Below are 40,662 nucleotides of genomic sequence, written 5' to 3'. Positions count from 1 at the left end.
AGATCATGCAGCAACAAGGAATCCCCTCGCGCTGGGCCACAGCGACCGATTCAAACGAGATCTTTCGCGCCGTGATGGGAACCGCTCCGGCGGCGGACTATATGCCCATCGCAAAACAGTGGAATTTCGGTAGCAGCCACGTGGTGGCAGACCTCGGAGGGGGTGGCGGATCGCTGCTTGCAGCCATCCTGTCCGCGAACCCTCACCTCCACGGCATGTTGGTCGATCGCGCCGAATCGATCGACGCTGCAAGATCGCGCTTCCAGAACAATGAACTCGCCAGCAGATGCAAGCTCGTCACCGCCGATCTATGCGCGGCTGTTCCTCCCGACGCGGACGTATATCTTCTCAAGCACGTCCTGCATGGATACAACGACACGGTTGCCGGAAAGGTTCTCGAGAACTGCCGCAACGTGATGACCAGCGAAGCCCGCCTTCTCGTCATCGAGTTTGTGCTTCCCGATGTTGTCTTCGGTCCCGATCTCCATCTGCAGACGCGGCTTTTCAGCGACCTCAACATGCTCGCCGTTACTGGAGGCAAAGAGCGCAGCGCCTCGGAGTGGACTGCACTGCTTCAGGCTTCAGGATTTACTACGATGCAATTCATCCCCGTAGCCGAACTGGACGTCTCCATCATCGAGGCGCGAACCACCTTATAGACAAAGCTCGTCTAAGCCGCAGCCCCCGAGGCCGGCTTGTTCTTGTTAAGGAAATAGAATCCCAGCCCAATCCCCAGCAGCGTCAACATTGCCGCCAATCCGAGTATCCGCAGCACCGCCACGGTGTATTTCCCGGATGACGGAACATAGTTGCAGCAGTACAACAGGAACAGGTCCTTCGCTGTGGCGATCTTCAGATGCGATGCATTGACCAGCGCCAGCCGGACGTCTCTCGTCGGATAGTCGATCCCCGCCAGGTACTCCGACATCTTTCCCTCGGGCGTGGCGAACATGATGACGCTCGAATGCGCGAACTGGTCCATCTTTCCGTCCGGCCCCGGCACCCGCACATAATGGAAGCCGGTGGCCTCGCTGAGTGCGGTGATCGAAGGCTCCTGCCCGGTGAGGAAGTGAACGCTGTCTCCTGCGCCCGGCTGCCCGATCCCAGCGAGAAATGTCTTCTTCGCCGCTGCTGCATCCGCGGGTGTATCCATAGGATCGATACTCGCCACGACTACGTCGTAATCTTTCCCCGCGGTGAACCCCGTTCCCTTCAATCCCGCGGCCATGCCGTGCAATACCTGCGGGCAGAGCATACCGCACTTGAAGTAGACCAGCGCCAGCGCAATAGGGCGCTGATGGAAGTACTGTCCCAGCATCACCTGCTTCCCTGCGTCATCGACGAAAGCAGTGGAGAGAGGCAGCGGCTGGTTCAACCGCTCAACCAGACCCGCACCCTTCAGATAGTCCCGCGTCTGCTGCGCCATGGTTCCCATCGGCTTGTCCGCGCCGATCTGCTGCCCATACGCCGACGTTGCCAACAATCCAACCCCTGCTACCGCTATCACGCACAAGCGCCGAAACCCGATCAAAGCATCCTCCAGCCGACTCTTCTTCCATGCTACGCCCGTTCCACCGACAGGAGGCTATTCTAGATAGATAGGCGAATAACAACATCAGTCATCGACCATTAGAGGACAACATGATCGTCATCAGCGAAGAATACGTAGACCTGGCCACGCCGAATGGCCCCATGCGCACTCACATCGTCCGCCCCGCCGCGCCGGGACGCTACCCGGGCGTCGTCTTCTACTCGGAGATCTTCCAGATCACCGCGCCGATCCGCCGCACCGCGATGCTGCTGGCAGGACAGGGCTACATCGTCGCTATGCCCGAGATCTATCACGAGTTCGAACCCGCAGGCACCGTCTTCGCCTACGATCAGGCTGGCTCCGACCGCGGCAACGCGCTCAAGACCGCCAAGACCGTTCAGAGCTACGACGACGACGCCCGCGCCGTCATCGACCACCTGAAGGGCCGTCCTGACTGCACCGGGCACATCGGAGCGCTGGGCATCTGCATCGGCGGACACCTCGCCTTCCGCGCCGCCATGAACCCCGATGTCATCGCCACCGCCTGCTTCTACGCCACCGACATCCACAAAGGCGGCCTGGGCAAAGGCATGAGCGACGACTCGCTCCAGCGCGCCGCCGACATCAAAGGCGAACTCCTCATGATCTGGGGCCGTCAGGACCCCCACATCCCCCTTGAAGGCCGTCTCAAAGTCCTCGCCCGGCTGAACGAGCTTGCCACCCGCCTGAGCTGGCACGAGGTCAATGGAGCCCACGCTTTTATGCGCGACGAAGGCCCCCGCTACGATCCCGAGCTCGCCTACAGTCTCTATGGTCTGGTCTTCAACCTCTTCCACCGCAAACTAGGGCAGGGCGATCTGGCCGCCACCGCCGCCTCAACCGAGACCCGCCACTAACATCCTTCAAACCTATTGACACCCCCGATACAATTAATTCAGAAGGTAAAAAGAGAAGCCCGGCACTCGCCGGGCTTTTTCACTTGACCCGAAGTCCACCCGAAGTCCGGACTTCGGGTGGACTTGGATCGGACTTAAGTTATCTGTTTGGAAGACTTTAGGACTTAAAGTACAGGGGGGTACATACATCAACGCCAGCTCACTGCAAGATGCCAGCGCATCTCCCGGTCGCGAGCTTTCTCAAGGACCTCGGCGTACTCCCTCAACTCTGAGAGCACCTGTTTGCCCTCGGTGCCGAGCTGCTGGGGGTCGTCGCGAAGGGCCTGCAAAAGCGCCTGCACCGTCTTCAAACCGTCAGCCGGCGGATACCATTGCGGCGGCGGAAGCTTTCGCAGTAGCTCCTGATCGCCGGCGCCTTCTTCGATGAGGAGAGCCATCGAGTTCTCGTCCGCCGAGAAGAACTCGATCAGCGGGCGTACGCCAAGGTTGAGTGCGAGCTTTTCGAGCGCGTCCTCGTGCCGGGCCAGCGAACGGCCATTGACGAAGATATCGAACCCCGGGTCCTCACCCTCGACGACGATGTACATGGAAGCTGCCATTCAAGGAAGTGTACCCCTGCGTCGAGCGGAAAATCTATCGTATCGAGAGTACCGCATCAGAGTCCCAACCCCTCGAAAACAAGAGGTACGCTGCTCCGGCCACCAGCAGGACCAGGCCTGCGGCCATTCTCACCGTCAAAGGAGGATGCAAAAATGCGAAGCCTTCCAGAACGATGAAGAGAGGAACAATCAGGTATCGCACAGCAAGACGCACGGGGGACATCTCGCGCAGAAGCCATACCAGCAGAAGCAGCTCAACCAGGTTGTAGAGCGAGTGAATCGAGAGCAGGCCTGACAATCCAATCCAGGACACTCCGCTCCAACTTTCTGCAGAGGGCAGGTTTACAAAGTGGCAGGCGATAAGGAACGCGGCATTGGAGAGAGACACGACTGCCAAAGCCTCAATCGTCCCGAATCCGCGCAGCAGATGATAGATCGCTTCACTTGCAAAGCCACCCAGCGCAACTACCACTAGAAGAACGCCGAAGACGATTTGTCCGCGCGGCGATGTTGGGAAGCTGAATGGAAGCAGGAGTAAAACTCCGCCAAAACCGATCAGTGCCGGAAGGGAGAAGCGTCGAACACCGGGCTCGGATTCGCGGGCCGCAGCAACCATTACAACGACAAACGGCACAAGAGCAAAGAGCGCAGCGCGGCTGATATCCGATATTGCATTGCGAGCCCACTCTCCCAACACGGCAGGCACACCGAGTAGAAGGATGCTCACGGCGGCTACCTGCAAGCAAGCACGCCACTGTAATCGAGCACGCGCGCGCCGATACGCCAATATCAACGCAACAAGCCCAACGACACCGTAGAAGCAACCCTGCTGCGCGATGGGAGATTCTTCGCTTGCACCGGCAGGCAGCAGCCATGAACTCGACAGCAGCAGGCACAGGCAGAAAAACGCGATCCAGATGCTGCGTCGCGTTTGCTGTGGCCCGGCTATCAGCATGAATCGGCCCCCTGAGAGCTTTGATGAAGTCTTCGCGGCAAATGCAGAGGGGCCGCGCAGTCTGCGCGGCCCCTCACACAATCAACAACGATTACTGGTTTCCGTTACCACCGGCGGGGCGAGGAGCACCACCACCGGAACCACCACGACGTCCGCTGCGGCGACGGCGGCTGCCGCCACCGGGGCGACGTTGTCCGCCGGGCCCGGCAGCAGCGCCGGAGCCTTCGCCCGTGGTCGCAGGAGCACCATCGGCACGGTTGAAGTTAGGCTCGTCGTCAGAATCCGGTGAGTCCGTATCGTCCTCGTCCTCGAAGTCGTCACCATCTTCCGCATCGGAGACGTGCTCTTCAGATGCGGTTGCATGAGGAGCAGCGGGAGCACCATCGATACCGACCTGTCCAGGCTCGGGAAGTCCCAGCTTGGCGCGCTGCTCCCGCAGAACTGCCTTGCGGGAGAGCTTGATGCGGTTGCCTTCGATGGCGAGTACCTTGACCAGAATCTGGTCGCCCTCGCGAAGCTCGTCCTTGACCTCTTTGACGCGATGCTCCGCGATCTCGGAGACGTGGAGCAGGCCGTCGGTACCGGGGAAGATCTCGACGAATGCGCCGAACTCTGCCAGACGAACCACCTTGCCGAGATAGGTTTTTCCGACCTCGGGCACAGCGGTGATGTCGCTGATCATCTGGATGGCGCGGGCCAGGCCGTCGGCGTCGCTCGAAGCAACGTTGACGCGACCGGTATCGTCCACATCGATCTTGACGCCGGTGGCCTCGACGATACCGCGGATGACCTTGCCGCCAGGTCCGATGAGATCGCGAATCTTGTCGGTCGGAATCTGGATGGTGTGAATGCGGGGAGCAAACTGCGACTTCTCCTCGCGGGCTCCGGAGATGGTCGCGTCCATGGTGTCGAGGAGGTTCAGACGGTTCTTGCGAGCCTGCTCGAGCGCCTCGCGCATGATCTGCGGAGTGATGCCCATGATCTTGATGTCCATCTGGAGCGCGGTAATGCCCTTGCGTGTACCGGCCACCTTGAAGTCCATGTCGCCGTAGTGGTCTTCCGCACCGGCGATGTCGGTGAGAATGGCGTACTTGTCACCCTCTTTGACGAGTCCCATGGCCACGCCGGCTACTGCGCCCTTGATGGGAATGCCCGCCTGCATGAGTGCAAGCGACGCGCCGCAGATGGTGGCCATGCTGGAGGATCCATTGGATTCCAGAATGTCGGAGACGACGCGAAGGGTGTACGGGCTCTCGTCCTCGCCAGGAAGGACGGCCTCAATCGCACGCCAGGCGAGTGCGCCATGGCCGATCTCGCGGCGGCCGACGCCGGTCATGCGACCGACTTCGCCCACGGAGAACGGGGGGAAGTTGTAGTGGAGCATGAAGCGACGCTTTTGCTCGCCTTCGTAGCTCTCCATACGCTGCGCGTCATCGGTGGTGCCGAGGGTCGCGGAGACAAGGGCCTGGGTTTCGCCACGGGTAAAGAGGGCGGAGCCGTGGACGCGGGGCAGAACGCCGACCTCGACAGTGACCTCGCGGATCTGGTCGAAGGCGCGGTGATCGGGACGGATGCGCTCGTTGAGGACCTGCTCGCGGAAGATGTTTTCGCGCAGCAGCTCATAGTATTTGCTGAGCTTCTTGGCAGCTACGGCATCGCCTTCGGGAAGGTCGCGCTTGAGCTCGTCCTTGATCTCCTTGACCAGCGCGTAGCTCTCGAACTTGGGGTGCTTCTGGGTGTCGAGCGCGTCCTTCAACTTCTCGCCGACCTTGGCAGTCAGGGCGTTGAGGTACTCATGATCGGTCTCGATCGCGGTGACGAGGCGCTTGGTCTTGCCAGCGCGGCTGACCAGATCTTCGATGGCAGCGCAGATCTTCTTGATCTCGACATGAGCGAACTCGATGGCGCCGACGACCGACTCCTCCGAGGTCTCCTTGGAACCGGACTCGACCATGACGATGCCGTCTTTAGTGCCGACGACCATGATGTTCAGCGTGCTCTTGGCGCGCTCCGCGTAGGTGGGGTTGACAATGTACTGTCCATCGATGTGGCCGACGCGTACCGCGCCAACCGGGCCGTGGAAGGGAATGTCCGAGAGCGCGAGGGCGCAGCTTGCACCGTTGATGCCAAGCACGTCGGGATCGTTTTCCTTATCGGCGGAGTAGACGAACGCGACCACCTGGGTCTCGTTGCGGAAGGCCTCGGGGAAGAGCGGGCGGATGGGACGGTCGATCTGACGGCTGGTCAGGATCTCCTTCTCACTGGGGCGGCCTTCGCGCTTGATGAAGCCGCCGGGAATGCGGCCCCCGGCATAGGTGAACTCGCGGTACTCGACCGTGAGGGGGAAGAAGTCGATGCCTTCCTTGGGGTCGGGAGAGGCTACGGCAGTCGCCAGAATAACGTTGTCTCCGCTGGAGGTAAGCGCTGCGCCGGAGGCCTGCTTGGCCATGCGCCCTGTCTCAAATTTAATCTGCTTGCCGCCGGCAAGCTCAACTGTAACGTCCTGCTTCATGTTGCCCTCTTCTCTCGTTTTATCTATATAGAAACTTGTTGGATCGCGTCATCCTCTTGCGGGCGCGAAAATGCAGCTCCACGGGGCCGCCTATCGAGCCGCCTGGAAGCTGCACAGTAAGAAATCTTTGACAAATGATACTTGTCCGGCTCGGTCAACCATCGATGCATGACACAACCCACTCATCGTCAGCGACTCCAGCGGCAAGGCCATACGTGACCTTGCACGAGAAGTTGCAGCCGAACGAGAGCGGGCCGTGCATGCTTCCATAGGATTGAACGGTGTCTCCGGAGACAATGCGCTACTTGCGGATTCCCAACTTACCGATGACTTCGCGGTAACGGTCCGCGTCGCACTTTTTGAGGTAATCAAGCAGGCCGCGACGTTTGCTCACGAGCATGAGAAGCCCGCGGCGCGATCCGTGGTCCTTCTTGTGGGTCTTGAAATGCTCCGTCAACTCGCCAATACGCTCACTCAGAATCGCGATCTGAACCTCGGGACTCCCGGTGTCTGAGTCGTGTGTACGGAACTTTGCAATAATGTCTGTCTTTTTAGCAGATGCCAGCACAGATGTCTTTTACTCCTGATCTTCTAGTCCACTCTTAGTGTCTACGTTAGGATAGCACCGCTCACGAAAGGCAGCAATAAGCCGGGGAAGGCATTTCAGGGAAGGGGTGGGAGAATCCAAAGGTTGAGTCGTAACCCTTAGCGGCGCTGGGGAAATCCTCAGGGAACCGAATGCCGTATTGATTCAATGACACTTGCGCAGTTTCATTGTGATTCGACGCAACATATTCCCGGTGCGTGTACCAGTCGAGGCACCCATATCCACTGGAATGCCCCGTAAACTGGCAGGATGGACAAGTTTGTTGTACGCGGCGGAAATCCGCTTCTCGGCACGATTAAAGTCTCCGGAGCGAAGAACTCCGCCCTTCCCTGTATGGCCGCCGCCATCCTCACCGAGGATGAGGTCATCCTTGAAAATATCCCGCAGGTGCGCGATATCGAGACCGAGCGCAAGCTGCTGGCCAGCATGGGGGCCGAGGTCGAACTAGGCTATGGACGAGCGCAGCATCGCACCCACATCCGCTGCGCTGTGCTGTCGGACCCCGTCGCCAAGTATGAGATCGTCAAGACAATGCGCGCCAGTTCGCTGGTGCTGGGGCCACTGATCGCCCGCACCGGCGTGGCTCGCGTTGCCATGCCGGGAGGCTGCGCGATTGGCGGACGTCCAATCGATCTGCACATCAAAGGCCTGGAGGCGATGGGCGCTACCATCACGCAGGAACATGGCTACCTGGAAGCCCGCACGGACAGGCTGAAGGGAGCACGCATCGTCTTCGACAAGATCACCGTCACGGGAACCGAAGACCTTCTGATGGCGGCGACGCTTGCCGAGGGCGAGACTATCTTCGAGAACTGCGCGAGAGAGCCGGAGGTAACTGATCTTGCCGCTCTGCTGGTCGCGATGGGAGCCAAGATCGAAGGCGCGGGGACGTCCACGATCCGTGTGCAGGGCGTCGCGAAGCTGCATGGAGCGCGTCACCGGATCAATCCCGACCGCATCGAAGCCGGGACGTTTCTGATTGCCGGAGCGATTACCGGGGGCGACCTGAACGTCGATTGCTGCGAGCCCGCCCACCTGAGCGCATTGATCTACAAGCTGGAGCAGTGCGGCGTTCGCATCGACGTGGGGACCGACCATATTCGTGTTCGCAGCGGCGGCAACCTGAAGGCGGCGGACATTTCGACCGAAGAGTATCCAGGCTTTCCAACCGACATGCAGGCGCAGTACATGGCGCTGGCCACGCAGGCGGAAGGAACGACCATCGTTACGGAGAATATCTTCGAGAACCGCTTCATGCATGTGCAGGAACTGAACCGCATGGGCGCCAACATCACGGTGCAGGGACGAACGGCCACGGTGCAGGGCAAGACGCCGTTGCAGTCGGCCGCGGTGATGTGCTCGGACCTGCGGGCTTCGGCTTCGCTGGTGCTGGCGGCGCTGGTGGCAGACGGCGAGACGATTCTGGACCGGGTCTACCACATGGACCGCGGCTACGAGCGGCTGGAGGAGAAGCTGCGCGGCGTGGGAGCGCAGATTCGACGGATGGGGGACGTTTTCGGGAAGAAATAAGGTAATTCCGCATTTCTCACTGAAACTTGGACTGTGCAAGGATAGTGAATGAAGATTTTTCTGTTTGTCCTGGTCGCGACTGTGTTTGAGGCCGTGGGTGACGCCGTTGTGCGGATTGCGCTTCACAATCCTTCGCCGATAATGCGCACCGGGCTCTTTGTAATTGGAGGGCTGCTGCTGACGCTCTACGGGACCTCGCTCAACCTGGCTCCGGTGGAGTTTGCCGCCGTCACCGGCATGTATATCGCGACACTGTTCGTGGTGTTTCAGATTACCAACTACACCTTCTTCCGAACTCTCCCGACGCCGGCCGTCGTGGTGGGCGGAACGCTGATCGTGACCGGCGGCCTGATCGTCTCACTATGGAAGTAACCGAACCAGCGCGGCGCTGGTTCGACTTCGTTCGCTGAAATAAGGGTATTCGGTGGTACAAAGGTTGCACTACACTGCAACCTGAGAGCCGGAGAACCATGACAGGAAAGAAAAAAGTGTCCGAGGCCGGCAAGCCGGTAACGCTGAAGATCCTGGCGGAGTATCTGGATCTCTCACCGGCGACCGTCTCCATCGTGCTGAACGATTCGCCAGTGGCCAAGTCGATCTCCGCCGCGACCAAGGAGCGGGTACACGCCGCGGCAAAGAAGTTTGAGTATCGCCCCAACCTGCACGCGCGCATGTTGCGGACGCGAGTGACCAACACCGTTGGCCTCATCGTGCCCGAGGTCAGCGAAGGATACTTTACCGGCGTGATGCTGGGCGTCGAACAATATCTTTTGCAAGAGGGCTTTCTTTACTTCACCGTCAGCCATCTGGGACGTCCCGACCTGATCGAGGAGTATCCGCAACTGCTGATGAACCGGGCCGTCGACGGCTTCCTGATGGTGAACACCGAGCTGAAGCACAAGGTACCGCTGCCAGTGGTGGGCATCTCGTCGCACAGCAAGACTCCGGGGCTGACGAATGTCGTGCTCGATCACAATCGAGCCGCGAAGATGGCGCTACGCCATCTCTATGATCTGGGCCACCGCCGTATCGCATTCATGAAGGGGTCGAAGTACGTCAGCGATTCGGTTGCGCGCTGGGAGGCGATCGTCAGCATTGCGCAGGAGATTGGGATCACGGTTCGTCCGGAGCTTTGCATTCAGCTGGAGAAGAACTCGTGGTCGCCGGAACTGGGCTATTCCCCGGTGAGGGAGCTGCTGGCGCGCACGCGCGACTTTACAGCCATCTTCTGCTTCAACGATACGGCGGCGATCGGCGCGATTCGCGCCATCGAAGATGTCGGACTTAGCTGTCCGCGCGATATCTCGGTGATCGGCTTTGACGACATCATCGTCGCCGAATACTATAACCCCCGGCTGACAACGATTCGGCAGCCTCTGCACAAAATGGGCTGGACAGCAGCGCAGTTGCTGGTCAACCGGATTCACTCACCGAATGAACCGTATCCTGACGCGGTGTGGTTTGAGCCAGAGCTCGTGGTCAGAGAATCGACAGCTGGCGTTCGCGAGGATCGCCCTGTGAAAGCGCTCAAGGCAAAACATTAAACTTCATGAATCTGCGTGAACCGACAAGCGTGGAATTCGAAGACATTTCCCCGACGCCGGAACAGTGCATTGCCAGAGATCACACCATTGACCACTGATGGGCCGAGAACTCGAACGGACGCCTTCTATGCGCTGGGGCCAATCTTCTTCTATTTCTTTGTGGCAGGCATTGCGACCGTCATGCTGGGACCGCTGCTTCCGTCGCTGATCGGCCGGTGGCATATTCAGGACGCGCAAGCCGGCACCTTGTTCACGACGACATTCGCAGGGCAACTCTGCGGAGCATGGTTCGCAACGCGCAATCTTCGCGCCAGCGTGGTGTGCGGCGCATGCATCAGCGCAGTGGGATGCGCCTGGATGGGCTGGACCAATTTCAGCACGGCACATGTCGCCCTCTTCTGCGTGGGACTCGGCCTGGGCGCGGGCCTTACGGCAGGCAATGTCATTTCGGGTATCGCGATACCGTCGGCACGCACGCGCGTGATTGCGTTGCTGAACATGACGTGGGGAGCAGGAGCGATCAGCTGCTCGCTGCTGGTGCGAGCCTGCGGTGCAGGCCGAGTGCGGCTCTTCTTCTGCGTACTTGCGGCCTGCCTGGTAGCAGCAGCCGCCTTTGCAATCGCTTTGCCTAACGATAGCAAGCTTGAGCCGGAGGTGGTGGGAGAGACAGACTCGAAGGAGAAGAGCAGGATGCCGATGCCACTGTGGCCGCTGCTGCTCTTCTCTGCCGCGATGCTGCTGTTCGTGGGGATAGAGAATGCGCTGGGGGGATGGCTGCCCAGCTATGGCGTGCGCACGAGCTCGGCGCTGCTGGCTTCGTCCATTGCACTCTATTTCTGGGTGGCCGAGATGACGGGGCGGCTTCTGCTGGCAGTGCTGACCGATCTTTTTGGTGAAGCTTCGCTGTATCGAGGAAGCGTTGCTCTGCTCATCGTGGCAGAGGTTGTGCTGATTGTGGCGAAGCATCTGAGCGCGGGAGGAGTGGTGGCGCTCACTCTTTTATGCGGGCTTGCCATCGCTCCCATCTATCCGCTGATACTTTCGTTCTTTCTGGCACGCACGGGAAATCATCCACGGCTAGGGCGCGTCTTTGCCGCTGCTTCGCTTGGAGGGGCAACTCTGCCGTGGCTGACGGGAGTGGTCTCGACCCGGTTCCATGGGCTGCGCGCCGGACTTGCTGTACCTGCAGTGGGAACAGTCCTGCTGTTGTTGCTCGCCGGTGTTATTACCAGTACGCCGATGCTCTCGTCGCGAGCAGCCGAAAGGTAAATCGCGTAATCCGCAATGAAAGCGCCGATTGCTTGTCTCCTGTTTACTGAGTTCTTTATAGTTTTGCGTAGACGCGCCGCGCAATCCGCAGCGAAGGAAACCTATGACCCCGATGTCCCCGGAAGAACTTGCAAAGAAAACAGGAGCGGGTCTACTCTCGTTTCCGGTTACTCATTTCACCGATGCCTACGCCTTTGACGAGGCTCCCTATCGCGAGCATCTCGACTGGCTGCTGCAGCACAAACCGGCGGGACTGTTCGCAGCGGGAGGCACGGGCGAGTTCTTCTCACTTACTCTGCAAGAGTTCTCGGCAGTTGTAACAGCCGCGGTGCAGCAGACCAACCATCGCGTCCCTGTAGTGGCTGGTTGCGGATATGGCACTGCAATCGCAAAGCAGTTTGCGCAGGCTGCGGAGAGTGCAGGCGCGGATGGCATCCTGCTCTTGCCGCCATACCTGGTCAACGCAGAGCCTGCGGGAATCATGGCTCATGTCGAAGCGGTGTGCGCTTCCACCAGCCTTGGCGTGATCTTCTACAACCGCGACAACGCCATCATCAACGACGTGACGCTGGAGCGCCTGTGCGAGCGCTGCCCCAACCTGGTCGGCTTCAAAGACGGCTATGGCGACATCGAGCTGATGACGCGGATCTATGCTCGCATGGGCGACCGGCTCACCTATATTGGCGGGCTGCCGACGGCAGAGACCTTTGCGTTGCCCTATCTGGAGATGGGTGTCACTACTTATTCTTCGGCGATCTTCAACTTTCTTCCACAGTTCGCGCAGGACTTCTACGCAGCCGTACGCAGGCGCGATCATGCGGAGGTCTTCAAGCAGTTGCGAGATTTCGTTCTGCCTTACATCGACATCCGCAACCGGCGTAAAGGCTACGCGGTGTCGATCGTCAAGGCAGGAATGCGCGCCATTGGCAAGCCCGCAGGCAGGGTCCGCACACCGCTCACCGATCTCGACCAAAACGAGCTGGACGTTTTGACCAGGCTGATCTCTGGCCGTTCCTAAGTTGACAGGGAGACTATGAGCGCCGGCAAGCAGACTCACATACGCTACCTGATCGTGTCGATGCTGTTCATCGCCAGCTGCTTCAGCTATGGCGACCGGGTCGCACTCTCCATCGCCGGTACCGCGATGGAGAAAGAACTGGCGCTGGACCCGGTGAAGCTGGGCTTTCTGCTGTCGGGCTTCAGTTGGGCCTACGTGCTTGGCCAGTTGCCCTCCGGAGGTCTGCTGGATCGCTTCGGCTCGAAGCGCGTCTATGGCATCAGCATCATCTGCTGGACGGTCTGCGCCTTCCTCGTCGGCTTCACAGGATATCTCGCTGCGGCGTGGGTCTTCAGCGCGATCTTCATTCTGCGGCTGCTGTCGGGCCTGGCGCAGTCCCCTGTCTTCCCTGGCAATGGGCGTATCGTCGCCGCATGGTTTCCCACGGCGGAGCGTGGAGGAGCCTCCGCGATCTTCAATGCCTCGCAGTATTTTGCGCTGGTTGTCTTCGCTCCACTCTTCGGATGGCTCACACACTCCTATGGATGGAGAAGCTGCTTCTGGTTTATGGGTGTGTTCGGCTTCGTGCTGGCCTTCGCCTGGTGGAAGACGGTCTACAAGGTGAAGGACCATCCGCTGATCTCGGAGTCGGAGATCGAGTGCATCGAACGTGGCGGCGGCTTGGTCAACGTCGACCGTGCGGCAGGTGGAAGATCGACCGCCCATGCCCTTACATGGGCCGGAGTCAGACAGTTGCTGAGCCAGCGCATGCTGGTGGGAATTTATCTTGGGCAGTTTTGCATCACGACTCTAACCTATTTTTTCATTACGTGGTTTCCCGTGTACCTGGTGCAGGCGCGGCACATGTCCATCCTTCGCGGAGGATTCGCAGCGGCATTGCCGGCATTATGCGGCTCCGTCGGGGGTGTACTTGGAGGACTATGCTCCGATGCGCTCCTCCGCCGAGGCCGCTCGCTCACGTTTGCGCGAAAGGCGCCCATCATCGCAGGCATGTTCCTCTCGGTCACGATGATCGCATGCAACTATACCAATGTGCAGGCCGTCGTCATGTTCCTGATGTCGCTGGCATTTTTCGGCAAGGGCTTCGGCGCGCTGGGCTGGACGGTGATCGCAGACACATCGCCGAAGGAGTTGATCGGGTTGAACGGCGGGCTCTTCAATCTGTTTGGCAACACAGCCGGTATCACGACGCCGATTGTGATTGGATATCTGGTGAAGAGAACGGGCTCGTTCAATGACGCGCTGATCTTCGTCGGCATTGCCGCACTGCTGGCTATCTTCAGCTATGTCGTGATCGTCGGCGAGATCAAGCGGCTTGAGCTGCAACCACAGGCGGCGTCACGATAAGACAGGACGAAACATTCGGAGGAGAGCTGTGAATCCCACAGAGACGATCATTCCGCGCAAGCAGACGCCCGTAATCACCAGCATGAAGGTGATCCCAGTGGCAGGACACGACAGTATGCTGTTGAACCTAAGCGGCGCACACGCACCGTTCTTCACGCGCAACGTCGTTCTGCTGACGGACAATGCAGGCAACACAGGCGTAGGCGAGGTTCCGGGCGGAGAGAAGATTCGCCGTGTGCTCGAAGAGTCACAAGCGCTGGTAGTGGGACAACCTCTGGCTGCTTATAACGCGATTCTGAATACGGTACGAGTGCGCTTCGCCGATCACGACCGCGAGGGCCGCGGGTTGCAGACCTTCGACCTTCGCACGACCGTCCATGCAGTGACCGCAATCGAATCGGCGCTCCTCGATCTACTCGGCCAGTTTCTTGAGTTGCCGGTTGCAGCGCTTCTGGGAGAGGGTCAGCAGCGGCTGAGCATCGAGGTTCTGGGCTACCTGTTCTTCATTGGCGACAGGAAGAAGGCGAACCTTCCCTATCGCAGCGAGCCGGATGCGAACGACGCGTGGCTGCGGCTGCGCCACGAAGAAGCCTTAACCACCGACGCCGTGTTGCGGTTAGCAGAGGCAGCTCATGCACGCTATGGATTCAACGACTACAAGTTGAAGGGCGGGGTGCTGGCGGGCGCACAGGAGATGGAGACGGTTGCCGCGCTGGCAGAGCGCTTTCCCAATGCGCGCATTACGCTGGACCCGAATGGCGCATGGTCGCTCGATGAGGCGGTACGTCTTTGCCGGGGCAAGCAGCATGTGCTGGCCTACGCCGAGGACCCATGCGGCGCCGAGCAGGGATTCTCCGGCCGCGAGATCATGGCCGAGTTCCGGCGTGCCACTGGCCTGCCCACAGCGACCAACATGATTGCGACCGACTGGCGTGAGTTGAAGCACGCGATTCAACTCAACGCCATCGACATTCCTCTGGCCGATCCACACTTCTGGACGATGCAAGGCTCGGTGCGCGTGGCACAGCTTTGCCGCGAGTGGGGACTCACATGGGGGTCGCACTCCAACAATCATTTCGACATCTCGATGGCGATGTTCACGCATGTAGCGGCAGCAGCGCCGGGCAAGACCACCGCGATTGATACGCATTGGATCTGGCAGGATGGGCAATACCTCACCAAAGAACCGCTCAAAATCGTTGACGGCAGGATTGCCGTGCCGGACCGCCCGGGGCTTGGCGTCGAGATCGACATGGGCCAGATCGAACGCGCCCACGCGCTCTACAATACGATGGAGCTGGGAGCACGAGACGATGCGAAGGCAATGCAGTTTCTTGTTCCGAACTGGAAATTCAACCCGAAGCGGCCCTGCCTGGTCCCATAGATTTTTAGCAGTGATAGAAGGAACAACATGCCCAGCGGAAATCAATTGCGCCCTCTCTTCGTGCAAGTGCACCCACAGGACACGGTGGCCATCATCGTGAACGAGGGCGGGCTGCCCGCAGGCACCGAGTTCGATTCGGGGCTGAAGCTGATCGAGGATATTCCAGAAGCACACAAGGTAGCGCTGGTCGATATGCCAGCCGGAGCGCCCATACTGCGGTATGGATCGGTGATTGGATACACGGAGCGTCCCATTGCAAGAGGCAGTTGGGTGCATGAAGAGCGGATGCGTCTGCCTGTTGCTCCCTCGCTCGAGAACCTTCCCTGTGCAACCGCTGTGCCTGCACCGATGCCTCCGCTCGAGGGCTATACCTTTGAGGGCTTCCTCAACGATGACGGATCGGTCGGCACGAAGAATATTCTCGGCATCACAACCACTGTCCAATGTGTCGCCGCGACCGTCGACTTCGCCGTCAAGCGCATCAAGGCTGAAATTTTACCGCGCTACCCTAACATTGACGACGTCATCGCACTGACCCACAACTACGGCTGCGGCGTCGCTATCGATGCACCCGGAGCCGAGATTCCTATCCGTACGCTGCGCAACCTCAGCCTCAACCCAAACCTGGGCGGCGCGCCGATGGTGGTGAGCCTTGGCTGCGAAAAACTGCAACCGGTGCGGCTGCTTCCTTCCAGCACACTGCCCATTCTTGGGACAGGAGCTTATATCGTTCGCATGCAGGACGAGCAACACCATAGCTTCGGCGATATGGTGGCTGCCATCATGGAGCTGGCAGAGAAACGGCTTACCGAGCTTAATCGAAGAACGCGAGTTACGCGGCCTGCATCCGATCTCGTCGTCGGGCTGCAGTGCGGCGGCAGCGATGCCTTCTCCGGTGTCACCGCAAATCCAGCTGTGGGCTATGCATCCGACCTGCTGGTTCGTGCCGGAGCGACCGTGATGTTCTCCGAAGTCACCGAGGTTCGCGATGCGATTCATCTACTTACAGCGCGTGCAGAAAACGAACAGGTCGCCCGCGATCTCATCCGCGAGATGGCGTGGTATGACACCTATCTGGAGCGCGGCGGAGTAGACCGCAGCGCCAACCCCACTCCCGGAAATAAGAAGGGAGGCTTGACCAACATCGTCGAGAAGGCGCTGGGCTCAACGGCGAAGGCTGGCACCAGCGCGATTGCGGGCGTCTTCGGCCCAGGCGAGCGCGTCACAAAAAAAGGATTGATCTTCGCCGCTACCCCGGCCAGCGACTTCATCTGCGGAACCCTGCAACTCGCAGCGTCCATGAACATGCACGTCTTCACCACCGGGCGCGGCACGCCCTATGGTCTTGCGATGTGCCCTGTGATCAAAGTGGCATCGCGATCTACGCTGGCGCAGCGATGGTCCGATCTCATCGACCTCGACGCAGGCAGCATCGCCACTGGCGATGCGACAATTGAGCAAGTCGGCACGCACCTCTTCCAGATGATTCTTGATGTAGCCAGCGGGCGCAGGCAGACATGGGCAGATCACTGGGGATTGCACAATGACCTCGCGCTCTTCAATCCTGCGCCTGTTACCTAGCTTCCTGGTTCGAACTTCAGCCGCTGTATTTTTCTGTTGACGACACAGCGTCGAAGTCCAGTTCCAAAGGCTCTATCATTGGCATCAGCCATTCGCCCAGCGCTTGGTGAACGGGATGCGGAAAGTATGCGTCGAGCGCTGCCTTGTCGGCGAATTTCATCACACCGCCAAACGTATGGTCCTTTCCTCGCGGCGAATCATTGGTGCCCACATGGGTCTCAAGCAGTCCGGGAATCTTGCCCTGCAGCGCGAGAATCTCCTGCTTGACGTGCTTCTTCTGCTCCTCGGTTATTCCTTCCACCCATCGAAACAAGAACGCGTGAATATACATGCGATTGATTCTCCTTAGCTCTCCGCGCATTTGCGGTGCGGCAAAAACTTTGCCGGCGTTGCCTTCAAAAATATCATCCCACGTTTTCTGACGGGGCAAACAACCGCTCTCTCATGCACTTCGCTATCAGCGGGCAACCGAACGACGCTTTGGCGCACCCTATTAAATGCGACCTGTAAGGTGTGGATCGCGAACGGAACATTCCCTGCCGGAATGACTCTTCGAATCCTTAGTTTTTAAATCCCTGTTCAGGAGCTCAAAGATGAAAATACGTTGTCAGGCAATCAACAGGTTCATGCGCAGCATCCCTATGACTCTCGCAGGTGCGGCGCTTCTCAGCGTTCCTTGCGCCATCGCCCAGATGCCTCCTGGAGGAGGGCAGCAGACGTCTCCAACGCAGCAGACGACACCTGGGACCCAGCCGGGCACACAACCGGGAGCGTCACCCATGGACCAGCCAACCGGCAGCAATCAGGATCCGAATGGACCTGCAGCCATGATGGACAAGGCGTTCGTCCGTCAGGCGCTGCAAGGCGGAATGGCCCAGATTCAGCTTGGCCAACTCGCACTACAGAAGAGCAGCAACCCTGATGTAAAGCAGTTTGCACAGAAGGTGGTCGATGACCATACAAAACTTGGCGATGCGATGAAGCAGGTAGCGCAACAGATGAACGTCAAAACGCCCGATTCGCTGTCGGGCAAGGACAAATCGACGATCGCCAAACTGAATGCGCTGAATGGCGATGCGTTCGACAAGGCCTACATCAAAGACATGGTGAAGGATCATAAACAGGATGAGAAGTTATTTAAGCAGGAGGCGGAGAACACCTCCAACCCTGCACTGAAGAACCTTGTTTCGCAGGGCGGCCAGATGATTGGCCAGCACCTGCAGATGATTGAGCAGATCGCTCAGAAGAACAACGTTGTTGCATCAAAATAACTGGCACAATCGGCTTACGTGTAAGTCGTCTATGAACCCAGAAGGGGCGCTTTATCGAGCCTGTTACGGAACTCTGGTTGGCTATAGCAAGAAGAACGCTCCGGTTGGGGAGCGTTCTTTGTTTTGAGGTCTGCTGCTTCTCAGGCTGGGGTGAGTTTTGCGGTGAGTTTCTGTCCTCCGAGGATATTGACCATGCGTTTGAGGTTGTAGGCCATGGTGGCGAGGCTGATTTCGGTCTGCGCGCCGCCTGTACCGCGCAGCAGCAGGCGGGGATGGCCGAAGATACGGTACTTGAGCGCGGCGAAGGGATGCTCGACAGTCGAGCGCCGAAGTCTCATCGCCTCCGGCGTAGCTCTCTGCTGCATGCGGTTGAGCGCGTCTTCGTCGATCAGTCGCATCACCAGCCGTTGCGAAGCGTTCGTGCAGCGGGGCTTCATCGCGCACCCGCCGCAGTCAGCTTTGCTCGCTGTATACAAGATGGCCTTGTCTTTCTTCGAGAGCTGCTTACGCTTCAGCGTCTTGTCCGCCGGACAGAGGTAGGTGTCCGTCTCCGTCTGGTAGCGGAAGAGGATGCGGTCGAACAACGTGCCGTCGCCGTGACTGTTGCTGCTGCGGTTGGCAGGCACATGAGCAAGCAGTCCGGCTGCTTCACAGCGTGCGGCCTGTTCGGCGTTGGAGTAACCCGCATCGGCAACGACGTTCATCCGCTCGACGCCGAGCGCCTTCTGCGCCGCTTCGGCCATCGGCTGCAGTTGCCGGTTGTCGGCCGCATGGAGCGTCACGGCGTGGACCACGATCAGCGCGTGCTCTGCATCCACCGCCGTCTGTATGTTGTAGGCCGGGGCCTTGGTCTGCGCCACCATCATGATGCGGGCCTCCGGTTCCCGATGACGCTTCAGCTTCTCCAGTGCCGCCTGCACCGCCGACGGATCGATCTCCGCCTGGGCCTCCTCATCGGCCTTCGCGCAACTGTCCAGGTAGCGTTCCACGGCCTGCCGCTCGCGCACGCTGCCGGTGCTGGAGACAGCGCGGAACTTCGTTCCATCGATGGCGATCCACTCGCCGCGGATCAGACCGCAGCCCTGCGCGAACCGCACCAGTTCGGCCCCGGCAGCCGTCACCGCGTCGCGATGCACGCGACGGAACTCCGCGATGGACTTGTGGTCGGGATAGAGACGGCCCAGCAGCCACATCAGCTCCACGTTGCGGCGGCACTCCGCCTCCAACCGCCGCGAAGAGCGCAGGGTGTGCAGATAGCCGTACAGGTACAGCTTCAACAGGTCGCGAGGATCGTAACCCGGACGGCCCGTCTCTGCCGCCTCCGCCCGCTCGAACCCAAGCTCGGACATCTTCAGACCGTCCACGAACGCATCGACCACACGGCACACATGATCTGCCGGAACCAGATCGTCCAGCACCACAGGAAACAGCGTCCCCTGGTCCCGCCCTTCACCCTGGATGTAGCCCATAAAGAGAAATGCCCTCGCTTCCACGAGGGCATCTTCTCATCTTTAGCTGTTTAAATCTTAGTTCCGTAACAGACTCTGATTGCCGGGCCCCTTTTGCTGTGCCGGGTGCGGCAGATGCAGTGTTGACCGATCAACTTATTTTCTTCGGAAGCTATCCGCTGTCGATTGGAATTAGTATAGGTGCGTAGCAACTGACGAAAACTTGTGCGCATTTCCTGTTCACAGTCATAACTCCGGAGAACTCATCATGCAGTCGATTCGCAAACTCCTTCCCCTCGCCTTTGTAACCCTTTTCATTTTTTCCGCTCTAGGTATCTCTGCGCTGGCACAGCCGCAGCCTCAACCCGAGACGCAGCCGCCAATCTATCTCGGCACGGCATGGTATCCGGAGCAGTGGCCGGAGTCGCGCTGGGACGCCGATCTTAGGCTGATGCAGCAGGCAGGAATTCGTTTTGTGCGCATCACGGAGTTTGCATGGTCATCGATTGAACCTGAAGAGGCCGTGTACAAGTTCGATTGGGTAGACCATGCCATCGACGATGCGGCAAAGCACCACATTTTCGTTGTGCTGGGCACGCCGACGGCGGCTCCTCCGGCATGGCTGACACAGAAGTATCCCGAGACACTGCGCATCATGGAAGATGGCCGGCGTGACGAGCATGGCAACCGCGAGCAGTTCAACTGGGCCAATCCAAAGTACCGTGAGCTTTGCCGCGGCATTGCAGAGAAGATGGCGAAGCGCTATGGGCATAACCCCAACGTCATTGGCTGGCAGATCGACAACGAGTACGCGGCGGAGTCGTATGGGCTCGACGTGCAGAAGCAGTTTCAGGACTGGCTGAAGGCCCGCTATGGCACGCTCGACAATTTGAATGAGCGCTGGACCACCGCCTACTGGAGCGAGACCTATTCAGACTGGTCGCAAATTCCGATTGAGGAGAAGTATGGCAATCCGGGACTGTTGCTGAACTGGAAGCGATTTGTATCCGATACCTACCGCAGCTACCAGAAGAACCAGCTCGATGTAATTCGCGCCAATAGCGATCGGCGGCAGTTCATCACGACCAACATGATGGGCTGGTTCGATGGCTACGATCACTACACCGTCTCGCAGGACCTCGATCTCGCATCGTGGGATGACTATGTTGGGCGTGGGCATCTCGATCCAAACCGCAATGGCGCGGCGAACGACCTGACGCGCGGGTTCCTGCGCAAGAACTTCTGGATCATGGAGACGCAGCCGGGATTCGTGAACTGGGCCCCGGTAAATACGGTGCTCGATAAGGGCGAGGTGCGTGCGATGGCGTGGCATAACGTTGGCCATGGCGCGGACGCAGTGAGCTACTGGCAATGGCGCTCCGACCTGAACGGTCAGGAGGAGTTGCATGGCACGCTGATTGGGGCGGATGGAACCCCGGTTCCGGTCTACTCCGAAGTCGCGCAGATTGGGAAGGAGTTTGCCAAGGCTGGACCCGCGCTGGCAGGAACAAGCGTTCATTCGCAGGTCGCGATTCTTCACTCCTACGACAGCCGGTGGGCCATCAACTGGCAGCGGCACAATCAGGCATTCGATCCGGTCACGCAGATCGTGAGCTACTACAAGCCGCTGCGCGAGGTCGCGCAGTCCGTCGACATTGTGCCGCCGACCACACCGCTCGACGGCTACAAGCTGGTGGTTGCGCCGGGGCTTGAGGTGATATCAAAGGCCGAAGCGGAAAATTTGATCGCCTATGTCAAAAATGGCGGCCACCTTGTGCTGGGGCAGCGCACCGGCATGAAGAACGAAGACAACGGACTGTGGCCGGAACGCGAGCCTGGTCCGCTGACCGAGTTGCTCGGAGGGAGAGTCGATCAGTTTTATGCGATCGACGACAAGCCCGGGGACACGGTTCCCGTAAGCGGAATATGGGGCAACACCACCTCGAAGATCTGGGCCGAGCAGCTCAGCACCTCAGCGCCGGATACGAAGGTGCTGATGACCTATGGCAAGAGCAATGGCTGGCTGGACGGCAAGCCCGCTGTGATTACGCGCAAGGTAGGAAAAGGCCAGATCACGTACATCGGCGCATGGATGGATGATGCGACGATGCTAAAAGCGGCGAAGTGGATGGCGGAGACGAGCGGCGTTACCGCGGAGTTTGGCCCTGTACCCACGGGCGTTGATGTCTACCCGCGCGAAGGCGATGGAAAGAAAGTCTTCATCCTCGTCAACTTCGACAAGACACCGCAAACTGTCACCCTGCCGTCGATGATGCGCGATGTGCTTAACGACAAAGAGATCCACACCGTATCGCTCAACCATTACGGTGTGGCCGTATTACAGGCAAAGTAAATCCTGTTTTAAATAGCAAAGAGGAGCCGGGTCTAAGATGCCCGGCTCTCCTCTTGCCTACTTACCGATCCGTACAGACCTGGGTTTGGGGCGGTAAGTAAGTTCAATGGGTGGCCCGAAGTGTCAGTCTACTTTTGATCTTCCAGCAGCAAACTGATCACGTAGCTGGATGAAACCGATCACGACAACCGCAAGCAGAGCTGGAATAAACAAAAGGTACATTGATACATCCTCCTGACGAACATGCGATCTAAGCGAGTTCTCCGCTATGCCCATCGCAGTGATTTATCGATAGCCCTGCGATGGGCATAACCTTTGCTGCAACGACATACCACCGGCCCAACTAATCAAAAGCGTTTGCTGCTTATACCTGAAGCTTGCGGCAGATCACCTGAATAAGAAGGGCAAGCTTGCGTTTCACTTCGTGGTTCTCCCCGCTCGCCACGAAGGAAAGCCAAAAGGCCTTTGGTCAAGATCTCGTACGCTCATATGCAGGCGCCTTGATCGAATAGGTGTGTACGGGATAGCTGACAGCAAGCAGACGGCCAAATGCGAAAATTGGAATAATTTCGCGATTTTCTTGGTTTTCTATGGATCAAAGGAGCTATTCCCAGCCCCTTGAGAAAAACTTTTCCTGCAATTTACTGTGGGAAGGTAAAAGATTTGCAGAGAAGCCGCCCGCGCGCTACAGATGAAACACAGTGAAAGCTTATAGGCTTGGTGCCTATAGCTGCCGTCTCTCTTATCTCGTTCGGTCTTCTCTTTAGACTGCGATAGTGAACGTGTCTTCGCTTCGCGTCACAGCCCGGTACAGGGTGTCACGCTCGAACGGCACACGACCCGCCTCAGTAATGAGGCGGATGAGATCCGTACGACGCATCCCCTGCGGAGTTGTCGCTCCGGCATCATGGTAGATCTTCTCCTCGACCACGGTGCCGTCGATATCGTCAGCCCCAAAGCGAAGCGCGATCTGCGCCATCTTTGGCGAGACCATCTGCCAGTAGCTCTTGATGTGGGAGAAGTTGTCGAGCATCAGGCGGCCTATCGCGATCTGCTTGATGTCGAGCATCCCGGTGGTGCGGGGAATATGCGCGAGCGCCGTATGGTCCGGGTGGAAGGCCAGCGGGATAAAGGTCTGGAAGCCACCGGTCTCGTCCTGCACAGCGCGCAGCCTGATCATGTGGTCGACGCGGTCTTCGTCGTTCTCAACATGGCCATAGAGCATGGTCGCGTTGGATCGCAAGCCCATCTGGTGAGCGGTCTTGGCAGTCTCCAGCCACTCGCCGCCGTCGATCTTGTGATCGCAGATAATATGCCGGACGCGGTCAGCGAATATCTCCGCCCCACCGCCGGGCATGGAGTCCACGCCTGCGTCCTTCATGCGCTGCAAAGTCTCGGGGATCGTCATCTTGCCGCGCTTGGCGAGGAACGCCACCTCAACCATCGTGAACGCCTTGATGTGCACCTTGGGAAAGCGCTGCTTGAGGCCGCGCACCAGGTCCATGAAGTATTCAAAGGGAAGGTCGGGATGCAGCCCGCCGACGATGTGAAACTCGGTGATGGCCTCGGAGTAGCCCGATCCAGCCGTCTCCCACGCCTCTTCGAGCGCCATGGTATAGGTTCCAGCCTCGCCCTTCTTTCGCCCGAAGGCGCACAGGCGGCAGGAGGCGACGCAGATGTTGGTCGGGTTGATGTGACGATTGACGTTGAAGTAGGCCAGGTCGCCGTGCAGCCGCTCGCGAACCATGTTGGCCAGCCAGCCGATGGCCAGGATGTCCCCGCTCCGGTAGAGCGCTACGCCATCGTCAAAGCTGAGCCGCTCGCCACGCTGCACCTTCTCCGCAATGGGCAGAAGGAATGCATCGTCTGTCTGAAAAGAGTGTCGCGGGCGCGCTGCTGCCGAGGTAAGACTCATACTACGATTCTATTCCTTCTTCTAAGGTCGGGCGATGATCGCCGGCTTGGTCGATGTCTCGGGCGTGGTGGATGCCTCGGTATTGCTGGACACCTCCTTTGACGCCACCATGCGCGGCTGTACCACGATGCCGTCAAACAGGGTTGCCCCCACCAGATGGTCTCCTACTGGCCGTGCCAGCCGAAGCGACCAGCCTGCGTTCCAGTACTGCACCTTTCTGTCGGGCAGATGGACGGCGTAGACAATGGTGTTCTTGTTGTTGGCCGTAATCAGGATGCGCTGCTCCCGCGCGTCGTAGAAGAGGTTGCTCACATCGTGGATGGAGAAGCGGCTCATGGTATGCCAGGTCGCGCCTTCGTCTTCGGAGAAGAAGACGCCTTCGCGGCCACCCACCCATAGGCCACCAGCACCATCGACTGCCACAGCAGCAAGCTGCGTGACCACCGACGGCAGGCTTATCGTCTTCCACTTGCGGCCATTATCTATCGACAGCGAGAGGCTGTTCAGGTCGGCTACCGCAGTCATGGACCGTGCAGCGGCAACAAACCGCCAGCTCTGCCGCCCCAGGCCGGGCGTCAGCTGCCAGTTCTGGCCAGCGGTAACACTCTGCAAGAGACCGTCGGTTGTGGCGGCGTAAAGCGTATCCCCCGACCGCGCAATGGCATTGACGCTGCCGCCGAAGGGGTCCGCATGGGAGCGCCGGGGGGTCACAGCTACAGCCCGGCCGGCGTGTCTCGCACCGGTTCTCCTTGTCGAGACCGCACTCGCGGCCTGGAGGCTCACATCATCAACGCGGTTCCAGAGCTGGCCCTGAAGCCGATAGAGGCCGTGAGCGGTGCCCGCGATGATGGTTCCATCCGAAGCTTGCCCGAGGCTGAAGACGTCGCTGCCGTTCAGGCCCGCGCTGAGCTGGCTCCATGTCAGGCCGCCGTTATTACTGACGAAAACCCCGCCCCACTCCTTGTCGTTGACCACGCCAACATAGATTGTTGCCGGATGCTCGTCATCCTGCACATAAGCCACGATCTGTCGCGAGGAGAACCCGCTATTGGAGGGCAGGAAGCTCATGCCTCCATCGTTGCTAGCCAGCACACCGCCTTTGTCCGTCGCCAGAAGCACGCGGTCGGCATCAGAAGGATCGACGTATACGTCGTTCACGATCACTTCAGGGCCGGTTGTACGCAGCCATGATTTGCCGGAGTCGCTGGAGCGGAACAGGCCTTCCGTGGTTCCGGCGAAGACGATGTTCAGGTGCTGCGGGTCCTGCATCAGGACGCGCGTTCTGCGGGCAGTAGAGGGGATGCCCTGGATCTTCTGAAATTTGAGGCCCTGATCCTGGCTCTTGTAGATGCCGGAACAGGCGCTGGCGTAGACGGTAGTTGGCTGCTTGGGGTCGACGATGATCGAAAACACATCGGAGTCGTCGATGATCCCCTCTTTGATATTTTTCCAGTGCGCGCCGCCATCGGTGGTCTTCCACGGCAGATGCCAGGTTCCGGCGTAGATGATCTGAGGATCGACCGGATCAATTGCGATCGATTCGACCTCGTGCAGTTCCTTGCTGCCTTCGGGGCTGATGAGCTTCCAGTGAATACCGCTGTCGGTCGAGCGATAGACGCCAAGTAACGTACCGGCGATGACGGTCCTGGGGTCGGATGAAGAGGCGGCAAGGGAACGAATGGATTGCCCCTTCATGTCATTGTCGCTGCTCCAGGTGACGCCGCCATCCTTGCTGTCGTAGAGGCCGCCATAGGTGCTGCCCAACACCCACGCACCCACGAGAATATGTCTGGGGTTGGATTTGTCGATGACAATGGAATCCAACACCAGATCGTTGAGCCCTCCCACAAGTGCAAGACGCTTCCAGTCATGGCCGCGATCATGGGACTCGTAGATCCAGCCGTTCAGCGCTCCCAGATACAGATGCGACGCATCCAGAGGATCGGCTACCACCGTCCTCGCGTCCCCGCCATCCGGGCCAAAAGGCAGCCAGGTGGCTGCGTTGCCACGCAGGCAGGTGAAGGCAAGGAACAATGCAAGGAAAAAGATTTGAAATCTGTACCGTCTGGTCAACGTATTCATCCCGGTTCTACAAGCTCGATGTTATAAGCATAAGCCGTGGCACGATAATCGCACTCAACACAAAGGCTGACTGGGAATCAACCCAGTCAGCCTTTTGTGCCTTTATTGCACGTTATCTACTACTTTTTGTGGCGACGAGCATGGTGCCTGACGGGAGCCGCGAGTGCACTCTCATCCACAGCGGTGATACCGGTGCTGTCCAGAGTGGCGCCAGCAGGGATAAGGGTCGTCGTTACAGTCTTGCCATCCTGCGTTCCGGTGTAAACCGAGATGCGGCTGGCGTCGATGCCCTTCTCCTTGACCAGGTAGTCCTTGGTGTTGACAGCACGCTCAGCGGCGAGGTGCTCGCCATGCTTCTCGGTGCTGGCAGCGTTACCGACGAGTGCGAGCTTCGCATCCGACGACTGCTGCAGTTTGAGGGAGACGTCATCGAGGCAAGCCTTGCCTTCGTTGTCGACACGGACCGGGCGGCGCTTGTCACGCTCGAAGTTGACCGAGCAGAGGCTGCTGACCGTTGGTGCCGGCGGCGGTGGCGGCGCGGCGATGGTGACGCTGGTGGTGGACGATGCTGTCTGACCCTTATCGTCAACCACGTTGCAGGTGACGGTAATGGTGCCAGGCGCTGCGCCGGCGGTGCTCAAGGTTGCTGTGTTGCCGTTGCCGCTGACCGAACCTTCGGTGGCGCTATAGCTATAGGTCAGAGGACGGTTCTGCGGGCTCACGCCTTCTGCCGTGATCGTGGAGGAATCTCCAGGATTCAGGCTCGAAGGATTGGCCGAGCAGCTGATGGTTGGCGGCTGGAAGGCTTCGACCGTGTACTGGGCCGAGCAATCCGCCATCTGGCCAGGCTTGTTGCCCTCGGTGACGTGGCCCTTGGCCGTGTAGGTTCCGGGAGCAGCATTCTTGGTGTCGATGTTGGCTACATTAGAGGTGCCGGTGATCGTGCCGCCATCAGCAGTCCAGTTATAGGTGGCCGTCTTCTTCGGGTTGAGGTTCAGAGCAGTACCGGTGACGGTCAGAGGATCGCCGGGGTAGCCCTGTGCAGGCGAAACAGCGCAGGAGTAGGTGACAGGAGGCGGCGGAATGACATGACCGAAGTGCGTCACGATACCGGTGCTGAGGTCTACGCCGCTGAGGTTCGCACGTCCACCCATCACACCGCCCGTCGGGGGAGGAGTATAGGGGCCGAAGCTGGTGTGAATATAGCGGTAATCAGCCTCGAAGAGACGAAGCGAGAAGCGGTTGTTGAGGAATGGCAGATCGTAGTCCATACCGCCGCCAGCCGTCAGGGTCGGTCCCCAGGTATAGGGCTCGTGGTACGCGAAAGGAGGTTCGCTGTTCGGTCCGCCCAGCTTGGCGCCGCCGACCAGGCCGTGCGCGAAGAGGGTGAAGTTCTGCATCGGAGCGCGGAAGATCGGACCAGCCGATGCCGAGTACAGGCCATCGTTGTTGCCGTCCGGATGCGCAACGAAGTTCACTTCGCCGCCGAAATACTTATTGAAGTAGTAAGCGCCGCTGCCAATGGCTCCGAGATCGATCGAAGAATAATTGATCCCCGCAGGCTTTACCTGTCCGTGGGCTCCAAAGTAGGAGTAACCGGTGAAGATATCCACTCGCGAAGGGTTAGGCCCCATGGGGGCGGTTGTGCTGGGCGTCTGTGCGCCCAGAGTGGCTACTCCAAGGCTGACTGCACATGCAGCCAGTACGAACCGGCCTACACTACGAAACGGGCGATGAACCATTGAACTTCCTCCGCTAAAATTCTTTCATTTTCCAAGCCTACTGGCTCGTTTAGTTTAGTTCGATTCAGTACGGCTTACGTTGGTTGTGAGCCGTACCAGTTAAAAGCTACTTTCGGCTACTATCTTTTCAATACTTTACCAGCCGTCATCCTCTAAAGGCCCTACTTATCTCGTGGAACGAACCTTGCAAGTTATTAGCCTTTAACCACCTAAATCACGACAAATTGAGGGTCTTTTTCAGGGAGCCGCGCTCGTGCTGAATCTTTTCCTGCAACAAGGTGATGGCGTACAGCAACTGTTCCGGACGCGGTGGGCACCCGGGAACATAAATATCAACGGGAATGACCTGGTTGACGCCCTGCAACAACGCATAGTTGTTGAAGACACCTCCCGAGGTGGCGCAGGCTCCCATCGAAATCACCCACTTTGGCTCCGGCATCTGCTCATAAAGTCGCCGGATAACGGGCGCCATCTTTTGTGAGACCCGCCCCGCGATAATCATCAGGTCGCTCTGACGCGGCGAGGGCCGGAAGACCTCCGCCCCAAAACGGGCAATATCGTACCGCGAGCCGCCCATCGACATCATCTCGATCGCGCAGCAGGCGAGGCCAAACGTCATGGGCCAGATGGAATTCTTTCTCACCCAGTTGATCGCGCCGTCGAGAGACGCCAGAACGATGCCCTCCGGCTGGTCATATCCCCAGCTCACCTCTTCCAGCTTTTCCTGATTTTTGCCGAAGCTTTCCAGGCTGCCGAAGAAGTAGCGGTCATTTTTCTGCGGAACCGCGGTTGGGCGTCCGCTGCTCGTTGTTTCGTTGGGTGATGTACTCATATCTCTAATAATAAAACCGATGTCGCCGATCTACGACTTTTTTCATGGGATTGGCAAACATTTGCACAAACTTAGCCAAAGCATGTCATGGGATGCCGCTAAAGCTACCCAGGTTGGCCGATTAGGGGAAAAACATCCTACGAGCGGGAATTTTCTTCTATCGCCCTCAACAAAGCTTCTCGAAGCTCCCTTTCTTCGTCCTGATTCAGCTTCGCTCCATTGCGAGTCAGGTAGAAGACGTCGATCGCCGTCTCGCCCTCGGTATCGACCAGAGCCACCTCGATGTTGCATCCCTGCCGGGCCAGCGTCAGGCTCAGCGCGTGCAGCAGCCCGGTCGTATCCTGGGCGACCACCTCGAGCAGCGTGCTGTGCGACGAGGCGGAATCGTCAAATTCGATCCGCGACTCCACCACCACCTTCGGCACCTTGCGCCTTCCCCGCCTGCGTCCGCTCAGCAGCTTCTCCACCGGCAGGGTTCCGGTCATCACCTCGTGGACGTTCTTCACGAACGCATCGTGCTCGGACGCATTCATCTCCAGGGTGCGGAAGCTGTCGGTAAAGCGAAAGCTATCCACCACCACGCCATGCCGGTTCGAGAACGCATCCGCCGTCACGATATTCATGCCCCATGCCGCCAGCGCGCCCGTCATGTTCGCGAACAGTAGCGCCCGGTCGGGGGTCACCAGGGTCAACTCGCTCACCCCCGGCGCATAGCGAAAGTCCAGTTGTACGGCGTCCTCGGAAAACTTCTGGAACCGCTGAAAGTTGGCTCGAATCTGCTCCGGCGTCCGGGTCAGGACATACCGCTCGGGAAACCCGTCCAGATACTCCGCCACCGCCGTCTTCTGCCCCGGCAGCAGCGCTGCGACGCGATGCACCAGTTCGCTCTCCTCCTGCGCCCCGACGCGGTCCTCATCGACGTTGCGGTCAAGATAGTTCGACGTCGCCATGTAGAGCCGCCACAGGTTCTCCGCCTTCCACGGCGTCAACGCATCGGGGTGCACGGCATTGATGTCCGCATAGGTAAACAGCGCCAACATGCGCAGATTCTCGGGCGTCTGTACCTTCCCGGCAAAGGCCCGCACGGTCTGCCGGTCGAAGATATCGCGGCGCATGGCCAGCGACATCTCCAGATGGTTCGCGATCAGGCTGCCCACCATGCCGCTCTCGTACGAATCCAGCTCGAGCCGCTCCAGCACGCCCTGCGCCATAGTCATGCTCTCCTTCGCATGGTCGTCCGTGCTGCGGCCCTTGCCGGTATCGTGCATCAACGCTGCCAGGTACAGCAGGCCAGGGTGCGGAAGCTCGCGCAACACCCGTCCAAACTGAGCGGCCCATTCCGCCATCGGACCTTCCTGCGCGCTCTCGAGTCCATGCAGTGTATCGATCAGCACGAAGGTATGCTCATCGACCGTGTAGCGATGGTAGGCATCGCGAATGACCAGAGCGTCGATACCGTGAAACTCCGGGATCAACAACTCCAGCACGCCCAACACATGCATCGTGCGCAGCGCGTCTCCGGCGTGGCGTCCGGTCAGAATGCGCTGAAGGTGCTGCCACAGCGCCGGTCCCTCCTCGAGATGCGCTGAAAGCACTGGCAGCGCGAGCAGCAGCCGCTGCTCCGCCTCTTCGCCCAGCGCGCACCCCATCCGCGCCATAGCCTCGAAGACCTCCAGCACCACATCGGGGTCCTGCGCCGGATCGTGCGCCGGGGCACCGCTCCCGTCGTCCACCAACGCATCGAGCACGATACGCCCGCGCTCCACGCGAAACCCCTGCTGCAACGGCTCCGTGCGCCGCTCCCGCCGCAGCCCCAGCAGCTTCAGCCGAGGTTTGTCCAGCGGAGCCTCCCCCATCATCTGCTCCACCCGCCGCTCCACCCGCCGCGCATGGCGGAAGTAGAAGCGCATCCAGTACGCCGCATCTGCATTCGGTGGCGCGGCACCATCCATGCCAACCCCCGCCGCGGCTGCCGCATCCTGCGCCTGCCAGTCCAGCGAGTTGTCGTCGCGCTCGTGCCGGTAGTGCAGAAAGCATCGCACCAGCCACAGAAACTCCACCGCCTTGCTAAACTCGCTGTCCTCTTCCGCGTTGCCATTGCCCGCGACGCGGCCCGCGGCCTCCGGGCCCACACCACGCAGCAGCGTCATCCAGCTGCACACGTGAATATCGCGCAGTCCGCCGGGACAATCCTTGATGTTCGGCTCCAGATGGAAGAGGGTGTCCCCGTACTTCGCATGACGCGCCCGAGTCAGCTCGGTCAGCCGGGCCATCAGGCCCTTCTGCTCCCGCTGCAGCAGCTTCGGTATCGTGACGGTGGCCAGCTTGCGGTAAAGAAGAGCGTCACCCGCGAGCTGCCGGTGGTCCATCAGCGAGACCGCAAACTCGGCGTTCTCCTCGTCGAAGCGCTCGCACTCCGCCAGCTTCCGCGTCGCCGGAGAGATACGTATCCCCGAGTCCCACATCTCCTGGTTGACGCGCCGGATCGCGTCCTTAACGTCTTTTTCAGCCAACCGGCCGTCCAGCAGGAACAGCAGATCGACATCGGAGTACGGAAATAACTGCCCCCGCCCATACCCTCCAATCGCCACCAGCGAGATGCCCGTCGCCAGCCTGCGGTCGCGCTGCACCTCTTCCGCCCAGAGTCCGCCTGCCAGCTCGTCGATGGCCTTCGACCGCGCCGCGATGGTCGCCGCGCCCGACGCCCCTGAATCGAATGCGCCGCGAATCTCCAGCATCTTTCGCTGGTACCGCTCGCGCATCCTGCTGCCTGTGGACTCATTTGTGCTCATGCTGTTTTCTCCTGAAGAAAACCCAAGCCCAGAGAGGCTGCTGAAAAACATTGGTGGTTACAAATTGACGGCTACAAATCGTTAGAGAGCAACCTCGCCGCGTTCATCGTTGCGGATGCGGATCGCCTCATCGATCTTCGACACAAAGATCTTGCCGTCGCCGATAGTTCCGGTCCGCGCCGCGGTTGTGATCGCCGTAATGGCCTTATCGAGCATCTCGTCCTTGACCACCAGTTCGAGCTTCACCTTGGGCAACAGATCGACCGAATACTCCCGGCCCCGGTAGAACTCGGTGTGGCCCTTCTGCCGTCCGTGGCCACGCGCCTCGGTGATCGTCATCCCCTCAACGCCAATTTCCACCAGCGCATCCTTCACCGCGTCCAGCTTCGATGGTTGAATCACCGCTTCAATCTTCTGCATAGCTGTATGTCCTCTCGCGCCTTCGATCTCACCAGCATCTCACTGCAGTGCTAGTGAGCCCAATCGTATCCTTCTTCGCCATGTTGCGACAGGTCCAACCCAATGCGCTCGTCTTCTTCGCTGACCCTCAGGCCGATCGTCTTGTCTACGACGAACAGAATGACAAGCGTACCCACGATCGAGATTCCCCACGCCAGCCCGACGCCCAATAGCTGGTGGAACAGTTGGCGCCAGTTGCCCTCGAACAGCCCGGTCGGCTTGCCTGCTCCAAAGATCGGGTTGATGGCGCTGTTCGCAAACAGGCCAGTCAGCAACGCTCCCAGCGTCCCGCCCGCACCGTGGATGCCGAATGCATCCAGCGAATCGTCATAGCCGAACCACGCCTTCACCTTCACCACCATCATGTAGCAGAACGCTCCGGCGATCAGGCCAATCCAGATGGCAGACATCGGCGACACAAATCCCGCGGCCGGCGTAATCGCCACCAAACCAGCCACAGCGCCCGAGATCGCTCCCAGCGCCGAGGGCTTACCCTGCCGAATCCACTCCACCGCCGACCAGCCGAGCACTGCCGCAGCAGCACCAAACTGCGTCGCCACAAAGGCCGAGGTCGCCAGCGTGCCCGCCGACAGCGCGGACCCGGCATTGAACCCGAACCAGCCCACCCACAACATGCAAGCGCCCACAAAGCTCAACACCACCGAGTGCGGCGGCATCGGAATCTTCGGATATCCGATGCGCTTGCCCAGATAGATCGCCGTCACCAGCGCCGAGACGCCAGAGGTGACATGCACCACCGTTCCGCCTGCAAAATCAAGGCAAGGAAGCGACCCGGTTGCATTCAAAAATCCGCCCTGGCCCCAGACCATGTGCGCCATCGGGCTGTAGACGACGATCGACCACAGCACCGTGAAGACCACCATCGCCGAAAACTTCATGCGCTCTGCAAAGGCTCCGGTGATCAGCGCCGGGGTGATGATGGCAAACATCATCTGATAGATCATGAAGGTCTGCAGAGGAATCGTCCCCGCATAGGCCTTATCCGGTGCCAGCCCGACACCGCGCAAAAACGCATTGTGCAAGCCGCCGATAAACGCGTTCCCGCTACTGAACGCAAGCGAGTAGGTCAGCAGCCCCCACAGCACCGTAATCACGGCCATCATCGCGAAGGTCTGCATCATCGTTCCGAGAATGTTCTTCTTGCGTACCAGCCCGCCGTAGAACAGCGCCAGCCCCGGCCCGCTCATCATCAGCACCAGCGCCGCCGAGACCAGCATCCAGCCGTTGTCGCCCGCCATCTGGGCCGCCGCAATCGCAGCCGCGTTATCGTCCGCTCGTTTTTCGAGTGCAGCAATCCGGTCTGTCTGCGCCGTCGCGGGCGTCTGTGCCATCGCGACCGATCCGCACAGAACTGATCCGCCAAAGATCAGGACAAACAAAAATGAAAGGAATATTTTGGCCGCTCGAAGACGCATGTGTTTACCACTCTTTTCAGAATTTGGAGAAACGACGAAAGAGATACTTCGGCAAACCCGCGGTCATGGCGGTGTGAACAAAAACAGCGAACTTCGCCACATCGTGGGAGCGAAGGCCACATTTTGCACTGATTCATTTAATCTACACAAGATGCCCGGCAACACAAAGCTGTAAATTGATCTGCCTGCAATAAATTCAACCCCGCGCAAGCATCTCCCGGACGATCTGCTCCCACTCGCCGGGTAAATCTCCCCCTGCCACCGGCCTTCCCGCCCGGCGATACCAGTAGGCGGCGTTCCCCGTGTCCCCCTCCTTGCGGTGCAGATACGCATGGGCCCACGCCCCATCCGCACCCGGTACCTCCTGCGCGATCTCATGCGCCTTCTGCCAGTCGCCCCGCGCGTCCCACCAGAGAGCGAGGAGTGCCCCGGTGAACTCCCCGCCTTCCGCCGCTCGAAACTCCGCAACCGTCATATTCAACTCCGTCAGTTCCCTGCCGGAGCCGCCGTCGCAGCAGGCGCGGCGTAGCCCCGCTCCCGCATCCACTTGATCAGCAGGTCAGGCCATACGCTCAGCTGAGGGTTCGCAGCCGCCAGCCCTGCCCCATGCCCTCCATGCTGAAACAGGTGCATCTCCGCCGGAACCCCGGCCTTTACCAGCGCCGAATAGAACATCACACTGTTCATCACCGGAACCGTCCCGTCGTCGGTGGTCGCGAACAGAAAGGTTGGCGGCGTATCCTTCGTCACCTGCAACTCCGCCGACATCGACTGCTCCAGCGCCGCATCAGGACTGTCTCCGAGCAGATACTTCCGCGAGCCAGTGTGAACGTAAGGGTCCAGCATCGTAATCACCGGATAGGCCAAAATCAGAAAATCAGGTCGGCTGCTCTGCCGGTCGATCGCATCGGCTGCACTAGGATTGCCCGCGTCGAAGTGCGTTCCCGCTGTAGCCGTCAGATGTCCCCCCGCGGAAAAACCCCACATGCCAAGGTGGTCCGGCGCGATGCCATACTCCGTCGCGCTGGCCCGCACCATGCGAATCGCGCGCTGCGCGTCTCCAAGCTCAATGGGGTTGTGGTACGTCGGCCCCAGCCGGTACTTCAGCACAAATGCCGCAACGCCGCGCTCATTCAACCAGTGCGCAATGTCCGATCCCTCCTTGGTCATCGAAAGATGCAGGTATCCTCCCCCCGGCGCGACCACAACTCCAGTCTTCGTCGCATTCGGCCCCGACGGCAGATAGACCGTCAACGTTGGCTGGTCCACGTCCGCCGTTCCCTGCGCTCCCGGAGCACCGCCCGGCCATAGCAGCATCGTCTTTCCTGCCGCCGCATCCGGCGCCTGCTGCGCCTGTGCCATCCCCACACCCAATATCACGGTCAAGAGACTCCCACCTACCCGAAAAAGCTTCGTCATCATCCGCTTTACATCTCCTATTGCACCGCGAAGCATCCTATGGCGCAGCGAAGAAATTGTATCCCGCGCATTGGCTGCTTACGCAAGCCCTGCGTGCGTTTACCGTGCGGTCTTATTTCCCGCGATAAAATCACACATCAACTGTTACCACGGAGACCGATGAAGGAACTCGTTCAAAAGCAACTGGCCCAGTCCATCGCCACCATGCAGGCCGTTCTCGCCGACCCTCACATCACCGAGACCATCGTCAGCATCGGCGAGATCACGGCCACCGCGATGAAGTCCGGCAAAAAGCTGCTGGTCGCAGGCAACGGCGGCTCCGCTGCAGACGCCCAGCATCTCGTCGCCGAGTTCGTCGTCCGGCTCAACGTCAACCGCCCTGCCCTGCGCGCCATCGCCCTCACCACCGACACGTCGATCCTCACCGCCGCCGGCAACGACTTCGGCTATGATCGCGTCTTCGCGCGCCAGGTCGAGGCGCTGGGCCAGCCCGGCGACGTCTTCCTTGGCATCTCCACCTCCGGCAACTCCAAAAACATCGTCAACGCTCTTCATCAGGCCAACAAGATCGGCATGACCACCATCGGTTTCAGCGGCAACGATGGTGGCGAGATGCGCTGCCTCTGCAACTACAACATCGTCATCCCCTCGGCCGTTACCATGAACATCCAGGAGTCGCACCTCGCCCTCGAGCACATCTTCTGCATGGTCGTCGAGCGCGGCGTCTTCGGCGAAGACTTCGAGAGCCGACCACAAATACTCAGCGAATAACCCTTTCAAGCAACGTGCTTCCATATCAGCTCCTCTGAACTGTCCGGGCGTATACTCGGCGTGTTTCTGAACTACCACTTTCGCTTTAAGGAGATTTACCGATGCTAAAAGGCTTTCGTGACTTCGTCCTCCGCGGCAATGTAATCGATCTGGCCGTCGCGGTCATCATCGGCGCTGCGTTCACCAGCATCGTCGCGTCGCTCACCAAGGACATCATCAATCCGCTGATTGCTGCCATCGTCGGCAAACCGGACTTCTCCTATCTCGTCGCGCACGTCAATGGCGGCGCAGTCACCTACGGCAACTTCATCAATGCCGTCATCGCGTTCGTGCTGCTCGCCTTCGTCATCTATTTTTTCCTTGTGCTTCCCACCAACCATCTGCTGGCGAGAATGAAGGGTCCTGCCGCCGTCACCAACAAGACCTGCGGCGAGTGCCTCTCGGAGATTCCTCTCGCCGCCCATCGCTGCAAGTTCTGCGGTCAACCCGCAGCAGACCAGCCCGCAGCCTAAGGCACCTCTAATTAAGTCCTGGCTTTGAAGGGACGCGGCTTCCGCCGCGTCGTAAGTCATTCCTATAAAAAGGGGCTTTCGCCTCTGAGGGAATCATTGGGGACTTAATCACACTTTCCCTAAGCCGTCAGGAAGTTCGCACCGAAGCAGCGATGCCCACGCTCTAGCCGTGGGCATCGCTACATCGCAGATTCCCCCGCCAACCAATCTTTTTTAAAGGCAAACCGTTGACACCTCCCCGCATTCTGGCCATCCTGCCCCTCATCGCCGCCCTCGCGGTCTCCGCGCAGCAGCCTGCGCAATCCCCCGCTCCACAACAGGTCTTCGGCTATCGTGACTTCACCCAGCAAGCCAAATGGGACGCCGCCTTCATGACCATCCCCGACGCAAAGCTCGCCGGTGAACACCTCAAGATCCTCACCGCCGAGCCCCACTGGGCAAGCTCCCCCGAGGACTACAAGACCGCCCTCTACGTCGCCGCCAAATTCAAGGCCGCCGGCCTTGAGACCAGCATCGTTCCCTATAAGGTCCTACTCAACAAGCCCAAAAGCATCCTCGTCGAAGCCTTCGATGCCGACGGCAACAAGCTCATGTCCGGCCCCACGCCCGAGCACGTCGATCCCACCAAATACGGCGGCGACCCCAGCCAGGACGATCCCCGCATCCTCCCCGCCTTCAATGGCTACTCTCCCTCCGGCGACGTCACCGCCCCGGTCGTCTACGCCAACTACGGCACCCTCGCCGACTTCAAAAAACTCGCCAGCCTCGGCGTCAGCGTGAAGGGCAAGATCGTCCTCGTCCGCTACGGAGAAAACTTTCGCGGCGTAAAGGTCTACATCGCCCAGCAGTACGGCGCCAAAGGCGTCCTCATCTACTCCGACCCCGCCGACGACGGCTACTTCCGCGGCGATGCCTACCCCAAAGGCCCCTTCCGCCCAGCCTCCGGCGTGCAACGCGGCTCGGTGCAGTTCCTGCCCATCTACCCCGGCGATCCCGAGACCCCGGGCATAGCCTCCACACCCGACCTCCCCGACTCCCAACGCACCAAAAATCCCGTCGACCTGTCCTCCATCCCCTCAAACCCGCTCTCTTATAAAGATGCGGAGCCAATTCTCAGGGCGCTCGACGGCCCCGAGACGCCCCACGGCTGGCAGGGCGCGCTGCCCTTCACCTATCACCTCGGCGGCACCAATACCGTGACCGTCCACATGGACATCCAGGAGGACTACGCCCTGCGCACCATCTGGGACGTCATCGGCAAGGTCCGCGGCACCGAAACCGGCGACAACTGGGTCATCGCCGGCAACCACCGCGACGCCTGGGTCTACGGCGCCGTCGATCCCAGCAGCGGCACCGCTGCCATGCTCGAGACCGTCCACGGCATCGGCGACCTGCTCAAGCAGGGCTGGAAGCCCAAACGCACCATCCTCTTCGCCAGTTGGGACGCCGAAGAAGAAGGCCTCGTCGGCTCGACCGAGTGGGTCGAGCAGCACGCCGCCGAGCTGCGCCACGCCGTCGCCTACTTCAACACCGACGTCAGCGTCTCCGGCCCCGACTTCAGCGCCGCCGCCGTACCCTCGCTCAAACAATTCGTCCGCGAAGCCACCACCGAAGTCCCCAGCCCCAAAGGCGGCACCGTCTACGACCAGTGGAAGAAAGCAGAAGATGCAACCGCTGCTGAAGATCACGAGCATCGGTCCCACTCGGAAAACGCCGTCCCCATCGACAACCTCGGCTCCGGCTCCGACTACACGCCCTTCCTCCAGCACGTCGGCGTGCCTTCCACCGACATCGGCTCCGACGGCCCGTACGGCGTCTATCACTCCACCTTCGACGACTACAACTGGTTCATCAAGTTCGCCGACCCCACCTTCGTCTACGAGCAGGAGATGGCCCGCGTCTTCGGCCTCGAAGTCCTGCACATGGCCGACGCCGACGTGCTGCCCTACGACTACCATCTCTACGGGAAAGAGACGCTAGGCTATCTCGAAGCCGCCCAGAGCCACGCCGCAAAAGTTGATCTCCATCTCGACTTCACCGCCGCCCTCGCCGCAGCCCAGCGCTTCGCCGCCGCCGGTACGGCCATTCGCGCCGTCCAGCTCAACCCACCCGCCGACACTGCCCAGCTCAACGTTGCTCTGCGCGCCACCGAAGAGGCCTTCCTCAACCCGGCCGGCCTGCCCCACCGCCCCTGGTACAAGCACCTCATCTATGACCCCGGCGAATACACCGGCTACGACGCCGTGGTCATCCCCGGCGTCAACGAGGCCATCGAAGCCAACGACGCCCCTCGCGCCCAATCGCAACTCACAGCCCTGACCGAGGCCCTCAACCGCGCCGCCGACACCTTAGAGTCCGTTACAAAATAGCCATACGATATGACTCACAAAATGGTTGAACAATAAACTAAGTTGACATTAAGTTGAACGACAAAAATGCCAGCCAAACAATGAATTGAACTGTCATCCTGAGCGAAGACGCGTAGCTTTTTGCGCGTCGTAGTCGAAGGACCTGCGGTTTTTACATCACCACAACTTCAATTTCGTTCTCGTAACAATTTAGCCGTAACGCTAATGTCCCAGCCCCTCCAGAGCCTGCCCCAGATCCCCCACAATATCTTCCACATCCTCAATCCCCACGCTGATCCGCATCAGCCCGTCGGTGATCCCCAACCGCGCCCGCCCCTCAGCACCAACCGCCGCATGCGTCATGCTCGCCGGATGACAGATCAGAGTCTCCACCCCGCCCAAACTCTCAGCCAGATACCCCAGCCGCAGCGCCTTGGCGAAAGTATTCGCCCGCTCCAGCGAACCCAGCTCCACAGAGATCATCGACCCAAACCCGCTCTGTTGCCGCTTCGCCAGTTCATGCTGCGGATGCTCGGCCAGCCCCGGATAGAACACCCGCTTCACCGCCCTGTGCCCCTTCAGAAAGTCGGCGACAACACGGCCATTCGCATCGTGCTGCTTCATCCGCACCGCCAGCGTCTTCACCCCGCGCAGCAGCAGATAACTCTCAAACGGCGACAAAATCCCACCCGTACACTTCTGCACAAACCGAAACCGCTCCGCCTGCTCCGGCTTGGTGCAGACCAGCACGCCGCCCAGCCCATCCGAGTGGCCATTCAAAAACTTCGTCGTCGAATGCATCACGATGTCCGCACCCAGCGCGTTTGGCTGCTGTTGATAGGGCGACAAAAAAGTGTTATCGACGCTCAACTCTACCCCACGCTCATGGCAGATATCGGCCACCGCGCGAATGTCCGTAATGGCCATCATCGGATTGGTCGGCGTCTCGATATGCACCAGCCTCGTGGCCGGGGTAATCGCCGCCGCCACATTCTCCGCCACGCTGCTGTCCACATAGGTAAACGTCAGCCCATAGTTCACCATCACCTTGTCGAAGAGCCGCGCCGTACCTCCATAAACATTGTCCGAGCACACCACATGGTCGCCCGCCTTCATCATGGTGCACATCGCTGTAATCGCCGCCATGCCGCTGGCAAAGGCATGCGCGCTGGTTCCGCCTTCGAGCGAGCGCAGGCTCTCCTCGAGCGCGTCCCGTGTCGGATTCGTCAGCCGAGCATACTCATGACCCTTGTTCTTGCCAATCTCTTCCTGCTGATAGGTCGAAGTCAGGTAAATCGGCACATTCACCGCGCCCGTCAACTCATCCGGCTCCTGACCATCGTGTATCGCCCGCGTAGCAAATCCCAGCTTCTTCTCTGCCATATTTCCCCCAAACGCCTGTCATTCTGAGCGCAGCGAAGAAGCTCCGCATTTGCTCGCAGCGCCACGAAAATCTCCGTGGCAAATCCTCACCCCAAAATCCCCTTCGACAGATACCTCTCCGCCGAATCCGGAATCACTGTCACCACCCGCTTCCCCGCGCCCAGCTCCCGGGCCATCTCCACCGCGGCATACAACATCGCCCCTGCGCTCGACCCCGCAAAGACACCCTCCTCCATGGCCAGCCGCTTCACCATCGCAAAGGCGTCGTCATCCATCACCTTGATAATCCGGTCGCAAACGCTGCGGTCGAACGTCACCGGCACAAGCGCCACACCAATCCCTTCGACCTTATGTTTTCCAGGCTCGCCGCCCTGCAACACGCTACCCTGCGGCTCGACCGCGACATTGATCACCGACGGCTGGTGCTTCTTCAGAAACCGTGCCACGCCGGTAAACGTTCCCGCCGATCCCACCCCCGAGACCCACGCATCGACGCGGCCCTCCATCTGCTCCCATATCTCGACTGCGGTGGTCTGCTCATGAAAGTCAGGATTCGCCGGATTCTCAAACTGCAGCGCCGCAAACGCGCCCTCAGTCTCAGCCTCAAACTCCAGCGCCCGCCGAATCGCGCCCGCCATCCCCTCTGCCTCGGGAGTCCGCACCACCGTAGCGCCCAGCCCGCGCATCAGGATGCACTTCTCCTCCGCAAATCCCTCCGGGACATACAGCATCACCTTATAGCCGCGATTCACCCCGATCAGCGCCAGCCCCACGCCGGTATTTCCCGCCGTCGCCTCCACAATCGTCGAGCCGGGTCGCAACACGCCGCGCCGCTCCGCATCCAGAACGATCCCCAGCGCAGCCCTATCCTTGATGCTGCCACCCGGATTCAGATACTCCAGCTTGGCCCAGATTTCGGCTCCACCAGCCGGGCTCAGCCGCCCCATCCGCACCATCGGCGTCTGCCCCACGAGGTCGAGAATGCTCTCCACCACCCGCATCACTGGGGCCGTTTCCCCGGATCGGTCAGCCCCTTGTCCGACTTCGTAGCGTCAGCATTCGCCACCTTGGGGAAGTACCCAGCCCGCGTCCGCACCGACAACTTACCCATCCCCTTGGCCTTGGC

At 59.8% G+C, this 40,662-nt stretch carries 33 protein-coding genes; 15 read left to right on the top strand and 18 right to left on the bottom strand.

All coding sequences use genetic code 11. The features are described 5' to 3' along the window. The coding region (locus tag VMU57_RS17235) for a methyltransferase (RefSeq protein ID WP_325385652.1) at positions 1–659 on the top strand (659 nt) is incomplete at its 5' end. 11 nt (positions 660–670) lie between these two features. Here the strand turns inward: VMU57_RS17235 and VMU57_RS17230 are convergent. Continuing rightward, a complete protein-coding gene (locus VMU57_RS17230; RefSeq protein WP_325385650.1) occupies positions 671–1,480 on the bottom strand; it encodes an SCO family protein in 810 nt (269 codons plus the stop codon). Between the two features lie 161 nt (positions 1,481–1,641). On the opposite strand from VMU57_RS17230, the gene VMU57_RS17225 reads away from it, so the two are divergent. Further along, entirely contained in the window at positions 1,642–2,427 is a 786-nt protein-coding gene (locus tag VMU57_RS17225) for a dienelactone hydrolase family protein (RefSeq protein WP_325385648.1), read from the top strand. 188 nt (positions 2,428–2,615) lie between these two features. Here the strand turns inward: VMU57_RS17225 and VMU57_RS17220 are convergent, their stop codons facing one another. From VMU57_RS17220 to rpsO, 4 genes are all read right to left on the bottom strand, one after another. Continuing rightward, positions 2,616–3,026 carry a hypothetical protein gene (locus tag VMU57_RS17220; protein WP_325385646.1) on the bottom strand — a complete coding sequence of 137 codons (411 nt, stop codon included), beginning with the start codon at positions 3,024–3,026 and terminating at the stop codon, positions 2,616–2,618. Between the two features lie 34 nt (positions 3,027–3,060). Beyond that, a complete protein-coding gene (locus tag VMU57_RS17215) occupies positions 3,061–3,981 on the bottom strand; it encodes a hypothetical protein (protein WP_325385644.1) in 921 nt (306 codons plus the stop codon). Positions 3,982–4,072: 91 nt separating this feature from the next. Beyond that, positions 4,073–6,493: a polyribonucleotide nucleotidyltransferase gene (pnp, locus tag VMU57_RS17210; RefSeq protein WP_325385642.1), complete on the bottom strand. Its 2,421-nt coding sequence runs from the start codon at positions 6,491–6,493 to the stop codon at positions 4,073–4,075. Positions 6,494–6,794: 301 nt separating this feature from the next. After that, positions 6,795–7,061 (bottom strand): 30S ribosomal protein S15, encoded by a 267-nt coding sequence (rpsO, locus tag VMU57_RS17205; protein WP_325385640.1) that lies wholly within the window; start codon positions 7,059–7,061, stop codon positions 6,795–6,797. Positions 7,062–7,349: 288 nt separating this feature from the next. Between rpsO and murA the strand changes: the two genes are divergently transcribed. The 8 genes from murA to garD all read left to right on the top strand — a co-directional run bounded on the left by murA (position 7,350) and on the right by garD (position 16,773). Further along, positions 7,350–8,630 (top strand): UDP-N-acetylglucosamine 1-carboxyvinyltransferase, encoded by a 1,281-nt coding sequence (gene murA, locus VMU57_RS17200; protein WP_325385638.1) that lies wholly within the window; start codon positions 7,350–7,352, stop codon positions 8,628–8,630. Positions 8,631–8,678: 48 nt separating this feature from the next. Then, positions 8,679–9,002, top strand: coding sequence for a hypothetical protein (locus tag VMU57_RS17195; RefSeq protein ID WP_325385636.1), 324 nt, complete (start codon positions 8,679–8,681; stop codon positions 9,000–9,002). A 98-nt stretch (positions 9,003–9,100) separates the two neighbouring features. Beyond that, complete coding sequence (locus tag VMU57_RS17190) at positions 9,101–10,174, top strand: LacI family DNA-binding transcriptional regulator (protein ID WP_325385634.1); 1,074 nt, start codon at positions 9,101–9,103, stop codon at positions 10,172–10,174. 69 nt (positions 10,175–10,243) lie between these two features. Then, positions 10,244–11,443, top strand: coding sequence for an MFS transporter (locus VMU57_RS17185; RefSeq protein WP_325385632.1), 1,200 nt, complete (start codon positions 10,244–10,246; stop codon positions 11,441–11,443). A 103-nt stretch (positions 11,444–11,546) separates the two neighbouring features. Next, the gene (kdgD, locus tag VMU57_RS17180; protein ID WP_325385630.1) at positions 11,547–12,461 is read left to right on the top strand and encodes a 5-dehydro-4-deoxyglucarate dehydratase; all 915 of its coding nucleotides are present in this window, start codon (positions 11,547–11,549) and stop codon (positions 12,459–12,461) included. Positions 12,462–12,476: 15 nt separating this feature from the next. Next, on the top strand, positions 12,477–13,808 hold the full coding sequence (locus VMU57_RS17175; protein WP_325385628.1) for an MFS transporter: 1,332 nt from the start codon (positions 12,477–12,479) through the stop codon (positions 13,806–13,808). A 28-nt stretch (positions 13,809–13,836) separates the two neighbouring features. Then, positions 13,837–15,192 (top strand): glucarate dehydratase, encoded by a 1,356-nt coding sequence (gene gudD / locus VMU57_RS17170; protein WP_325385626.1) that lies wholly within the window; start codon positions 13,837–13,839, stop codon positions 15,190–15,192. A gap of 27 nt (positions 15,193–15,219) precedes the next feature. Next, positions 15,220–16,773, top strand: a complete 1,554-nt coding sequence (gene garD / locus VMU57_RS17165; protein ID WP_325385624.1) for a galactarate dehydratase — start codon at positions 15,220–15,222, stop codon at positions 16,771–16,773. A 16-nt stretch (positions 16,774–16,789) separates the two neighbouring features. On the opposite strand, the gene VMU57_RS17160 is transcribed toward garD, so the two are convergent. Next, complete coding sequence (locus VMU57_RS17160) at positions 16,790–17,104, bottom strand: Dabb family protein (protein WP_325385622.1); 315 nt, start codon at positions 17,102–17,104, stop codon at positions 16,790–16,792. Positions 17,105–17,366: 262 nt separating this feature from the next. Here VMU57_RS17160 and VMU57_RS17155 point away from each other — a divergent pair, with 262 nt between their 5' ends. After that, positions 17,367–18,044, top strand: a complete 678-nt coding sequence (locus tag VMU57_RS17155) for a DUF4142 domain-containing protein (protein ID WP_325385620.1) — start codon at positions 17,367–17,369, stop codon at positions 18,042–18,044. Between the two features lie 140 nt (positions 18,045–18,184). On the opposite strand, the gene VMU57_RS17150 is transcribed toward VMU57_RS17155, so the two are convergent. After that, a complete protein-coding gene (locus tag VMU57_RS17150; protein WP_414648673.1) occupies positions 18,185–19,537 on the bottom strand; it encodes an IS1182 family transposase in 1,353 nt (450 codons plus the stop codon). Positions 19,538–19,760: 223 nt separating this feature from the next. Here VMU57_RS17150 and VMU57_RS17145 point away from each other — a divergent pair, with 223 nt between their 5' ends. Beyond that, on the top strand, positions 19,761–21,845 hold the full coding sequence (locus VMU57_RS17145) for a beta-galactosidase (protein ID WP_325385618.1): 2,085 nt from the start codon (positions 19,761–19,763) through the stop codon (positions 21,843–21,845). A 763-nt stretch (positions 21,846–22,608) separates the two neighbouring features. Here the strand turns inward: VMU57_RS17145 and mqnE are convergent. The 9 genes from mqnE to VMU57_RS17100 form a co-directional block, all read right to left on the bottom strand. Beyond that, positions 22,609–23,760, bottom strand: a complete 1,152-nt coding sequence (gene mqnE / locus VMU57_RS17140) for an aminofutalosine synthase MqnE (RefSeq protein WP_325385616.1) — start codon at positions 23,758–23,760, stop codon at positions 22,609–22,611. Positions 23,761–23,781: 21 nt separating this feature from the next. Then, the gene (locus tag VMU57_RS17135) at positions 23,782–25,842 is read right to left on the bottom strand and encodes a hypothetical protein (RefSeq protein ID WP_325385614.1); all 2,061 of its coding nucleotides are present in this window, start codon (positions 25,840–25,842) and stop codon (positions 23,782–23,784) included. Between the two features lie 119 nt (positions 25,843–25,961). Continuing rightward, positions 25,962–27,584 (bottom strand): hypothetical protein, encoded by a 1,623-nt coding sequence (locus VMU57_RS17130; RefSeq protein ID WP_325385612.1) that lies wholly within the window; start codon positions 27,582–27,584, stop codon positions 25,962–25,964. A gap of 214 nt (positions 27,585–27,798) precedes the next feature. Beyond that, positions 27,799–28,416: an NADH-quinone oxidoreductase subunit B family protein gene (locus tag VMU57_RS17125; protein ID WP_325385610.1), complete on the bottom strand. Its 618-nt coding sequence runs from the start codon at positions 28,414–28,416 to the stop codon at positions 27,799–27,801. Positions 28,417–28,553: 137 nt separating this feature from the next. Further along, on the bottom strand, positions 28,554–31,208 hold the full coding sequence (gene glnD, locus VMU57_RS17120; RefSeq protein WP_325385608.1) for a [protein-PII] uridylyltransferase: 2,655 nt from the start codon (positions 31,206–31,208) through the stop codon (positions 28,554–28,556). 81 nt (positions 31,209–31,289) lie between these two features. Continuing rightward, positions 31,290–31,628 carry a P-II family nitrogen regulator gene (locus VMU57_RS17115; RefSeq protein ID WP_158910795.1) on the bottom strand — a complete coding sequence of 113 codons (339 nt, stop codon included), beginning with the start codon at positions 31,626–31,628 and terminating at the stop codon, positions 31,290–31,292. A gap of 50 nt (positions 31,629–31,678) precedes the next feature. Further along, entirely contained in the window at positions 31,679–33,103 is a 1,425-nt protein-coding gene (locus VMU57_RS17110; protein ID WP_325385605.1) for an ammonium transporter, read from the bottom strand. Positions 33,104–33,299: 196 nt separating this feature from the next. Next, a complete protein-coding gene (locus tag VMU57_RS17105; RefSeq protein WP_325385603.1) occupies positions 33,300–33,578 on the bottom strand; it encodes a hypothetical protein in 279 nt (92 codons plus the stop codon). Positions 33,579–33,589: 11 nt separating this feature from the next. Next, the gene (locus VMU57_RS17100; protein WP_325385601.1) at positions 33,590–34,525 is read right to left on the bottom strand and encodes an alpha/beta hydrolase; all 936 of its coding nucleotides are present in this window, start codon (positions 34,523–34,525) and stop codon (positions 33,590–33,592) included. A 156-nt stretch (positions 34,526–34,681) separates the two neighbouring features. Between VMU57_RS17100 and VMU57_RS17095 the strand changes: the two genes are divergently transcribed. The 3 genes from VMU57_RS17095 to VMU57_RS17085 all read left to right on the top strand — a co-directional run bounded on the left by VMU57_RS17095 (position 34,682) and on the right by VMU57_RS17085 (position 38,174). Continuing rightward, positions 34,682–35,293 (top strand): D-sedoheptulose 7-phosphate isomerase, encoded by a 612-nt coding sequence (locus tag VMU57_RS17095; RefSeq protein ID WP_325385599.1) that lies wholly within the window; start codon positions 34,682–34,684, stop codon positions 35,291–35,293. Between the two features lie 101 nt (positions 35,294–35,394). Then, on the top strand, positions 35,395–35,805 hold the full coding sequence (gene mscL / locus VMU57_RS17090) for a large conductance mechanosensitive channel protein MscL (protein WP_325385597.1): 411 nt from the start codon (positions 35,395–35,397) through the stop codon (positions 35,803–35,805). A 227-nt stretch (positions 35,806–36,032) separates the two neighbouring features. Further along, a complete protein-coding gene (locus VMU57_RS17085) occupies positions 36,033–38,174 on the top strand; it encodes a M28 family metallopeptidase (RefSeq protein WP_325385595.1) in 2,142 nt (713 codons plus the stop codon). 201 nt (positions 38,175–38,375) lie between these two features. Here VMU57_RS17085 and VMU57_RS17080 read toward each other — a convergent pair whose 3' ends face one another. Further along, the gene (locus VMU57_RS17080; RefSeq protein ID WP_325385593.1) at positions 38,376–39,536 is read right to left on the bottom strand and encodes a PLP-dependent aspartate aminotransferase family protein; all 1,161 of its coding nucleotides are present in this window, start codon (positions 39,534–39,536) and stop codon (positions 38,376–38,378) included. An 86-nt stretch (positions 39,537–39,622) separates the two neighbouring features. Then, the gene (locus VMU57_RS17075) at positions 39,623–40,537 is read right to left on the bottom strand and encodes a cysteine synthase family protein (RefSeq protein WP_325385591.1); all 915 of its coding nucleotides are present in this window, start codon (positions 40,535–40,537) and stop codon (positions 39,623–39,625) included. Positions 40,538–40,662: the final 125 nt, after the last annotated feature.

Origin of the sequence: Edaphobacter sp., from assembly GCF_035532915.1 — a bacterium.
In the GTDB taxonomy this organism is placed as follows: Bacteria; Acidobacteriota; Terriglobia; order Terriglobales; family Acidobacteriaceae; genus Edaphobacter.
Note: the sequence above shows the minus strand (reverse complement) of the source record. Positions and strands in the feature narration are given on the sequence as shown.

Excerpts from the sequence above, each read along its gene's own strand:
- VMU57_RS17175 (WP_325385628.1), top strand. The coding sequence starts at position 12,477 with ATGAGCGCCGGCAAGCAGACTCACATACGCTACCTGATCGTGTCGATG.
- mscL (WP_325385597.1), top strand. The coding sequence starts at position 35,395 with ATGCTAAAAGGCTTTCGTGACTTCGTCCTCCGCGGCAATGTAATCGAT.
- VMU57_RS17220 (WP_325385646.1), bottom strand. The coding sequence starts at position 3,026 with ATGGCAGCTTCCATGTACATCGTCGTCGAGGGTGAGGACCCGGGGTTC.
- VMU57_RS17075 (WP_325385591.1), bottom strand. The coding sequence starts at position 40,537 with ATGCGGGTGGTGGAGAGCATTCTCGACCTCGTGGGGCAGACGCCGATG.
- VMU57_RS17095 (WP_325385599.1), top strand. The coding sequence starts at position 34,682 with ATGAAGGAACTCGTTCAAAAGCAACTGGCCCAGTCCATCGCCACCATG.
- VMU57_RS17135 (WP_325385614.1), bottom strand. The coding sequence starts at position 25,842 with ATGAATACGTTGACCAGACGGTACAGATTTCAAATCTTTTTCCTTGCA.
- VMU57_RS17160 (WP_325385622.1), bottom strand. The coding sequence starts at position 17,104 with ATGTATATTCACGCGTTCTTGTTTCGATGGGTGGAAGGAATAACCGAG.
- mqnE (WP_325385616.1), bottom strand. The coding sequence starts at position 23,760 with ATGAGTCTTACCTCGGCAGCAGCGCGCCCGCGACACTCTTTTCAGACA.
- VMU57_RS17225 (WP_325385648.1), top strand. The coding sequence starts at position 1,642 with ATGATCGTCATCAGCGAAGAATACGTAGACCTGGCCACGCCGAATGGC.
- VMU57_RS17110 (WP_325385605.1), bottom strand. The coding sequence starts at position 33,103 with ATGCGTCTTCGAGCGGCCAAAATATTCCTTTCATTTTTGTTTGTCCTG.
- VMU57_RS17080 (WP_325385593.1), bottom strand. The coding sequence starts at position 39,536 with ATGGCAGAGAAGAAGCTGGGATTTGCTACGCGGGCGATACACGATGGT.
- VMU57_RS17130 (WP_325385612.1), bottom strand. The coding sequence starts at position 27,584 with ATGGTTCATCGCCCGTTTCGTAGTGTAGGCCGGTTCGTACTGGCTGCA.
- VMU57_RS17155 (WP_325385620.1), top strand. The coding sequence starts at position 17,367 with ATGAAAATACGTTGTCAGGCAATCAACAGGTTCATGCGCAGCATCCCT.
- VMU57_RS17100 (WP_325385601.1), bottom strand. The coding sequence starts at position 34,525 with ATGATGACGAAGCTTTTTCGGGTAGGTGGGAGTCTCTTGACCGTGATA.
- VMU57_RS17115 (WP_158910795.1), bottom strand. The coding sequence starts at position 31,628 with ATGCAGAAGATTGAAGCGGTGATTCAACCATCGAAGCTGGACGCGGTG.
- glnD (WP_325385608.1), bottom strand. The coding sequence starts at position 31,208 with ATGAGCACAAATGAGTCCACAGGCAGCAGGATGCGCGAGCGGTACCAG.
- garD (WP_325385624.1), top strand. The coding sequence starts at position 15,220 with ATGCCCAGCGGAAATCAATTGCGCCCTCTCTTCGTGCAAGTGCACCCA.
- murA (WP_325385638.1), top strand. The coding sequence starts at position 7,350 with ATGGACAAGTTTGTTGTACGCGGCGGAAATCCGCTTCTCGGCACGATT.
- VMU57_RS17125 (WP_325385610.1), bottom strand. The coding sequence starts at position 28,416 with ATGAGTACATCACCCAACGAAACAACGAGCAGCGGACGCCCAACCGCG.
- VMU57_RS17145 (WP_325385618.1), top strand. The coding sequence starts at position 19,761 with ATGCAGTCGATTCGCAAACTCCTTCCCCTCGCCTTTGTAACCCTTTTC.
- VMU57_RS17105 (WP_325385603.1), bottom strand. The coding sequence starts at position 33,578 with ATGACGGTTGCGGAGTTTCGAGCGGCGGAAGGCGGGGAGTTCACCGGG.
- VMU57_RS17190 (WP_325385634.1), top strand. The coding sequence starts at position 9,101 with ATGACAGGAAAGAAAAAAGTGTCCGAGGCCGGCAAGCCGGTAACGCTG.
- VMU57_RS17215 (WP_325385644.1), bottom strand. The coding sequence starts at position 3,981 with ATGCTGATAGCCGGGCCACAGCAAACGCGACGCAGCATCTGGATCGCG.
- VMU57_RS17195 (WP_325385636.1), top strand. The coding sequence starts at position 8,679 with ATGAAGATTTTTCTGTTTGTCCTGGTCGCGACTGTGTTTGAGGCCGTG.
- kdgD (WP_325385630.1), top strand. The coding sequence starts at position 11,547 with ATGACCCCGATGTCCCCGGAAGAACTTGCAAAGAAAACAGGAGCGGGT.
- pnp (WP_325385642.1), bottom strand. The coding sequence starts at position 6,493 with ATGAAGCAGGACGTTACAGTTGAGCTTGCCGGCGGCAAGCAGATTAAA.